60 protein-coding genes, 1 pseudogene and 1 riboswitch (1 of these 62 cut by a window edge) are annotated in these 54,189 nt (G+C 72.5%); of the genes and pseudogenes, 38 read left to right on the top strand and 23 right to left on the bottom strand.

All coding sequences use genetic code 11. The annotated features are described in order from the left end of the window. The 6 genes from AB0F03_RS25735 to AB0F03_RS25710 all read right to left on the bottom strand — a co-directional run. Nucleotides 1–190, bottom strand: partial view of a hypothetical protein gene (locus AB0F03_RS25735; RefSeq protein WP_121790007.1) — the 5' portion only. 5 nt of this gene lie to the left of the window's left edge; only the first 190 of its 195 coding nucleotides appear in the window; the start codon lies at nt 188–190; its stop codon lies beyond the left edge, outside the window. Nucleotides 191–291: 101 nt separating this feature from the next. Further along, a complete protein-coding gene (locus tag AB0F03_RS25730; RefSeq protein ID WP_361995973.1) occupies nt 292–1,155 on the bottom strand; it encodes a phosphatidylinositol-specific phospholipase C/glycerophosphodiester phosphodiesterase family protein in 864 nt (287 codons plus the stop codon). A 136-nt stretch (nt 1,156–1,291) separates the two neighbouring features. Then, nucleotides 1,292–2,374, bottom strand: a complete 1,083-nt coding sequence (locus AB0F03_RS25725) for an acyl-CoA dehydrogenase family protein (protein WP_361995971.1) — start codon at nt 2,372–2,374, stop codon at nt 1,292–1,294. Continuing rightward, complete coding sequence (locus AB0F03_RS25720; protein WP_361995969.1) at nt 2,371–3,552, bottom strand: acyl-CoA dehydrogenase family protein; 1,182 nt, start codon at nt 3,550–3,552, stop codon at nt 2,371–2,373. The genes AB0F03_RS25725 and AB0F03_RS25720 overlap by 4 nt, the downstream gene beginning before the upstream one ends. After that, a complete protein-coding gene (locus tag AB0F03_RS25715; protein WP_361995967.1) occupies nt 3,549–4,520 on the bottom strand; it encodes an NADPH:quinone oxidoreductase family protein in 972 nt (323 codons plus the stop codon). The genes AB0F03_RS25720 and AB0F03_RS25715 overlap by 4 nt, the downstream gene beginning before the upstream one ends. Nucleotides 4,521–4,606: 86 nt before the next feature. Continuing rightward, nucleotides 4,607–5,179, bottom strand: a complete 573-nt coding sequence (locus tag AB0F03_RS25710; protein ID WP_361995965.1) for an XRE family transcriptional regulator — start codon at nt 5,177–5,179, stop codon at nt 4,607–4,609. A 153-nt stretch (nt 5,180–5,332) separates the two neighbouring features. On the opposite strand from AB0F03_RS25710, the gene AB0F03_RS25705 reads away from it, so the two are divergent. The 7 genes from AB0F03_RS25705 (at nt 5,333) to AB0F03_RS25675 (ending at nt 12,162) form a co-directional block, all read left to right on the top strand. Continuing rightward, nucleotides 5,333–6,871, top strand: coding sequence for an ATP-dependent DNA ligase (locus tag AB0F03_RS25705; RefSeq protein ID WP_361995963.1), 1,539 nt, complete (start codon nt 5,333–5,335; stop codon nt 6,869–6,871). After that, nucleotides 6,868–7,341 (top strand): NUDIX domain-containing protein, encoded by a 474-nt coding sequence (locus tag AB0F03_RS25700; protein ID WP_361995961.1) that lies wholly within the window; start codon nt 6,868–6,870, stop codon nt 7,339–7,341. The genes AB0F03_RS25705 and AB0F03_RS25700 overlap by 4 nt, the downstream gene beginning before the upstream one ends. Nucleotides 7,342–7,416: 75 nt before the next feature. Then, nucleotides 7,417–8,802 carry an NADP-dependent succinic semialdehyde dehydrogenase gene (locus AB0F03_RS25695; RefSeq protein WP_361995959.1) on the top strand — a complete coding sequence of 462 codons (1,386 nt, stop codon included), beginning with the start codon at nt 7,417–7,419 and terminating at the stop codon, nt 8,800–8,802. A 26-nt stretch (nt 8,803–8,828) separates the two neighbouring features. Beyond that, complete coding sequence (locus AB0F03_RS25690; protein WP_361995957.1) at nt 8,829–9,062, top strand: DUF6213 family protein; 234 nt, start codon at nt 8,829–8,831, stop codon at nt 9,060–9,062. 295 nt (nt 9,063–9,357) lie between these two features. Then, the gene (locus AB0F03_RS25685; protein WP_361995955.1) at nt 9,358–10,422 is read left to right on the top strand and encodes a type III polyketide synthase; all 1,065 of its coding nucleotides are present in this window, start codon (nt 9,358–9,360) and stop codon (nt 10,420–10,422) included. Then, the gene (locus tag AB0F03_RS25680; protein WP_361995954.1) at nt 10,419–11,633 is read left to right on the top strand and encodes a cytochrome P450; all 1,215 of its coding nucleotides are present in this window, start codon (nt 10,419–10,421) and stop codon (nt 11,631–11,633) included. Before AB0F03_RS25685 ends, AB0F03_RS25680 begins: the two co-directional genes overlap by 4 nt. Nucleotides 11,634–11,640: 7 nt before the next feature. Then, nucleotides 11,641–12,162, top strand: a complete 522-nt coding sequence (locus AB0F03_RS25675; protein WP_361995952.1) for a cupin domain-containing protein — start codon at nt 11,641–11,643, stop codon at nt 12,160–12,162. Between the two features lie 66 nt (nt 12,163–12,228). Here the strand turns inward: AB0F03_RS25675 and AB0F03_RS25670 are convergent, their stop codons facing one another. Beyond that, entirely contained in the window at nt 12,229–13,458 is a 1,230-nt protein-coding gene (locus AB0F03_RS25670) for an acyl-CoA dehydrogenase family protein (RefSeq protein ID WP_361995950.1), read from the bottom strand. 169 nt (nt 13,459–13,627) lie between these two features. Here AB0F03_RS25670 and AB0F03_RS25665 point away from each other — a divergent pair, with 169 nt between their 5' ends. Beyond that, on the top strand, nt 13,628–14,272 hold the full coding sequence (locus AB0F03_RS25665) for a TetR family transcriptional regulator (protein WP_356826293.1): 645 nt from the start codon (nt 13,628–13,630) through the stop codon (nt 14,270–14,272). A gap of 22 nt (nt 14,273–14,294) precedes the next feature. On the opposite strand, the gene def is transcribed toward AB0F03_RS25665, so the two are convergent. Then, entirely contained in the window at nt 14,295–14,834 is a 540-nt protein-coding gene (gene def, locus AB0F03_RS25660) for a peptide deformylase (RefSeq protein WP_361995948.1), read from the bottom strand. A gap of 153 nt (nt 14,835–14,987) precedes the next feature. Between def and AB0F03_RS25655 the strand changes: the two genes are divergently transcribed. From AB0F03_RS25655 to rocD, 8 genes are all read left to right on the top strand, one after another. Next, entirely contained in the window at nt 14,988–16,226 is a 1,239-nt protein-coding gene (locus AB0F03_RS25655) for a MurT ligase domain-containing protein (protein WP_361995946.1), read from the top strand. A 21-nt stretch (nt 16,227–16,247) separates the two neighbouring features. Beyond that, complete coding sequence (locus AB0F03_RS25650; protein ID WP_361995944.1) at nt 16,248–16,976, top strand: glutamine amidotransferase; 729 nt, start codon at nt 16,248–16,250, stop codon at nt 16,974–16,976. A 253-nt stretch (nt 16,977–17,229) separates the two neighbouring features. Continuing rightward, nucleotides 17,230–18,255 (top strand): 6-phosphofructokinase, encoded by a 1,026-nt coding sequence (locus AB0F03_RS25645; protein WP_356826285.1) that lies wholly within the window; start codon nt 17,230–17,232, stop codon nt 18,253–18,255. 110 nt (nt 18,256–18,365) lie between these two features. Next, nucleotides 18,366–19,316 (top strand): cytochrome c oxidase assembly protein, encoded by a 951-nt coding sequence (locus AB0F03_RS25640; protein ID WP_361995942.1) that lies wholly within the window; start codon nt 18,366–18,368, stop codon nt 19,314–19,316. A gap of 112 nt (nt 19,317–19,428) precedes the next feature. Continuing rightward, a complete protein-coding gene (locus tag AB0F03_RS25635; protein WP_356946313.1) occupies nt 19,429–19,608 on the top strand; it encodes a hypothetical protein in 180 nt (59 codons plus the stop codon). 37 nt (nt 19,609–19,645) lie between these two features. Beyond that, nucleotides 19,646–20,131: an Lrp/AsnC family transcriptional regulator gene (locus AB0F03_RS25630; RefSeq protein ID WP_361995940.1), complete on the top strand. Its 486-nt coding sequence runs from the start codon at nt 19,646–19,648 to the stop codon at nt 20,129–20,131. A gap of 152 nt (nt 20,132–20,283) precedes the next feature. After that, a complete protein-coding gene (gene ddaH / locus AB0F03_RS25625; protein WP_361995939.1) occupies nt 20,284–21,093 on the top strand; it encodes a dimethylargininase in 810 nt (269 codons plus the stop codon). Then, nucleotides 21,093–22,310 carry an ornithine--oxo-acid transaminase gene (gene rocD, locus AB0F03_RS25620; protein WP_361995938.1) on the top strand — a complete coding sequence of 406 codons (1,218 nt, stop codon included), beginning with the start codon at nt 21,093–21,095 and terminating at the stop codon, nt 22,308–22,310. Before ddaH ends, rocD begins: the two co-directional genes overlap by 1 nt. A gap of 52 nt (nt 22,311–22,362) precedes the next feature. On the opposite strand, the gene AB0F03_RS25615 is transcribed toward rocD, so the two are convergent. Beyond that, nucleotides 22,363–23,016, bottom strand: coding sequence for a DUF305 domain-containing protein (locus tag AB0F03_RS25615; RefSeq protein WP_361995936.1), 654 nt, complete (start codon nt 23,014–23,016; stop codon nt 22,363–22,365). Nucleotides 23,017–23,112: 96 nt separating this feature from the next. Further along, nucleotides 23,113–23,463: a DUF6153 family protein gene (locus tag AB0F03_RS25610; RefSeq protein ID WP_361995999.1), complete on the bottom strand. Its 351-nt coding sequence runs from the start codon at nt 23,461–23,463 to the stop codon at nt 23,113–23,115. 429 nt (nt 23,464–23,892) lie between these two features. On the opposite strand from AB0F03_RS25610, the gene AB0F03_RS25605 reads away from it, so the two are divergent. Further along, complete coding sequence (locus AB0F03_RS25605; protein ID WP_361995934.1) at nt 23,893–25,605, top strand: SpoIIE family protein phosphatase; 1,713 nt, start codon at nt 23,893–23,895, stop codon at nt 25,603–25,605. A 67-nt stretch (nt 25,606–25,672) separates the two neighbouring features. Here the strand turns inward: AB0F03_RS25605 and AB0F03_RS25600 are convergent, their stop codons facing one another. After that, nucleotides 25,673–26,017, bottom strand: a complete 345-nt coding sequence (locus AB0F03_RS25600; RefSeq protein ID WP_361995932.1) for a MerR family transcriptional regulator — start codon at nt 26,015–26,017, stop codon at nt 25,673–25,675. Nucleotides 26,018–26,643: 626 nt separating this feature from the next. Here AB0F03_RS25600 and AB0F03_RS25595 point away from each other — a divergent pair. From AB0F03_RS25595 to AB0F03_RS25560, 8 genes are all read left to right on the top strand, one after another. Next, the gene (locus tag AB0F03_RS25595; RefSeq protein WP_361995930.1) at nt 26,644–27,162 is read left to right on the top strand and encodes a toxin-antitoxin system HicB family antitoxin; all 519 of its coding nucleotides are present in this window, start codon (nt 26,644–26,646) and stop codon (nt 27,160–27,162) included. An 82-nt stretch (nt 27,163–27,244) separates the two neighbouring features. Next, nucleotides 27,245–28,090, top strand: a complete 846-nt coding sequence (locus tag AB0F03_RS25590) for a DUF4097 family beta strand repeat-containing protein (protein ID WP_361995928.1) — start codon at nt 27,245–27,247, stop codon at nt 28,088–28,090. A 78-nt stretch (nt 28,091–28,168) separates the two neighbouring features. Continuing rightward, on the top strand, nt 28,169–29,167 hold the full coding sequence (locus AB0F03_RS25585) for an ATP-binding cassette domain-containing protein (RefSeq protein WP_361995997.1): 999 nt from the start codon (nt 28,169–28,171) through the stop codon (nt 29,165–29,167). Continuing rightward, nucleotides 29,164–29,946, top strand: coding sequence for an ABC transporter permease (locus AB0F03_RS25580; protein WP_361995926.1), 783 nt, complete (start codon nt 29,164–29,166; stop codon nt 29,944–29,946). The genes AB0F03_RS25585 and AB0F03_RS25580 overlap by 4 nt, the downstream gene beginning before the upstream one ends. Before the next feature lie 112 nt (nt 29,947–30,058). After that, entirely contained in the window at nt 30,059–30,280 is a 222-nt protein-coding gene (locus tag AB0F03_RS25575; RefSeq protein ID WP_361995924.1) for a SpoIIE family protein phosphatase, read from the top strand. A 156-nt stretch (nt 30,281–30,436) separates the two neighbouring features. Next, nucleotides 30,437–30,853 carry a polyketide cyclase gene (locus AB0F03_RS25570; RefSeq protein WP_361995922.1) on the top strand — a complete coding sequence of 139 codons (417 nt, stop codon included), beginning with the start codon at nt 30,437–30,439 and terminating at the stop codon, nt 30,851–30,853. Beyond that, a complete protein-coding gene (locus AB0F03_RS25565; protein WP_361995920.1) occupies nt 30,853–31,281 on the top strand; it encodes a MarR family transcriptional regulator in 429 nt (142 codons plus the stop codon). The genes AB0F03_RS25570 and AB0F03_RS25565 overlap by 1 nt, the downstream gene beginning before the upstream one ends. A 470-nt stretch (nt 31,282–31,751) precedes the next feature. After that, entirely contained in the window at nt 31,752–32,462 is a 711-nt protein-coding gene (locus tag AB0F03_RS25560; RefSeq protein WP_361995918.1) for a lysophospholipid acyltransferase family protein, read from the top strand. Nucleotides 32,463–32,536: 74 nt separating this feature from the next. Here AB0F03_RS25560 and AB0F03_RS25555 read toward each other — a convergent pair whose 3' ends face one another. The 8 genes from AB0F03_RS25555 to AB0F03_RS25520 all read right to left on the bottom strand — a co-directional run bounded on the left by AB0F03_RS25555 (nt 32,537) and on the right by AB0F03_RS25520 (nt 39,367). Continuing rightward, a complete protein-coding gene (locus AB0F03_RS25555) occupies nt 32,537–34,132 on the bottom strand; it encodes an alpha/beta hydrolase (RefSeq protein WP_361995916.1) in 1,596 nt (531 codons plus the stop codon). 138 nt (nt 34,133–34,270) lie between these two features. Continuing rightward, nucleotides 34,271–35,095, bottom strand: coding sequence for an urease accessory protein UreD (locus tag AB0F03_RS25550; RefSeq protein WP_361995914.1), 825 nt, complete (start codon nt 35,093–35,095; stop codon nt 34,271–34,273). Beyond that, complete coding sequence (gene ureG / locus AB0F03_RS25545) at nt 35,083–35,760, bottom strand: urease accessory protein UreG (RefSeq protein WP_361995912.1); 678 nt, start codon at nt 35,758–35,760, stop codon at nt 35,083–35,085. The genes AB0F03_RS25550 and ureG overlap by 13 nt, the downstream gene beginning before the upstream one ends. Before the next feature lie 73 nt (nt 35,761–35,833). Continuing rightward, nucleotides 35,834–36,508 carry an urease accessory UreF family protein gene (locus tag AB0F03_RS25540; protein WP_361995910.1) on the bottom strand — a complete coding sequence of 225 codons (675 nt, stop codon included), beginning with the start codon at nt 36,506–36,508 and terminating at the stop codon, nt 35,834–35,836. Further along, the gene (locus AB0F03_RS25535) at nt 36,508–38,229 is read right to left on the bottom strand and encodes an urease subunit alpha (RefSeq protein WP_361995908.1); all 1,722 of its coding nucleotides are present in this window, start codon (nt 38,227–38,229) and stop codon (nt 36,508–36,510) included. Before AB0F03_RS25535 ends, AB0F03_RS25540 begins: the two co-directional genes overlap by 1 nt. Beyond that, nucleotides 38,222–38,533 carry an urease subunit beta gene (locus AB0F03_RS25530; protein ID WP_361995906.1) on the bottom strand — a complete coding sequence of 104 codons (312 nt, stop codon included), beginning with the start codon at nt 38,531–38,533 and terminating at the stop codon, nt 38,222–38,224. The genes AB0F03_RS25535 and AB0F03_RS25530 overlap by 8 nt, the downstream gene beginning before the upstream one ends. Nucleotides 38,534–38,544: 11 nt before the next feature. Then, nucleotides 38,545–38,847, bottom strand: a complete 303-nt coding sequence (locus AB0F03_RS25525; RefSeq protein WP_361995904.1) for an urease subunit gamma — start codon at nt 38,845–38,847, stop codon at nt 38,545–38,547. A 241-nt stretch (nt 38,848–39,088) separates the two neighbouring features. After that, on the bottom strand, nt 39,089–39,367 hold the full coding sequence (locus AB0F03_RS25520) for a type II toxin-antitoxin system Phd/YefM family antitoxin (RefSeq protein ID WP_361995902.1): 279 nt from the start codon (nt 39,365–39,367) through the stop codon (nt 39,089–39,091). 180 nt (nt 39,368–39,547) lie between these two features. Between AB0F03_RS25520 and AB0F03_RS25515 the strand changes: the two genes are divergently transcribed. From AB0F03_RS25515 to AB0F03_RS25505, 3 genes are all read left to right on the top strand, one after another. After that, nucleotides 39,548–40,183, top strand: coding sequence for an ATP-dependent Clp protease proteolytic subunit (locus tag AB0F03_RS25515; RefSeq protein WP_361995900.1), 636 nt, complete (start codon nt 39,548–39,550; stop codon nt 40,181–40,183). Between the two features lie 8 nt (nt 40,184–40,191). Further along, the gene (locus AB0F03_RS25510) at nt 40,192–40,497 is read left to right on the top strand and encodes a hypothetical protein (protein ID WP_361995898.1); all 306 of its coding nucleotides are present in this window, start codon (nt 40,192–40,194) and stop codon (nt 40,495–40,497) included. 435 nt (nt 40,498–40,932) lie between these two features. Further along, a riboswitch (cyclic di-AMP (ydaO/yuaA leader) is annotated at nt 40,933–41,070 on the top strand. Between the two features lie 2 nt (nt 41,071–41,072). Next, nucleotides 41,073–41,546, top strand: coding sequence for a C40 family peptidase (locus tag AB0F03_RS25505; RefSeq protein ID WP_361995896.1), 474 nt, complete (start codon nt 41,073–41,075; stop codon nt 41,544–41,546). 174 nt (nt 41,547–41,720) lie between these two features. Here AB0F03_RS25505 and AB0F03_RS25500 read toward each other — a convergent pair whose 3' ends face one another. Continuing rightward, on the bottom strand, nt 41,721–42,179 hold the full coding sequence (locus tag AB0F03_RS25500) for an ATP-binding protein (RefSeq protein ID WP_361995894.1): 459 nt from the start codon (nt 42,177–42,179) through the stop codon (nt 41,721–41,723). Between the two features lie 214 nt (nt 42,180–42,393). Between AB0F03_RS25500 and AB0F03_RS25495 the strand changes: the two genes are divergently transcribed. Both AB0F03_RS25495 and AB0F03_RS25490 read left to right on the top strand, forming a co-directional pair. After that, the gene (locus AB0F03_RS25495; RefSeq protein WP_361995892.1) at nt 42,394–43,254 is read left to right on the top strand and encodes a helix-turn-helix transcriptional regulator; all 861 of its coding nucleotides are present in this window, start codon (nt 42,394–42,396) and stop codon (nt 43,252–43,254) included. A gap of 9 nt (nt 43,255–43,263) precedes the next feature. Beyond that, on the top strand, nt 43,264–43,485 hold the full coding sequence (locus AB0F03_RS25490) for a DUF397 domain-containing protein (protein WP_361995890.1): 222 nt from the start codon (nt 43,264–43,266) through the stop codon (nt 43,483–43,485). Between the two features lie 57 nt (nt 43,486–43,542). On the opposite strand, the gene AB0F03_RS25485 is transcribed toward AB0F03_RS25490, so the two are convergent. After that, the gene (locus AB0F03_RS25485) at nt 43,543–44,670 is read right to left on the bottom strand and encodes an 8-amino-7-oxononanoate synthase (protein WP_361995888.1); all 1,128 of its coding nucleotides are present in this window, start codon (nt 44,668–44,670) and stop codon (nt 43,543–43,545) included. A 147-nt stretch (nt 44,671–44,817) separates the two neighbouring features. On the opposite strand from AB0F03_RS25485, the gene bioB reads away from it, so the two are divergent. From bioB to AB0F03_RS25465, 4 genes are all read left to right on the top strand, one after another. After that, nucleotides 44,818–45,981, top strand: coding sequence for a biotin synthase BioB (gene bioB, locus AB0F03_RS25480; RefSeq protein ID WP_361995886.1), 1,164 nt, complete (start codon nt 44,818–44,820; stop codon nt 45,979–45,981). Next, nucleotides 45,974–47,254, top strand: a complete 1,281-nt coding sequence (locus AB0F03_RS25475) for an adenosylmethionine--8-amino-7-oxononanoate transaminase (protein ID WP_361995884.1) — start codon at nt 45,974–45,976, stop codon at nt 47,252–47,254. Before bioB ends, AB0F03_RS25475 begins: the two co-directional genes overlap by 8 nt. A 1-nt stretch (nt 47,255) precedes the next feature. Beyond that, nucleotides 47,256–47,972 (top strand): dethiobiotin synthase, encoded by a 717-nt coding sequence (gene bioD, locus AB0F03_RS25470; protein WP_361995882.1) that lies wholly within the window; start codon nt 47,256–47,258, stop codon nt 47,970–47,972. A 72-nt stretch (nt 47,973–48,044) separates the two neighbouring features. Beyond that, nucleotides 48,045–48,737, top strand: a complete 693-nt coding sequence (locus tag AB0F03_RS25465; protein ID WP_361995880.1) for a class I SAM-dependent methyltransferase — start codon at nt 48,045–48,047, stop codon at nt 48,735–48,737. Between the two features lie 317 nt (nt 48,738–49,054). Here the strand turns inward: AB0F03_RS25465 and AB0F03_RS25460 are convergent, their stop codons facing one another. Next, entirely contained in the window at nt 49,055–49,429 is a 375-nt protein-coding gene (locus AB0F03_RS25460) for a fic family toxin-antitoxin system, toxin component (protein ID WP_361995879.1), read from the bottom strand. A gap of 16 nt (nt 49,430–49,445) precedes the next feature. Beyond that, nucleotides 49,446–49,688, bottom strand: coding sequence for a toxin-antitoxin system HicB family antitoxin (locus AB0F03_RS25455; protein WP_361995877.1), 243 nt, complete (start codon nt 49,686–49,688; stop codon nt 49,446–49,448). Between the two features lie 117 nt (nt 49,689–49,805). Between AB0F03_RS25455 and AB0F03_RS25450 the strand changes: the two genes are divergently transcribed. From AB0F03_RS25450 to AB0F03_RS25435, 4 genes and pseudogenes are all read left to right on the top strand, one after another. Further along, nucleotides 49,806–50,636: an ABC transporter ATP-binding protein gene (locus AB0F03_RS25450; RefSeq protein ID WP_361995875.1), complete on the top strand. Its 831-nt coding sequence runs from the start codon at nt 49,806–49,808 to the stop codon at nt 50,634–50,636. A gap of 3 nt (nt 50,637–50,639) precedes the next feature. Then, nucleotides 50,640–53,207: an ABC transporter permease gene (locus AB0F03_RS25445; RefSeq protein WP_361995873.1), complete on the top strand. Its 2,568-nt coding sequence runs from the start codon at nt 50,640–50,642 to the stop codon at nt 53,205–53,207. Nucleotides 53,208–53,290: 83 nt separating this feature from the next. Then, a pseudogene (locus AB0F03_RS25440) lies at nt 53,291–53,479 on the top strand (hypothetical protein); the annotation flags it as partial. 135 nt (nt 53,480–53,614) lie between these two features. Continuing rightward, nucleotides 53,615–54,058, top strand: a complete 444-nt coding sequence (locus tag AB0F03_RS25435) for a GNAT family N-acetyltransferase (protein WP_361995871.1) — start codon at nt 53,615–53,617, stop codon at nt 54,056–54,058. Nucleotides 54,059–54,189 lie beyond the last annotated feature (131 nt).

Genomic DNA, 54,189 nt, shown 5'->3' with positions numbered 1-54,189 from the left:
GCCGCAGGCTGCTCACCAGGTCGGCGGTCGCGGTGAGCCCGCTGTGGATGGTGGGCGCCATGCTGGTGCTGGCCAGGTAGAAGCCGAGCATCATGCAGACCAGGGCGTGGGACACCTTCAGCGCGCCGTTGCGCATGAAGATCACGGCCAGGATCAGGAGCAGCAGCACCACAGAGATGGAAATGGCCATCAGAACCTCCTCCGCCACGCCCCATGTGCGGCGTTCGGCCGCAAGTGTGGCGTAGCGGAGGGTCTGTCCGGGTCGCTGACGTGTCCGCCGTTCGTGTGGTGTCACCCGGAAGGGCGGGCGTCGAGGAAGGCCTCCAGGCCGGCGAGGTCGTCGGTGTTGAGCTGGTCGACGCCCGCGGCGAGCAGTTCCGTCCACAGCGCGTCCCGGGCGGGACCGGGCGTGTCGGGGGTGGCCCAGAAGCGGACCTGCCGGCCCTGCGCGTGGGCGGTGCCGGTGATGCCGCGCAGCTTCTCCCGCTCGGCGTCCGGGAACGCGCCCTCGCCCGTCCAGGTGAAGTTCTGTGTCCAGTTGTCGCTGATCAGCGAGATGAGGGAGGCGGGGGCGGTGCCGGTGAGGTCGTCGAGCCGGCCGTCGTAGAAGGCACGGCGTTCGCTCTGCCCCTCCAGGGGGGTGCGGGCGGCGCGGTCGCCGGAGATGACGGCGGTGACGGGGCCGGGGTGGACGCGGCCGTGTGCGTACCGCGTGCACAGGTGCGGGTAGCGGCGCAGGTGGCGGTCGAGTTCCAGGTAGGTGGAGGCACCCTCGGTCTTGATGTCGATGAGGAGGTGCAGCGGCCGGCGCCATCCCCGGTAGACGCTGCCGCCGTTCGCCCGGACGAGTGCGGCGAGCGGGTCGAGGTAGAGGGATTCGAGGGTGCGGGAAGGGTCGAGTTCGGAGCTTTCGTGGCCGACGAGGAGCTGGTCGCCGACGAGGAAGATGTCGGCCTCGACGCTGCCGAAGCGATGGTCGAGGGCGTCGTACAGGGGCCGGGGGTGGGCGTAGTCGTTGTGGGCATGGGCGTGCCGCAGCGGGCGCGGGCGGTGCCGGCGCGCACCGGCCGACGCGGGATGCGCGGGCAGGGTGAACATGCCCGTGAGGGCGGCGCCGAGGGTGGTGAGGGCTCTGCGGTGGGTGGTGAGGGCCATGTGCTGCCTCCCTGGGGATGCCGGATGGGGCCGAAGGGAGTATGCGGTCGGCATCTCACCAACAGGCCCCACCCGTCAGGGAGTTCGCCCTCTGTTCACGTGTCCCGCGGGGCACTGCGCGCCCGGCGCCCGCCGGTCAGGGCCCCTGGAGATCGACCAGTTCCGCGAGCGCCGAGCGGTGCGCGCCCGCGGTGCCGTAGGCGAGGGAGTCGGCCTTGGCCCGCTTCAGGTGCAGGTGGGCGGGGTGTTCCCAGGTCATGCCGATGCCGCCGTGGAGTTGCACCGCTTCCTCGGTGGCGCGGACGGCGACGGGGGCGGCGTACGCCTGGGCGACGGCCACGGTCACGTCGGTGTCCTCGCCGGTGGCGAGGGCGTCCGCCGCGGCACGGGCGGCGGCCCGGAGGTGGACGACCTCCAGCCACAGCTGGGCGAGCCGGTGCTTGAGCGCCTGGAACCCGCCGACCGGCCGGTTGAACTGCTTGCGCTCCTTGAGGTAGCGGACCGTCTCGGTCAGCGCCCAGTCGGCCACACCTAGCTGCTCCGAGGCGAGCAGTCCGGCGGCGGCGCGCAGAGCCCGGCGTACGGCGGGTCCGGCGTCGCCGACCCGGCGGCCGGCCGTGCCGGCCAGGGTGACGGTGGCCAGGGGACGGGTGAGGTCCAGGGCGACCTGCGGGGTGACCGTCACGGCGTCGGCGGTCACGGCGTACAGGCCGCCGTCGTCGGCCGGGACGAGCAGCACGTCGGCGACGGCCGCGTCCGCGATGCCGGTCAGCTCGCCGTGCAGGGTGCCGTTCTCGGCGCGTACGGTCGCGAAGGCGGCGTCCGGGGCGAGGTGCAGTCCGACCGCGAGGGCGCCGATGGTCCGCCCGGAGGCCAGCCGGCCGAGCAGCTCCTCGTCGGCGCAGGCGAGCAGGGCCTCGGTGGCCACGACGGCGCTCGTGAGGTACGGCACGGGGGCGACCGCCCGCCCCAGTTCCTCCAGCACGACCGCGGCTTCACGGGCGGAGGCGCCCTGGCCGCCCTGCGCCTCGGGCACCAGCAGGCCGGCCAGGCCCATGCCGTCGGCGAGCAGCTTCCACAGGGCGAGGTCGTGCGGGGTGTCCGACTCGGTGCGGGTGATCACGTCGGCCGGGGCGCAGTGGTCCGTGAGGAGGTCACGGACGGCGGCACGCAGCGCCACTTCCTCCTCGGAGTAGAGGAGATCCGGCTGTGTACTCATCGGGCCAGGTCCTTCCAGGCGACGTCCTTGTCGGTGCGCGGCTCGGCGGGCAGGCCCAGGACGCGCTCGGCGACGATGTTCAGCAGGACCTCGCTGGTCCCGCCCTCGATGCTGTTGCCCTTGGAACGCAGGTAGCGGTATCCGGCGTCCCGGCCGGTGAAGTCGACGAGTTCGGGGCGGCGCATGGTCCAGTCGTCGTACAACAGGCCCTCTTCGCCGCGGAGTTCGACTTCGAGGCCGCTGATCTCCTGGTTGAGGCGGGCGAAGGCCAGCTTCATGCCGGAGCCCTCGTAGCCGGGCTGGCCGGCGACGAGCTGCTGGCGCAGGCGTTCGCCGGTGAACCGGGTGACCTCGGCCTCGACCCACAGCCGCAGCAGGCGCTGGTGCAGGTCGTGGGTGCGCAGTGCGGGGCGTTCGCGCCAGGTGCGGGCGACGGGGCCGATCATGCCGCCCTCGCGGGGCACGGCCATGCCGCCGATGGAGACACGCTCGTTCATGAGGGTGGTCTGCGCGACCCGCCAGCCGTCACCGGCCCTGCCGAGGCGGCGGGTGTCGGGGATGCGGACGTCGGTGAGGAAGACCTCGTTGAACTCGGCCTCGCCGGTGATCTGGCGCAGCGGCCGGACCTCGACGCCCGGGTCGGTCATGTCGCAGACGAAGTAGGTGATGCCCTGGTGCTTGGGCACGTCCGGGTCGGTGCGGGCGATGAGGATGGCCCAGCGGGCGACGTGCGCGCTCGACGTCCACACCTTCTGCCCGTTGACGATCCACTCGTCGCCCTCGCGCACCGCCCGGGTGCCGAGCGCGGCCAGGTCGGAACCGGCGCCGGGTTCACTGAACAGCTGGCACCAGACCTCCTCCCCGGTCCACAGGGGCCGCAGGTAGCGCCGCTTCTGTTCCTCGGTGCCGTACTCGAGGATCGTCGGCGCGGCCATGCCCAGGCCGATGCCGATGCGCCGGGGGTCGTTGTCGGGGGCGCCGGCGGCCTCCAGTTCGGCGTTGACGACGCCCTGGAGGGACCGCGGGGCACCGAGCCCCCCGAGGCCCTCGGGGTAGTGCACCCAGGCCAGTCCGGCGTCGAAACGGGCCCGGAGGAAGTCCAGGCGGTCGGTGGTCGCGGGCGGGTACTGGGCCAGCAACTGCTGGGTGCGGCGGCGCAGTTCATCGGTGCCGGTCATGCGGCGGCTCCCTTCTCCAGGACGACGGCCACCCGGCCGGTGGTACTTCCGTCGGCGACCCGCTGCACGGCGTGCGCCGCCTCGGCGAGGGGCACGCGCTCGCTCACCAGCGGCTTGATCGCGCCGCGGGCGGCCAGCTCGGTCAGTTCCTCGTGGCAGCGCCGGACCAGCTCGGGGTTCTTGGTGTTGTACAGGCCCCAGTGCAGGCCGAGGATGGCGTAGTTCTTCACCAGGGCGTGGTTGAGGGCCGGGCTCGGAATGGTGCCGCTGGCGAAGCCGACGACGACGATCCGGCCCTCGAAGGCGACCAGCTTCGCGGACTGCGTGTAGGCGGCCCCGCCTACCGGGTCGTAGATCACGTCGGCGCCCCGGCCGCCGGTCGCCTCCTTGACGGCGGCGACGACGTCCTCGGCACGCCGGTCGACCACCGCGTCGCAGCCCAGCCCGCGGGCGACGGCGGCCTTGTCCGCGCCGCCCACGACACCGATCACGGTGGCGCCGGCGGCCTTGCCGAGCTGTACGGCCGCGCTGCCCACACCGCCGGCGGCGGCGTGCACCAGCAGGGTCTCCCCCGCCTCCAGGCGGGCCCGGCGGTGGAGGCCGAACCAGCCCGTCTGGTAGCCGATGTGCAGCGCTGCGGCCTCGGCGTCGTCCAGGGAGTCGGGCGCGGGGAGCAGGGCGCGGGCGTCGGCGAGGGCGTACTCGGCGAAACCGCCGTGGGGCAGCGCGGGGTTGGCGAGCACGCGCCGGCCGTCCTCGGTCTCGCCGCAGATCTCCACGCCCGGGGTGAAGGGCAGCGGCGGGCGCACCTGGTACTGGCCCCGGCACAGCAGCGCGTCCGGGAAGTTGATGTTGGCGGCGCGCACCCGCAGCAGCACCTGGTCGTCGGCCGGCGTGGGCGGCTCCACATCGGTGAGGCGCATCACCTCGCCGGGCTCGCCGTTCTCGTGCACTTGCCATGCCTGCATGCGGGGCCTCCACGGGACTGCTTCGTCTGACCGGGTCCGACCGCATACTAAGCGGTCGCTTGCCGATCAGGGAACAGTCGGGTGCGTCACGTACGGGCCGGCCGCGCCCGGACGTGCATGCGCTCGCCCTGCGGCCCGAAGAGGCTGAGGAACTCCACGGGCCCCTCCCCCGTCGACCCGAACCAGTGCGGCACGCGCGTGTCGAACTCCGCCGCCTCCCCCGCCGCCAGCACCACGTCGTGCTCGCCGAGCACCAGCCGCAACCGCCCGGACAGCACGTACAGCCACTCGTAGCCCTCGTGGGTGCGCGGTTCCGGCGCCTGCCTGCGCTCCGGTTCGCGCACCTTGTAGGCCTGGAGGCCGCCGGGCTGGCGGGTCAGCGGCCAGAACGTGCGGCCGTTGCGCTGGACGGGCTCGGCCCGCACCCGGGGGTCGCCGGCCGGCGGGGCGCCGACCAGCTCGTCCAGCGGTACCTGGTGGGCCTCGGCGATGGGCAGCAGCAGCTCCAGGCTGGGCCTGCGCAGGCCGGACTCCAGCCGGGAGAGGGTGCTGACGGAGATGCCGGTGGCCTCGGACAGCGCCGCCAGGGTCACCGCCCGCTCCTTGCGGATCCGCCGCAGCCGGGGGCCCACCTCGGCGAGGACGTCGTCGGTGCTCATGCCCGTATTGCAGGTTCGGCAAGGGTGTTTGTCAATACGGCACGACGGGCGCCGGGCGGCCGGCGGGGTGACGCTCGAGTCACGTCCGCTCCTCGCCGTACCCGGTGCGGCCGTCCGGGTGTGGGGTGCGCACCCGCGGTGCACCATGACTGCATGCTGCTGACCCGGTTGGCCGAGGTGTCCCGGGACGTCGCCGCGACGGCGGCCCGGTCCCGCAAGACCGCGCTGCTCGCGGAGCTGTTCCGCGACGCGGAGGCGGACGACGTGCCGATCGTCATCCCCTACCTGGCCGGACGCCTGCCACAGGGCCGGCTCGGGGTCGGCTGGAGGGTGCTGAGCCGCCCGGTCCCGCCGGCGGCCGAGCCCACGCTCACCGTCCAGGAGGTCGACGCCCGGCTCACCGAGCTGGGCAAGGTCTCCGGGCCCGGCTCCCAGGCGGAGCGGGCCCGGATCGTCGGCGAGCTGATGGGCGCGGCGACGGAGGCGGAACAGCGTTTCCTGCTCGGCCTGCTCAGCGGCGAGGTCCGGCAGGGCGCGCTGGACGCGGTCGCGGTGGAAGGGCTGGCCCGCGCGACCGGCGCGGACCCGGCGGACGTACGGCGGGCCGTGATGCTCGCGGGTTCGCTCCAGGCGGTGGCCCGGGCACTGCTCGGCGAGGGCCCCCGGGCGCTGGAGGCGTTCCGGCTCACCGTCGGCCGCCCGGTGCTGCCCATGCTGGCGCACAGCGCCTCCTCGGTCGCGGAGGCGGTGGAGAAGCTGGGTGTCTGCGCGGTGGAGGAGAAGCTGGACGGCATCCGGGTCCAGGTCCACCGGGACGGCGACACGGTACGGATCCACACCCGGACCCTGGACGACATCACCGGCCGGCTGCCCGAAGTGGTCGCCTCCGCGCTGGAGTTGCGGGGCGAGCGGTTCATCCTGGACGGTGAGGTGATCTCGTTCGACGCCGGTGGGCGGCCCCGCTCCTTCCAGGAGACGGCGGGCCGGGTGGGTTCCCGCACGGACGTGGCGAGGGCCGCCGAGGAGACCCCGGTCTCCCCCGTCTTCTTCGACGCCCTCTCGGTCGACGGCCGCGACCTGCTCGACCTGTCCTTCGCCGAGCGGCACGCGGAGCTGGCCCGGCTGGTGCCCGAGCCCATGCGGGTACGCCGGACGGTGGCCTCGGGGCCGCCGGACATCCCGGAGGCGGAACGGTTCCTCGCCGACACCCTGGCCCGCGGCCACGAAGGTGTGGTGGTGAAGGCACTGGACGCGCCGTACAGCGCGGGCCGGCGCGGTGCCTCCTGGCTCAAGGTCAAGCCCGTCCACACGCTGGACCTGGTGGTCCTGGCCGCCGAGTGGGGCCACGGCCGCCGCACCGGCCGGCTCTCCAACCTCCACCTGGGCGCCCGCAACCCGGACGGCACCTTCACGATGCTCGGCAAGACCTTCAAGGGCATGACCGACGCGATGCTCGCCTGGCAGACCGAACGGCTCCGGGAGCTGGCCGTCGAGGACGAGGGCTGGGTGATCCGGGTGCGCCCCGAACTCGTCGTGGAGATCGCCTACGACGGTCTCCAGCGCTCCTCCCGCTACCCGGCCGGTGTGACCCTCCGCTTCGCCCGCGTGGTCCGCTACCGGGAGGACAAGCGTCCGGAGGAGGCCGATACCGTGGAGGCCCTGCTGGCGGCCCACCCGGAGGTCACACCGTGACGGTGCGTGCGACGAAGCGCAGTGCGGGACTACTGGTGTTCCGGCACACCGAGGACGGCCCGGAGGTGTTGCTCGGCCATATGGGCGGCCCGCTCTGGGCGAAGAAGGACGTGGGCGCGTGGACCGTGCCCAAGGGTGAGTACGGGCCGGACGAACCGGCCTGGGAGGCGGCCCGGCGGGAGTTCCGGGAGGAACTGGGGATCGCGCCGCCCGACGGCGAGGCCGTACCGCTGGGCGAGGTCGTGCAGCGCAACGGGAAGATCGTCACCGCGTGGGCGGTGGAGGGGGACCTCGACCCGGGGACGATCGTCCCGGGCACCTTCACCATGGAGTGGCCGCCGAGGTCCGGCCGCAGGCAGGAGTTCCCGGAGCTGGACCGGGTGGCGTGGTTCGGTCCGGACCGGGCCCGTGCGGTGATCGTCACGGCGCAGGCCGCGTTTCTCGACCGGCTGGCGGAGCACTCGGGCTGAAGAGGCGACCACGCGTTGCGGTCGGCCCTGCCGCGCGCGAAGGTCGGAAGAAGCCCGCTCCCAGGGAGGTCGGCCATGCCCATCGCGACGGTGAACCCGGCGAACGGCGAGACGCTCAAGATGTACGAGCCCATGGGCGAGGAGGAGCTGGAACGCCGGCTCCAGCTCGCCGAGGCCACGTTCCGCACCTACCGCACGACCACGTTCGCCGAGCGTGCCCGGCTGCTGACCAGGGCCGCCGACCTGCTGGACGAGGACCGGCAGGAGATCGGCCGGGTGATGACCACCGAGATGGGCAAGCCGGTCGGGCAGGCGCGGGCGGAGGCCGCCAAGTGCGCCAAGGCCATGCGCTGGTACGCGGAGCGCGCCGAGGGACTGCTCGCCGACGAGGAGCCGCCCGAGCAGGACGTGCGGGACTCCGGCGCCTCCCGGGTGCGGGTGCGCTACCGCCCGCTCGGCCCGGTCCTCGCCGTGATGCCCTGGAACTTCCCGCTCTGGCAGGTGATCCGGTTCGCCGCGCCCGCTCTGATGGCCGGCAACGTGGGCCTGCTCAAGCACGCCTCAAACGTGCCCCAGACGGCCCTGTACCTGGAGGACCTGTTCCACCGGGCGGGCTTCCCGGAAGGCTGCTTCCAGACGCTGCTGATCGGCTCCGCGGCGGTGGACGACATCCTGCGCGACGAGCGCGTGAAGGCCGCCACCCTGACCGGCAGCGAGCCGGCGGGCCGGGCGGTCGCCTCCACCGCCGGGGAGATGATCAAGAAGACGGTGCTGGAACTGGGCGGCAGCGACCCCTTCGTCGTCATGCCCTCCGCCGACCTGGACCGCGCGGCCGAGGTCGCGGTGACCGCGCGGGTGCAGAACAACGGGCAGTCCTGCATCGCCGCCAAGCGGTTCATCGTCCACACCGACGTCTACGACGCCTTCGCCGAGAAGTTCGCCGCCGGCATGCGGGCCCTGCGGGTCGGCGACCCGCTGGAGGAGGACACCGAGGTGGGGCCGCTCGCCAGCGAGCGGGGGCGGACCGATCTGGAGGAGCTGGTCGACGACGCGCGGCGGGGCGGCGCCGAGGTGCTGTGCGGCGGGCAGCGGCCCGACGGGCCCGGCTGGTACTACCCGCCGACCGTGCTCGCCGGCATCACCCGCGAGATGCGCGTCCACCGCGAGGAGACGTTCGGACCGGTCGCCACGCTGTACCGGGCCGGTGACCTGGACGAGGCGGTCCTCATCGCCAACGACTCCATGTTCGGCCTGAGTTCCAACGTGTGGACGCGGGACGAGAGCGAGGTCGACCGGTTCGCGCGGGACCTGGAGGCCGGTGCCGTGTACGTGAACGGGATGACCGCCTCGCATCCGGCGTTCCCGTTCGGCGGGGTCAAGCGGTCGGGGTACGGGCGTGAGCTGTCCGGGCACGGAATCCGGGAGTTCTGCAACATCACCACGGTTTGGCAGGGTGCGTGAGCGCCACGCGGCTAACATCCCGTTCTGTGAACCGCGAAGTGACCCTGCCTCTGATCGTCGACGACCGCGGTACCTTGCAGGTGGCCGCGGCCGACGTGAGTAAGTTGTTGCGGACCGTGGGCGCGCGGTGGCTGCACCTCGTCGACGCCGGGGAGCAGCGGCTGGACGAGGACACGGTCGCCGCTCTGACCATCGAGCTCGCGAAGCTGGCGGACCGGATCGACGTGGCATGTATCGCGCACAGCAGCGGGGCGCCGTAGGGCCGCCCACGTGTTGCCGGACGCGGGAGCGTGAGCCGCTCCCGCGCCCACCGCGGCCCCCGGCCGCCCCGCCCTCCGGCCGCCCTGCCTGGCCGTCGTAACGGCCGGCCCGATGTTTTCCCTCGACCGGCGGCGGAATTTCCCCTGGTCGCCGTATCCGGTGTCCCCGATTCGGAGTAGTCCAACGAGAGATCGTGGGCCTCCCGGGTGACGGTGGGTGGAGCACCCACAGAGGTGAACCACCTACGGACCGGTGGGCGAAGGCCCGCCGGCACGCGGAAAGCAGGGACGGTTCATGGCGACTTTGTGCAGACCCTCGGTATCGGTCCCGGAGCACGTGATCACGATGGAGGAGACGCTGGAGCTGGCGCGCTCCCGCCACGAGGACCACCCTCAACTGCCCCTCGCGCTGCGGCTCATCGAGAACACGGGCGTGAAGACCCGGCACCTCGTGCAGCCCATCGAGGAGACCCTCGAGCACCCGGGCTTCGAGGACCGCAACAAGCTCTACGAGGCCGAGGCCAAGGCCCGGGTCCCCGCGGTGATCCAGCGCGCGCTCGACGACGCCGAGCTGCTCACCAGCGACATCGACGTGATCATCTACGTCTCGTGCACGGGCTTCATGATGCCCTCGCTCACGGCGTGGCTGATCAACGAGATGGACTTCGACAGCACCACCCGGCAGCTCCCCATCGCCCAGCTGGGCTGCGCGGCCGGCGGTGCGGCGATCAACCGGGCCCACGACTTCTGCTCGGCCTACCCGAACGCCAACGCCCTGATCGTGGCCTGCGAGTTCTGCTCGCTGTGCTACCAGCCCACCGACCTCGGCATCGGCTCGCTGCTCTCCAACGGCCTGTTCGGTGACGGCATCGCCGCCGCCGTGGTGCGCGGGCAGGGCGGCACGGGCGTCCGGCTGGAGCGCAACGGCTCGTACCTGATCCCGAAGACGGAGGACTGGATCGCGTACGACGTCCGGGCCACCGGGTTCCACTTCCTGCTGGACAAGCGGGTCCCCACGACCATGGAACCGCTTGCCCCGGCGCTCAAGGACCTGGCGGGCCTGCACGGCTGGGACGCGTCCGACCTGGACTTCTACATCATCCACGCGGGCGGCCCCCGAATACTCGACGACCTCAGCAAGTTCCTGAAGGTCGAGCCGCACGCGTTCCGGTTCAGCCGGGCCACGCTCACCGACTACGGCAACATCGCCAGCGCCGTCGTCCTGGACGCACTGCGCCGGCTGTTCGACGAGGGCGGCGCCGAGGACGGGGCGCGCGGACTGCTCGCCGGGTTCGGCCCCGGGATCACCGCCGAGATGACGGTGGGCCGCTGGGCCTCCTCGAACGGGGACGGGCGATGACCGAGGAGACCCTCACCGGGCTCCTGCCCCCGGTCCGGCACTGGCCGGCGCTCGACCTGAGCGGGACGGACTTCGACCCGGTGCTGGCCGAGCTGATGCGGGAGGGCCCGGTGACCCGCGTCCGTCTGCCCAACGGCGAGGGCTGGGCGTGGCTGGTCACCCGGTACGACGACGTGCGCGCGGTGGCCAACGACCCCCGCTTCAGCCGGGAGGCGGTGATGGACAAGCCCGTCACCCGGCTCGCCCCGCACTTCATCCCCGACCGGGGCGCGGTCGGCTTCCTCGACCCGCCCGACCACACCCGGCTGCGCCGCTCGGTGGCCGCCGCCTTCACGGCGAAGGGCGTGGAGCGGCTGCGGGACAAGGCGCGCGGCATGCTGGACGAGCTGGTGGACCGCATGCTCCAGGACGGTGCGCCCGCCGATCTCACCAGTGCGGTGCTCAGCCCGTTCCCCATCGCGGTGATCTGCGAGCTGATGGGCGTGCCGCCCGGTGACCGGGACGAGATGCACAACTGGACCCAGCTGATCCTGTCCTCCGCGCACGGCAAGGAGGTCAGCGAGAAGGCGAAGCGCGAGATGAGCGCCTGCTTTCAGGACCTGATCGGCGGGCGCGGGCACAGCACGGGCGAGGACGTCACCTCGCTCCTCGGTGCCGCCGTGGGCCGGGGCGAGGTGACCCCGGAGGAGGCCGTCGGCCTCGCCGTCCTGCTCCAGATCGGCGGCGAGGCGGTCACCAACAACAGCGGGCAGCTGTTCTACCTGCTGCTGACCCGCCCCGACCTCGTGGAGCGGCTGCGCGCGGAGCCGGAGATCCGCCCCCGGGCGATCGACGAACTCCTGCGCTACATCCCGCACCGCAACGCGGTCGGCCTGTCCCGGATCGCCCTGGAGGACGTGGAGATCCAAGGCGTCCGCATCCGCGCCGGCGACGCGGTCTACGTCTCCTACCTGGCCGCCAACCGCGACCCGGACGTCTTCCCCGAACCGGAGACCATCGACTTCGCCCGCAGTCCCAACCCGCATGTGTCGTTCGGTTTCGGCCCGCACTACTGCCCCGGCGGCATGCTGGCCCGGCTGGAGGAGGAACTGCTGATGGACGCCCTGCTGGACCGGGTAGCGGACCTGAGACTGGCCGTGCCGCCGGACCGGGTGCCGTTCCGCAGGGGTGCGCTGATCCGGGGCCCCGAGGCCCTTCCGGTGACCTGGTGACCGGCCCATGACGGAGACGGAGGGACTGTACGTGCCGCCGGGCCACGGCCGCGTGGTGGAGACCCCGGCCCAACGGGTGACGTTCAAGGTCACCGGAACCCACTCGCGGATGGCCTCCACCTTCGAGGTGGAGGTCCCGCCGGGCTTCGACGTCGGCGCCCATGTGCACACCCGCAGCGAGGAGCTGTTCTACGTCCTGGAGGGCGAACTGGACGTGCTCGCCTTCGAGCCCCGCGTCCGCACCCCGGACAACTGGCGGAAGTGGGTGTCGGGTTCGGGCAGCACAGTGGTGCGGGCGACGCCGGGCACGGTCGTCGTCGTACCACCCGGCTGCCCGCACGCGTTCGCGAACCCGACGGACACGCCCGCGAAGATGTTCTTCCAGGCGAGTCCGCCACCGGATCACGAGCGCTACTTCGAGGAGCTGCTGGAGATCCTCGGCAACGGCGGCCCGCCGGACCAGGAGGCCATCGAGGCGTTGCGGGCCAAGTACGACATCGAGCAGCTCACCCCGTTGAGACACCGGTGAGCGTCCCCGCCGGCGGGGACACCGGGAACGCGCGCGGCGAGCCGCGGCGCACCCGCCCCCGCCGCGCTAGCGGATCGGCATCCCGGCCAGCGTCCGTGCGATGACGAGCCGCTGGATCTCGCTCGTCCCCTCGAAGATCGTGTAGATGGCCGCGTCCCGGTGCATCCGCTCCACCGGGTACTCGCGGGTGTACCCGTTGCCGCCGAGGATCTGGATGGCCTGCCCGGTGACCTTCTTCGCGGTCTCGCTGGCGAACAGCTTGGACATCGATCCCTCGGCCGCCGTGAACGACCTGCCGTTGACCGCCATCCACGAGGCCCGCCACACCAGCAGCCGCGCCGCGTCGATCTGCGTCCGCATGTCCGCGAGCTGGAAGGCCACGCCCTGGTTGTCGATGATGGGCCGCCCGAACTGCTCGCGCGTCCTGGCGTAGTCGAGGGCGACCTCGTACGCGGCGCGGGCGGTGCCGACCGCCATCGCGCCCACGGCCGGCCGCGAGGCCTCGAAGGTGGCCATCGCCGCGTTCTTCACCCGCTCCCCGCCGGCGGCCTTCGCCCGCTCCCGGGCCCGGGCGAGCCGCTCGTCCAGCTTCTGCTTGCCGCCGAGCAGGCAGGAGCCGGGGACGCGGACGTCGTCGAGGACGACCTCGGCGGTGTGCGAGGCGCGGATGCCGTGCTTCTTGAACTTCTGGCCCTGGCGGAGGCCCGGCGTGCCCGGCGGGACGATGAAGGACGCGTGGCCCTTGGAGCCCAGCTCCGGGTCGACGACGGCGACGACGACGTGGACGTTGGCGATGCCGCCGTTGGTCGCCCAGGTCTTCGTGCCGTTGATCACCCACTCGTCCTTGGCCTCGTCGTACACGGCCCGCGTGCGCATCGAGGCCACGTCGGAGCCGGCGTCGGGCTCGGAGGAGCAGAACGCGGCGACCTTGACGTCACTGGCGTCGCCGTACATCTGCGGGATCCAGGTGCCGATCTGTTCCTCGGTTCCGTTGGCGAGGACGCCCACGGCGGCCAGGCCCGTGCCCACAATGGAGAGGGCGATCCCCGCGTCGCCCCAGAACAGTTCCTCCATCGCCATCGGGATGCCGAGACCGGTGGGGTCGAAGTACTGCTGCGCGTAGAAATCGAGGGAGTAGATGCCGACCTTCGCCGCCTCCTGGATGACCGGCCAGGGGGTCTCCTCGCGCTCGTCCCACTCGGCGGCGGCGGGCCGGATCACGTCCGCGGCGAAGCCATGGAGCCAGTCCCGGACTTCCCTCTGTTCGTCGTTCAGCTCCATGGTGAACTCGGCCATGTCCCCTCCAGCGGCGGCAGTGCGATGTTACTAGCGGTAACGCGAGTCTGTTACCGACCGGTAGGAAAAGTCAACCGATGCAGGTCCCCGGTATCCCGTTCGATGTCAGGGGCCCGGTCAGTGTTAGTTTGCGCTGGCGTCACCGAATCAGCACGGGTGGGGAGAGCACATGGACACCACGCAGCGGACCGATCAGCAGCGGTCCGCCGACCGTCGACGGCGCGAGCTGCTGGAGGCCGCCGACCGGGTGGTGCTGCGCGACGGCCCGCAGGCGTCGATGAACGCCATCGCGGCGGAGGCCGGCATCACCAAACCCATCCTCTACCGGCACTTCGGCGACAAGGGCGGACTGTACGCCGCCCTCGCCAAGCGGCACACCGACGCGCTGCTGGACTCGCTGCGGGCCGCGCTGGACGCCCCGGCGGACCGGCGGGAGCGGGTGGAGTCCACGCTGGACACCTACCTCGCCGCGATCGAGGCCCGGCCCCAGGTGTACCGCTTCCTGATGCACCCCGCGGAGGGCAGCACCGGTCACGACCAGGGGTTCGACGTGGGCAAGCACTCCGCCCCGCTGCTGCGGCGGATGGGCGAGGAACTGGCCCGGGTCATCGAGGAGCGGGTGGACCTCGGGCCGGAGAGCCAGCGGCTGGCCCGGGTGTGGGGCCACGGCATCGTCGGGATGATGCACGCGGCCGGCGACTGGTGGCTGGGCGAACGACCCTGCACCAGGGCCGAGTTGGTGCGCTCTCTGGCCGACCTGCTGTGGGGGCGGCTCGCGGCGGCCGGGGACCGGCTGGGCGGTCCCGGGTTCTGACCGCCCTGCCGCGCGACACACCTCACCGGTGCCACGAGGCCCGGGCGATCCGGCGCAGCAGCCTGCGCCTGCGCAGGCCCGTGAGGTGGTCGGCGTACACGCGCCCGTCCAGGTGGTCGCACTCGTGCTGGAGGCACCGGGCGAAGAAGCCCGTGCCGTGGACCGTGACCGGCTCCCCGGTCACGGTGAACCCCTCGACCACCGCGTGGTCGTACCGTTCCGTGCCCGCCTCCAGCCCCGGCAGGGACAGACAGCCCTCCGGGCCGCGGAGCACCACGCCGTCCGTCTCCACCAGGCGCGGATTGACGACGTGACCGAGGTGACGGACGTCCTCGTCGTCGGGACAGTCGTACACGAACACCCGCAGACCGACCCCGATCTGGTTCGCGGCCAGGCCCACCCCGCGCGCCGCGTACATCGTGGCGAAGAGGTCCTCCACGAGAGCGGCCAGGCCGGCGCCGAAGTCGGTGACGTCCCGGCACGGCTCGCGCAGTGACGCGTCGCCGAGCAGGGTGAGTGGCCGGACGCGCCCGTGGACGCCCGGAATGGAACCGTGTCGCATGGCGGCAAGGGTACGGTTCGTTCAGCTCATGCCCCGCCGCGGAAGGCGTGGACCGGGATTCGGGTGTACGAACGGATCTCGATAGGCTGACGTTCACACCACGTTGCCGGATGGCCACAGGCGCGGCGCGTACGCAAGGAGGATCGAGAACTGATGGCAGGCACCTCGGACCCGCTCTCGCCGCGGGCCAAGCTGGCCGTGACCGCGGGCAAGGCGGTCGCTGCGGCATCGCGAGCAGCGGGACGCGGCAGCGGGTCGGTGATCGGCGGCAAGGTCGCGCTGAGACTCGACCCCGACCTGCTCGGGCGGCTCGCCCAGAACCTGGACGTCGTCCTGGTGTCCGCCACCAACGGCAAGACGACGACCACCCGGCTCATCGCGGAGGCGCTGGGCGCCGCGGGCCCGGTCGTGTCGAACGCGCTGGGCGCCAACATGCCGGCCGGCATCACGTCGGCGCTGGCGGGCGGTTCGGACGCGAAGTTCGGCGTCATCGAGGTCGACGAGAAGTACCTGGCCGGGGTGGCCCGCGACACCAGCCCCAAGTGCATCGCGCTGCTCAACCTCTCGCGCGACCAGCTGGACCGCGCCGCCGAGACCCGGATGCTCGCCGAGAACTGGCGTGAGGGCCTGGCCGGTTCCAAGGCGGTCATCGTCGCCAACTGCGACGACCCGCTGGTGGTGTGGGCCGCGTCCTCCTCGCCGAATGTGATCTGGGTCGCAGCCGGACAGATGTGGAAGGACGACGCCTGGTCCTGCCCGTCGTGCGGCGGCGTCATGCAGCGCCCGGGCGACGACTGGTTCTGCGGCGAGTGCGGCTTCCGGCGGCCCACGCCGTCCTGGGCGCTGTCCGGGGACCACGTGCTGGACCCGCACGGCTCCGCCTGGCCGATCCACCTCCAGCTGCCCGGCCGCGCCAACAAGGCGAACGCGGCCAGCTCCGCGGCCGTCGCCGCCGTGTTCGGCGTGCCGCCGCAGGTCGCCCTGGAGCGGATGTACCAGGTGCAGGCGGTGGCCGGACGGTACGACGTCGTCCGGTTCCAGGAGCGTGACCTGCGGCTGCTGCTGGCCAAGAACCCGGCCGGCTGGCTGGAGACGTTCTCCCTGATCGACCCGCCGCCCACCCCGGTGATCCTGTCCGTGAACGCGCGCGGCGCCGACGGCACCGACACCTCCTGGCTGTGGGACGTCGACTACACGCGGCTGACCGGCCACCCGATCTTCGTGATCGGCGACCGGAAGCTGGACCTCGCCGTCCGCCTGGAGGTCGCCAACCAGCACTTCCAGGTGTGCGAGAACCTCGACCAGGCCGTGCAGATGTGCCCGCCGGGCCGTATCGAGGTCATCGCGAACTACACCGCGTTCCAGGACCTGCGCCGCCGCGTCGGCAACTGATCATCGAAGGGCGATCACCTCATGAGCGACAACCAACTGCGGCTGGTGTGGATCTACCCCGACCTGCTGAGCACCTACGGCGACCAGGGCAACGCGCTCGTCGTGGAGCGCCGGGCCCGGCAGCGCGGCCTGGACGTGGCGCGCCTCGACGTGCGCAGCGACCAGCCGATCCCCACCTCCGGTGACATCTATCTGATCGGCGGCGGTGAGGACCGTCCGCAGCGGCTCGCCGCCGAGCGGCTGCGCCGCGACGGCCATCTCCAGCGGGCGGTGGAGAACGGCGCGATCGTCTTCTCGGTCTGCGCGGGCTACCAGATCCTCGGCCACGAGTTCATCAACGACCTCGGTCAGCGCGAGCCGGGCCTCGGCCTGCTCGACGTGGTGTCCGTGCGCGGCGAGGGCGAGCGGTGCGTCGGTGACGTGCTCGGCGACATCGACCCGCAGCTGGGGCTGCCCCCGCTGACGGGCTTCGAGAACCACCAGGGCGTCACCCACCTCGGCCCCTCCGCCCGTGCCTTCGCCCGGACGCGGATCGGCAAGGGCAACGGCACCGGGGACGGCACGGAGGGCGCGTACAACGGGACGGTTTTCGGCACGTACATGCACGGCCCGGTGCTCGCCCGCAACCCGCAGATCGCCGACCTGCTGCTGAAGCTGGCGCTGGACGTGAACGCGCTGCCGCCGATCGACGACCGCTGGTACGAGGCTCTCCGCGACGAGCGCATCGCGGCGGCACAGCAGCCCGCATGAGCACCGCGGCGCAGCAGCCCGGGTGAACACTGCGGCGCAGCAGTCCGCGTAACCGGGTGTTCAGCGGGATGTCAGCGAGGTGGGGCAGGCTCGTGGAGGGCCCGCCTGACGGCCTGTCCGCTCACATGTGCGGGCGAGTCCAGCAGGCGGACGCCCGCTACGGTGCCACCCCCTCACGCCGGTAGGGTGACCGGGAATCCGCCGGACATCGTGGTCCGGTTTCCCGGCCCACGTTGAGAAGGTATTTCGGGCTATGCGCATTGGTGTCCTCACGTCCGGCGGCGACTGCCCCGGCCTGAACGCCGTCATCCGGTCCGTCGTGCACCGCGCCGTCGCCGACCACGGCGACGAGGTCATCGGCTTCCGGGACGGCTGGAAGGGTCTCCTGGAATGCGACTACATGAAGCTCGACCTGGACGCCGTGGGCGGCATCCTGGCGCGCGGCGGCACCATCCTCGGCTCCTCCCGGGTCCGTCCGGAGCATCTGCGGGACGGGGTGGAGCGCGCCCGGGGCCATGTCGCGGAACTCGGCCTGGACGCGATCATCCCCATCGGCGGTGAGGGCACGCTGAAGGCGGCCCGGCTGCTGTCGGACAACGGGCTGCCCATCGTGGGCGTGCCCAAGACCATCGACAACGACATCGCCGTCACGGACGTGACCTTCGGGTTCGACACCGCGGTGGGTGTCGCCACCGAGGCGCTGGACCGGCTGAAGACCACCGCCGAGTCCCACCAGCGGGTCCTGATCGTGGAGGTCATGGGCCGGCACACCGGCTGGATAGCGCTGCACTCGGGCATGGCGGCCGGCGCCCACGCCATCGTCGTACCCGAGCGGCCCTTCGACATCGACGAGTTGACGCGGAAGGTCGGCGAGCGGTTCGAGGCGGGCAAGCGGTTCGCGATCGTCGTCGCCGCGGAGGGCGCCAAGCCCCGCCCGGGCTCCATGGAGTTCGACGAGGGCGGCAAGGACGTCTACGGCCACGAGCGCTTCGCGGGGATCGCCCGGCAGCTGTCGGTCGAGCTGGAGCAGCGGCTCGGCAAGGAGGCCCGGCCGGTCATCCTCGGGCATGTGCAGCGGGGCGGCACGCCGACGGCGTACGACCGGGTGCTGGCGACGCGGTTCGGCTGGCACGCGGTGGAGGCCGTGCACCGGGGCGAGTTCGGCAGGATGACGGCGCTGCGCGGGACCGACATCGTGATGGTGTCGCTGGCGGAGGCCGTGGAGACGCTGAAGACGGTGCCGCCGGCGCGGTACGTCGAGGCGGAGTGCGTCCTGTAGCGCGGTGGCCCGGAGCCTGACATGCCGCCCCCGGTCACGGTCGTGACCGGGGGCGGTTCTACTCTTGGGGCGGACAACTCGTACAACCCCCACGAATCAGGAGCCGGCGGATGGATCACAGCGGGCACGGCATGACCATGGATCTGCCGCCGTTCACGCTGGGACGAGGGCTCGGATGGTCGGCGGACCCCTTTTTCCTCGTCGCCTGTCTGGCCGGGCTGGCTCTGTACGGCTGGGGTGTCGTGCGGCTGCGGCGGCGCGGGGACGCCTGGCCGGTCTCGCGGACCGTGTCGTACGTCGTCGGCGTGCTCACCATCGTGCTGGTGATGTGCACCAGGCTGAACGACTACGGCATGGTCATGTTCAGCGTGCACATGGTGCAGCACATGGTGATCAGCATGCTGTCGCCGATCCTCATCCTGCTGGGCGCCCCGGTGACACTGGCGCTGCGCGCGCTGCCGGCCGCCGGCCGGGGCCGCAGAGGCCCGCGCGAGCTGCTGCTGATGCTGCTGCACAGCCGGTACATGCGGATCATCACGCACCCGGCGTTCACGATCCCGCTGTTCATCGCGAGCCTGTACGCCCTGTACTTCTCCCCGCTGTTCGACTTCCTGATGGGCTCCAGGACCGGGCACATCGCGATGATGGTGCACTTCCTCGCGGTCGGGGTCGTGTTCTTCTGGCCGATCATCGGTGTCGACCCGGGCCCGCACCGGCCGGGTCATCTGATGCGGATGCTGGAGCTGTTCGCGGGCATGCCTTTCCACGCGTTCTTCGGCATCGCGCTGATGATGGCGTCGACGCCGATGGTGGAGACCTTCCGGCATCCGTCGGCCTCGCTCGCCGTGGACGCGCTGTCCGACCAGAGCGCGGCGGGCGGCATCGCCTGGGCGTTCAGCGAGATCCCGTCGGTGCTGGTGCTGATAGCGCTGCTGTTCCAGTGGTACCGCTCCGAACAGCGGCAGGCCAGGCGCACGGACCGGGCCGCCGACCGGGACGGCGACAAGGAGCTGGCGGCGTACAACGCCTATCTGGCCTCCCTCAACGCCCGCGAGGGCTGACCCGCCCGCTTCCCGCGGGGCGCTTCCGTCGCCCCCGGTGGCGACGAGGTATCCCCTCCGGGCGGGAATCGGGGCACCATGGTCATGGACGGACCATGAGGAGGGTGTCGCGATGCGCGGATCCACGAACGGTTCCATGAACGGTTCCACCAGGACGATGGGGGTGCTCACGGTCGGCGGGCTCGTCGTCGTGACCGCCTACACGGTCGCCCTCGGCAGCAACGGCTGGCTGTGGTTCGGCTGGGTGGTCCTGGGGCTGCTGACCCTCGCCATGGTCGTCACCCGGTCGTGAGCCCGTCCCCGGCGCGCCCGTTCACTACAGTGCCCGCATGAACAGCAGGACGCCCTCCTTCGACGAGCTGGACCGCAGGATCATCACCGCGCTGATGGGCAACGCCCGGACCAGCTTCGCCGAGATCGGCGCGGTGATCGGGCTCTCCGCCACGGCGGTCAAGCGACGCGTGGACCGGCTGCGCGAGACCGGGGTGATCACCGGGTTCACGGCGACGGTGCAGCCCTCGGCGCTGGGCTGGCGCACGGAGGCGTACGTCGAGGTCTACTGCGAGGGCGCCGCCCCGCCCCGGCGCCTGGCGGAGGTCGTCCGCAACCATCCGGAGATAGCGGCGGCCATGACGGTCACCGGGGGCGCCGACGCGCTGCTGCACGTGCGCGCCCGGGACGTGGAGCACTTCGAGGAGGTGCTGGAACGGATCCGCGCCGAGCCGTTCATCCGGAAGACGATCAGCGTGATGGTGCTGTCCCATCTGCTCCCGGAGAGCCCGGAGGCGGGCGCCACCCACGCGGCACCCGAGTGACCTCCGCGACGCGCAGCATTCGTGCGCGCCCGGTGGAAACAACGCAGCGTTCCTGCGCGTCCGCGCAGCTCATGTCGCTTGTCGTCCGTCTCCCTCTCTTCCTACCGTGGTGGCACCCCAAGTGACACACAGAAGAGCGGAGGAAACCCTCTGTGTCCGACGTGCGTGTGCAGCGCTCCCGGCGGTTCCTGGTCTGCGAACCCAGGCACTTCGCCGTCCAGTACGCGATCAACCCCTGGATGTCTCCGGACCGGCCCGTCGACGTGGATCTCGCCCGTGAGCAGTGGCAGGCGCTGATCCGCGCCTACCGCACCCACGGCCACACGGTCGACGCCGTCCCGCCGGTCCCGGGCCTGCCCGACATGGTGTTCGCGGCGAACGCGGCGTTCGTCGTCGGCGGCCGGGTCTTCGGCTCCCTCTTCCACGCCCCGGAGCGGCGCCCGGAATCGGTGCACTACGACACCTGGTTCACGACGGCGGGCTATGACGTGCACCGCCCGGGATCCGTGGCCGAGGGCGAGGGCGACCTGGTGTGGACCGGCCGGTACGTGCTCGCCGGCACCGGGTTCCGCACCACGCGGGAGGCGCACCGGGAGGTGCAGGAGTTCCTCGGCCACCCGGTGATCGGCCTGACCCTGGTGGACCCGTACTTCTATCACCTGGACACGGCGCTGTTCGTCCTGGACGACGACAACATCTGCTACTACCCGCAGGCGTTCTCGCCGGGCAGCCGGGAGGTCCTGCGGCGGCTGTACCCGGACGCGGTGCTCGCCACCCGCGAGGACGCGATGGCGTTCGGGCTGAACTCCGTCTCCGACGGCCGTCACGTCTTCATCGCACCCCGGGCCGAGGCGCTGGCCGAGCGCCTGTCCGGCCACGGTTACGTCCCCGTCCCCGTCGACCTGTCGGAGTTCCACAAGGCCGGCGGAGGCATCAAGTGCTGCACCCAGGAGATCCGCTGATGACCGCACCCGCGCGCACCCGTACGTCCGACGACCTGATCCGCGCCGAGGAGCCGGTTCTCGCGCACAACTACCACCCGCTGCCCGTGGTGGTGGCCCGCGCCGAGGGCAGCTGGGTGGAGGACGTGGAGGGCAACCGTTACCTCGACATGCTGGCCGGCTACTCGGCCCTCAACTTCGGCCACCGGCATCCGGCGTTGATCGAGGCCGCCCACCGCCAGCTCGACCGGCTCACCCTCACCTCCCGCGCGTTCCACAACGACCGGCTGGCCGGGTTCGCCGAGCGGCTCGCCGAGCTGACCGGTCTGGACATGGTGCTGCCGATGAACACCGGCGCGGAGGCGGTGGAGAGCGGCGTGAAGGTGGCGCGCAAGTGGGCGTACGACGTGAAGGGGGTCCCGGACGGGCAGGCGACGATCGTGGTCGCCGCGGACAACTTCCACGGCCGGACGACGACCATCGTCAGCTTCTCCACCGACGAGACGGCCCGCGCGGGCTTCGGCCCCTTCACGCCCGGCTTCCGGATCGTGCCGTACAACGACCTGGCCGCGCTGGAGTCGGCCGTCGACGACACCACGGCGGCGGTGCTGATCGAGCCGATCCAGGGCGAGGCGGGTGTGCTCATCCCGGACGACGGCTACCTCGCCGGGGTGCGCGAGCTGACCCGCCGCAAGGGCTGCCTGTTCATCGCCGACGAGATCCAGTCCGGCCTCGGCCGCACGGGCCGTACCCTCGCGGTCGAGCACGAGGACGTCGTCCCGGACGTGCTGCTGCTCGGCAAGGCGCTGGGCGGCGGCATCGTGCCGGTGTCGGCGGTCGTGGCCCGGCGCGAGGTGCTGAGTGTGCTGCACCCGGGCGAGCACGGCTCGACGTTCGGCGGCAACCCGCTCGCGGCGGCGGTCGGCACGGCCGTGGTGGAGTTGCTGGAGACCGGCGAGTTCCAGCGCCGGGCGGCCGAGCTGGGCGTCATCCTGCGGGACGGGCTGACCGGGCTGGTCGGCAACGGCGTGGCCGGGTTCCGGGCGCGCGGGCTGTGGGCGGGCGTGGACGTCGACCCGGCCCTCGGCACCGGTCGCGAGATCAGCGAGCGCCTCATGCGCGAGGGGATCCTGGTCAAGGACACGCACGGTTCCACGATCCGGCTGGCGCCGCCGCTGACGATCACGGCGGAGGAGCTGCGCAGCGCGCTGGCGGCCCTGGCGAAGGTACTGGCCTGAGCGACGGGCGGGCGGGCGCCGGTGAGGGCACCGGTGCCCGCCCGCCGTGCGGTCAGCCGGCGCCGAGGAGCTGCCTCATCTCCTCGATCTCGGCGGTCTGCGCGGTCACGACGGCATGTGCCATGGTCAGGGCGGGACCGTAGCGGCCCTTGTCCCGCTCGGTCGTGGCCATCTTCACGGCGCCCTGGTGGTGCGCGACCATCAGCGACAGGAACCGGCTGTCGAACTCCTTGCCGGTGGCCTTCTTCAGCGCCGCCATGTCGTCGTCGCCCATCATTCCGGGCATCGCCGACATGTCACTCATTCCGCTCATGCCGGAGTGGCTCGAGTGGTCCATGCCGGCCTTGGGCACCTGCTCGCCCCAGGACGTCAGCCAGCCGGTCATGGTGCGGATCTCCGGCCCCTGGGCCTTCTCGATCCGCGCGGCGAGGTCCTTCACCCGCGCCGAGGAGGCCCGGGCGTCGGCGAGTCCGGCCATCTCCAGGGCCTGCCGGTGGTGCGGGATCATGCCCTGCGCGAAGGCCACGTCCTGGGCGTTGTGCGCGGTGGCCGAGGCACTCGCGGTGGCCGAGGGCGTGGAGCCGCCGGCGCCCTCGGTGCCGCCGCTCCCGCCGCAGGCGGCGAGGAGGAGGGCGGCGGTCGCGGCGGCCACGGTGACGGCGGCACGGCGCGTCAGGGCGCGGGGGGTCTGCGTACGGGGGGTCATACGGGAACTCCTGCTGTTCCGGAGGGGTTTCGGGCACGCGTGGACGCGGCCGCGGCACCCGCGCCTGGCGGGCGGGGTGTGCGGCCGGGGCGGCCTCTAGATGCGCAGGAGTTGGAGTTCGGCCAGGTCGGGCGGCGCACGGGCACCCTCCGGCGCGGTGGCCGGACCGGGATGCGGGCAGGTGGCCGGCGCGGCGGCGTGCGCCGGGCCGGGGACCGGCGGGGGAAGCTGCGGGCCGCCGTCGACCGCGCCCGAGGCGCAGGCGGGGTCGGCGTGGTGCGGCCGGTGGCCACCGCAGTGACCGTCGGCGTCCGGGCAGTCGTCCGGCGCGGCGACGGCGACCGTGCCGTGCGCGGCCCGGACCTGCCCCGCGTGTGCCACGTGCCCCATGCCCCCGCCCGGCGCCAGAGCGTGCATACCGAGCAGCCCGGCCAGCACCGCCAGCACGAGCAGCCCACGCCACCGCGGCTGGGGCGGTGGCGTGGCGTGCGGTCGGGCACCGGTCGTCGGGGGCATCGGCCATATCCTACGGGTCCGAGTGATCATCGAGCAGAGGCACACCCCGGCCGCCGCCCACTCCAGGCCGCACCAGGCCGACCCCGCCGGACACCAGGCCCGTACCGGTGCGGCGCCGGAGCCGTCCATGGGAGCGGGTCCGGCCGGCGGGTGTGAGACTCGGTACTGCCGAGCGTGCGCGCGCGACGGAGCGTGCGCCGGGTCACGCTGTGGCAATGCCGACATCCGCGAGCACGGGATGATGGGAGAGGTCCCCGTCACGACGGGGCATACGGCAACGAGGCGTGCGCCGGATTTCGGCGCGCCGCGAGTGCGAAGCGACGAGCGGGGTGGCACCTCGATGGTCCAGGAGGCGAGGAGATGGCGGAACCGGAGAGGACGCAGACCGGTCAGCGGGAGACCCGGGCAGTACCTTCCGCCGGATCGGCCTGCGCGCTGGAGGCCATCGGGGCGGGCGCGTACGTCGTGGACGAGCAGGGCCGCATCCTCGCCGTCAACAGCAGTGCCGAACGCATGCTGGGCCGCTCCGCCGGGGAACTCGTCGGCCATGACGCCCACGACCTGCTGCACCGTGGGCCGGAGGGACAGGTCCTGCCCGCCACTCGGTGCCGCATGCGGCAGGCCTTCCACGCCGGACGTCCGGCGCAGGCCGACACGGACCACTTCGCCCACGCCGACGGCTCCGTACTGACCATCTCCTGGCTGATCAGCCCGTACACGCTGGGCCCGGGTGAGAGCGGCACGCTCGTCGTCTTCCACCCTCCCGAGCCGGTGCCGGATCCCGGTGCGCTCCCGCAGCCGGCCGTCGAGCCGCTCACCGAACTCGAACGACTGGCTCTGCTGGCCGAGACCACCACCCAGTTGACCTCCACCCTGGAGGTGGACGAGACCCTGCGCAGGCTGGTCACCCTGGTCCTGCCCCGGTTGGCGGACTGGGTCGTCATCGACCTGATCACCGAACGCGACGAGGTGTGGCGTACCGCCGTGGTCCAGGCCGACGGCGACCGTCTGATGTATCACGAGGACCTCCAGGGGCCGATGCCGCCCGTGCCGGAGGAGTCCCCGATGCCCCTGTCCCGGGCCCTGCGCGGCGTCGCCTCCACCCTGGCCGGCCCCGAGACGTACCACGGGCCGCCGGACTCCGGCATCGCGGTGGAACAGCGCCGCCTGTTCGATGTCACCGGCATCCACTCCGCGGCCATCGCCCCGATACGCACGGCCCGTGAGGTCCTGGGTGCGCTCACCCTGGGCCGGGCCGAGAAACCCGGGAACTTCACCGGCACCGACCTTCCCCTGGTCGAGGACATCGCCCGCCGGGCCGGCCTGGCCCTGGACAACGCCCGCCTCTACCAGCGCCAGCGCAAGGTCGCCGAGACCATGCAGAACCATCTGCTGCCGCAGATGCCGCGTGTGCCCGGGCTCCAGATGACCGTCCGCTACCTGCCCGCTCCCGACGGTTCGCACGTCGGCGGCGACTGGTACGACGCCTTCACCCTGTCCGACGGGGCCACCGGCCTGGTCATCGGGGACGTCGTGGGCCACGACCTGGAGGCCGCGGCCGGCATGGCCCAGCTGCGCAACATGCTGCGCGCCTACGCCTGGTCGCAGAAGGAGCCCCCCAGCCGCATCGTCGAACGGCTGGATGAGGCGATGATGCCCATCACCGACGTCACCATGGCCACCCTCGTCATGGCCCGGGTGGCCCGGGACGGCGGCGGGGAATGGGTGCTGTCCTGGACCAACGCAGGCCACCCGCCGCCCCTGCTGGTCACCCGCGACGGCCTGGCGTCCTATCTCACCGACGGCCACGGACTCCTCCTGGGAACGGGAGTCAACGCCTCCCGCCCCGACGCCACGGTCAAGCTGCCGCCCGGCTCGACCCTGCTGCTGTACACGGACGGCATGATCGAAGCGCCCGGGCAGACCCTGGACGACGGCCTGGACCGGCTGCGCCAGCACGCCGCCGCCCTCGCCCACCGTTCCTTGGAGTCCTTCACCGACGAGCTGCTGCGCCGCGTCCACCCGCCCGGCCTGGACGACGTCGCCTTCCTGGCCGTACGGACACCCCTGTGAAACGACCCCGGCCGCCGGCAGGGAGCGTGCGCCTGCCGGCGGCCGGGGTCCGGGCTTCGGGGTCCGGTCAGACCGGGGTCTTCAACTGCGCCCCGCCGCCCCGGGCACGCAGCTGCTCGTTGATGCGCTGAGCTTCCTCGAGCTGGTCCTCGAGGATGACGATGCGGCAGGCGGCCTCGATCGGGGTGCCCTGGTCGACGAGTTCGCGCGCGCGGGCGGCGACGCGCAGTTGGTAGCGGGAGTAGCGGCGGTGGCCGCCCTCGGAGCGCAGGGGGGTGATCAGGCGGTGTTCGCCCAGTGCGCGGAGGAAGGCGGGGGTGGTGCCGAGCATCTCGGCGGCCCGGCCCATCGTGTAGGCGGGGTAGTCGTCATCGTCGAGAGTGTCGACGGCGCGGGTACTGCGAGGGGGCATAGACCTCTTCTTCCCGGGGACGCATCGGGGGGCCCGGGCGCCTTACGGCACCCGGGCCCCGAGCTTTCAACACCATCTACCGGCAGACTTCGCCGGCGTTCTCTGTCCACAGGGTCCGCCTGGGAGGGCGGGGCTGCGGGGATCGCGGATGCGTGACCGGGGACCACCTTCCATTCCGGGGCCTGCGGTACCCGGGCGGACTTCTTCCTCGCCCGGGCGATCCTGATGGCGTTCGCTCCTTACTTTCGTTACTCGGTTCTGTACTGCTCGTACTGCTGGATACCGCGGGTACTGCTCGCGACCTTTCGGGTCACGTCCTGCTTGAACTGCATGCACGGCAGTTCGTCTCTGCCGTGCCCATGTGGACTTCTTGGCTACGTCGACAACAGTAGCCCAGCGACAGGGCAATGTCTACTGCCGCCGCGACAGATTTTCTCCACACCGCACGTCCGCAGTTCTGTCACCCGTACGGCCGAAAGCCTCCTTCGACACGGAGTGACACCACATGGCACCACCTGATGCCATCCAGCGCCACGTGACAGCGCACCGCCCGGTCGGCAAGTCCGTCCCACACGAGGCACCATGAAGGCTTGCGCATGGCACCACTTTGGCGCCATGATGGCGTCATGGATCTCACCCCCTATGTCGAAGCCCTGCGCCGGGAACTCGCGGTGGCCGCCGAGGCCGGCGGGAAGGAAGCCCGCGAGCTGGCCGAGCGGCTCACCGCTCCCCTGGAATCGGCGACCCGGCTGACCATGCTCCACGTGCTCTCCGCCGCGATGGACGAAGTCACCCGCGACCTCGCCCCCGGCTCGGTCGACGTACGGCTGCGCGGGCTGGACCCCGACTTCGTGGTGACGCCGCCACCCACCGACGCCGGTGCCACGGAAGCGGTCGCCGCGCCCGTCGAACCGCCCAGGGCGCAGCCGCCCGCCGACGCCGACGAGGGGGGCACCGCCCGCGTCAACCTGCGCCTGCCGGCCCAGCTGAAGGCCCGCGCCGAGGAGGCCGCGAGCCGCGAGGGCCTGTCGGTCAACGCGTGGCTGGTCCGGGCCGTGTCGGCCGCGGTCGACAGCGGCACGCGACCGCGCACGCCGGAGAAGACCCAGACCATCGGCCAGAGCTTCACGGGCTGGGTGCGCTGACCGCACCCGCACCCGCACCACTACACCCCCACCACGTCCCACCAGCGGGGACGATCCGAAGACCCAAGAGGACGGAACAGTCATGCCTTCTTTCGACACTCCCGAACCGGTTTCGGCCACCGCCCACGTGTACGCGGGTTCCATCCGGTTCACCGCGGGCGACCGCCCCGACACGGTCGTCGAGATCCTGCCCCGCGACCCGAAGCGGGACCAGGACGTGCGGGCCGCCACCCAGACCGAGGTGACGTACGCCAGTGGCGTCCTGACGGTCAGGACGCCCAAGAGCCGCAGTCTCGTCGGACGCGCCGGCACCGTCGACGTGACGGTCGAACTGCCCACGGGCTCGCACGTCGACATGACCGGCTCCTGGGTGCAGGTGCTCGGCGAGGGCCGGCTCGGCGAGGTGCGCGTGAAGACCTCGTCCGGTGACGTCCGACTGGACACGACCGGGCCGCTCCACCTGACCGCCTCCCACGGCTCGATCACCGTCGACCGGATCGAGGGCATGGCCGAGATCGCCACCAGCTCCGGCAGCCTGCGTGTCGGCACCGTCGACGGCCCCGCCGTCCTGAAGAACTCGCACGGCACCACGACCGTCGGCGCCGCGACCGGTGAGCTGCGGGTGAGCGGCGCCAACGGTGACATCGACATCGCACGCGCCGAGGGCTCGGTCACCGCCACCACCGCCCACGGCACCCTGCGCGTCGTCGAAGTCGCGCGCGGGACCGTGCAGCTGGAGACGGCCTACGGCGCCATCGAGGTCGGTGTCCGCGAGGGCACCGCCGCCTGGCTCGACGTCAGCTCGGGCCACGGGCAGGTGCGCAACACGCTCACCGCCTCCGAGACCCCGGAGAAGTCCGAGGACACCGTCGAGGTCCGCGCCCGTACCCGTTACGGCAACATCGACGTCCGCCGCGCCCGCCCCTGAGCACCGGCCCGCACACTCGCCCACTCCCCCACCGTCACGTCAGCCTCCGAACGGGAGCGCTCCATGCCTTCATCTGTCATGCCCACGCCCAGGCGGGCCGACGGTCCGCAACCGCCTCCCGCCGTCTCCGCCCTCGGTCTGCGCAAGTCGTACGGCGACAGGACCGTGCTCGACGGCATCGACCTGCACATCCCGGCCGGGTCCGTGTTCGCGCTGCTCGGACCCAACGGCGCCGGCAAGACCACCACCGTGCAGATCCTGTCCACGCTGATCGCCGCCGACGGCGGCCGGGCCCAGGTCGCGGGCCACGACATCGCCACATCGCCGGACGGGGTGCGCGCCGCCATCGGCGTCACCGGGCAGTTCGCCGCGCTCGACGACCTGCTCACCGCCGAGGAGAACCTGCACCTCATGGCCGACCTGCTGCGCCTGGGCAAGCGTGAGGGACGGTCCAGGACCAGGGAATTGCTCCAGCGGTTCGATATCGCGGACGTCGCGCGGAAGCGGGCCGCGACCTTCTCCGGCGGTATGCGGCGCCGGCTCGACCTCGCCATGACGCTGGTCGGCGACCCCCGGGTGATCTTCCTGGACGAGCCGACCACCGGGCTCGATCCCCGCAGCCGGCGCACCATGTGGGACACGGTGCGTTCGCTTGTCGCGGGCGGTACCACCGTCTTCCTCACCACCCAGTACCTGGAGGAGGCCGACCAGTTGGCCGACCGGATCGCCGTGCTCGACGGCGGCCGGATCGTCGCCGAGGGCACCGCCGACGAACTCAAGGCGCAGATCCCCGGCAGCCACGTACGGCTGCGGTTCACCGGCCCCGCCGAGTACGAGCGCGCGGCCACCGCCTTCCCCGGCGCGGCCCGCGACGACGAGAACCTCGCCCTGCGCGTGGCCGGCGACGGCGGCCTCGACGCGCTGCGCGCCCTGCTCGACCGGCTGGACGCCGCCGGGGTCCGGGCCGCCGGCCTCTCCGTGCACACCCCCGACCTCGACGACGTGTTCCTCGCCCTGACCGGTGAGGGCACCACCCCGACCGGCACCCCGCCGCACCTCAAGGAGACCCCGCGATGAGCGCCCTCAGCTACGCCGTGCACGACTCGATGACGATGCTGCGGCGCAACCTCAGGCACGCGCTCCGCTATCCAGCCGTGTCGCTCGGCGCCTCCATGATGCCGATCCTGATGCTGCTGCTGTTCGTATACGCCTTCGGGGACTCGATCGGAGCGGGCATGGGCGGCGGCCGGGACGCCTACCTGGAGTACCTGACCCCCGGCATCGTCATCATGGGAGTGGCGTCGGGGGCGATGTCCACCTCGATCGCGGTCTGCTCCGACATGACCGAGGGCATCATCAACCGCTTCCGCACCATGAACATCACGCGCTCGTCGTTCATGACGGGCCATGTCGTCGGCAGCGTCATCCAGACGATGGTGAGTGTCGTCCTGGTCGTCGCGGTGGCGCTCGCCCTCGGTTTCCGGCCGGACGCCGGCCCGTTGGAGTGGCTCGCCGCCGCCGGTCTCCTCACGGCGGTCGCGTTCGCGGTGACCTGGCTGGCGGCGGCGTTCGGCCTGATCTCCAAGACCGTCGAGTCCGCGAGCAACAAGCCGCTGCTGGTCCAGTTCCTGCCGTTCCTCGGCTCCGCGTTCGTGCCGGCCGGCTCGATGTCACCGGGGCTGCGCTGGTTCGCCGAGTACCAGCCGTTCACGCCGATGACCGAGACGCTGCGCGGGCTGCTCTCCGGTTCGGAGATCGGCGCGAACGGCTGGATCTCGCTCGGCTGGTGCGCCGGCATCGCCCTGTTCGGCTACGTCTGGTCGCGCTCGCTGTTCAACAGCACCACCAAGCGCTGAGCGCCCGGCGCCTCACCTGGAGCGCGGCCGGCTGGAGTGGAGCCCTGGGGGCGGCGGCGTCAGGTGCGCGGGACGTCCGACCCGCGCACCTGACTGGTACGTCGCCTGCGAGGTGGACGCCGATCACATCGGCCTGAGCGTCGGTGACGTAGCCGGCCACGGACTGCGCGAAGCGACCTTCATGAGTCAGATCACCGCCGCCCCGCGCAACATCGTGCCGCGTTGCGGAACCCGTCCCGGCGCCGCCCTGGAGGAAGTCAATGACCGTCCGTCAGGAGGACGACGGCCGCTGTGCGCGGCAGAGCCGGGCTCGTGCGGCCCGCCGCGGCAGTAAGTGGCCGGTCTCCGAAGTTCCCGGGGAGCTGCCGTGGAAGCGGCGCCCGCGTCAGGGCTGCCCTCGGACCGGAGGACGGGGGTCGAGGGACACGTGGACAAGTAGTCGCCGCGCAGATAATCTACGTGCAGATCATCTTTCACCGGGAGGCTTCTGATGTGGACGTACGAGCACAGCATGGAGACCGATGCCGCGCCCGAGGCGATCTGGCGCCTGTGGGCCGACGTCGAGAACTGGGGGGTCTGGAACGCCGACATCGCGAGCATCCGGATCAGCGGCCCGTTCGCGGCGGGGGCCGAGATCGTGATGACGCCGGCCGGGGACGACCCGGTGCACTTGCTCGTCGCCGAGGCGACCGCCGACGAACTGTTCGTGGACGAGGCCCGGTTCGACGGGCTGCTGCTGCGCACCATCCACCGGCTCGGCCGGGGCGAGAGGCTGCGCACCCGGGTGACGTACCGGATGGAGATCACCGGCGCCGGCGCCGACGAGCTCGGCCCGCAGATCGGCCCGGCCGTCACCGCGGACTGGCCCGAGACCATGGCCGCTCTGGTCAAGCTGGCACAGCACTGATGACCCTCACCCCCGGGAGCAGCCCCGGCTTCCTGCTCTGGCATGCCACGCTGCGCTGGCAGCGCGATATCGCCGCGGCCCTCGCACCCCTGGGCCTCACCCACGTCCAGTTCGTCCTGCTTGCCTGCACCTGGTGGCTGAACACGCACGGCGAACACCCCAACCAGCAGGCTCTGGCCCGCCAGGCCGGCACCGACGTCAAGATGACCTCGCAGGTCCTGCGCGCCTTGGAGGCCAAGGGGCTGATCGAGCGCGAGATCGACCCCGCCGACACCCGCGCCAAACGGCTGCGTGTCACCGGCGACGGTGCCGAGCTGGCCCCGCGCGCGATCGCCGCCGTCGAGGACGTCGACGCACGCTTCTTCCAGCCGGTGGCGCACGACGACGCTGTGAGCTTGCTCAAGCGCCTGGCCACCTCCGAGGACTGACGCCCCCGACGCGGACGCCGTGGGCCCCCGAACCCCCGGCCGACGGCGTCCGCGTGCCACTGACCGGCCCATTCCCACGCGAAGGAACGGCGACTCCTTCGCGACCGTCCGCTCCGCCGCACCGGTGTCGCTGCGTGCCCGCTAGCGCCATCGCCCGAAGAAGACGGCTTCCGGCCACAAGCCCCCATCAACTCCGTCCATCCGCCCGCCACCGCGTTCCAGACCCATCTCGTCGACCGACGCCGATGCCGGCCTCCGGCCCGAGAAGCACCGCGTGTCCGAGCGAGCGGCGGAGCCGGGCAGCCCACGGATCTGATCACCCGTCGAACAACTCGGCGACGGGTCAGCATGAGGTTGCCCGAAGGTGGCTACAGATGACGACACGTGCACATCCGTCCGTGTTCGTGATCCGTGGGTCGACCTGGGGAAACGCCGGTTCCAGCAGGAACCGGCGGAGTGAGGAGCGAGCCGTGTTCTACTACCTGCTCAAGTACGTGCTGCTGGGGCCTTGGCTCAGACTGGTCTTCCGTCCCCGGATCGAGGGCCTGGAGCACGTGCCCGCGTCGGGGGCGGCGATCATCGCCGGCAATCATCTGTCCTTCTCCGACCACTTCCTGATGCCGGCGATCCTGAAGCGCCGCATCACGTTCCTCGCCAAGGCGGAGTACTTCACCGGGCCCGGTGTGAAAGGCCGGCTCACCGCGTTCTTCTTCCGCGGCGCCGGGCAGATCCCGGTGGACCGTTCCGGCAAGGAGGCGGGCCGGGCGGCGATCCGTGAGGGGCTGGGGGTGCTGGACAGGGGCGAGCTGCTCGGCGTCTACCCGGAGGGCACGCGTTCGCACGACGGCCGGCTGTACAAGGGCAAGGTGGGTGTGGCCGTGATGGCGCTCAGGGCCGGGGTCCCGGTCGTGCCGTGCGCGATGATCGGCACGTTCGAGGCACAGCCGCCCGGCCGGGTCGTCCCCCGGATCCGCCCGGTCACCATCCGCTTCGGCCGGCCCCTGGACTTCTCCCGTTACGCGGGCATGGAGCAGGAGAAGGCGGTGCTGCGGGCGATCACCGACGAGATCATGTACGCGGTCCTGGCGCTGTCCGGGCAGGAGTACGTCGACGAGTACGCGGCCGTCGTCAAGGAGCGGGAGGCGGCCGGGAGGCGTGGGCGGGAGCGCGGGCGCCGCTGAGCCGGTCCCCTGGTGCCGGGCATGACGGAGGGGCGGCCGGTGTCCGGCCGCCCCTCGTCACCGTGCCGGTGCGGTTACGGCTTGGGCGTGGCGTGCGGGGCGCAGGTCACGTCCGAGCCGTCCAGCGTGCCGTCGATCAGGTAGGCGTCGACGCGCTGGTTGATGCACGGGTTGACCAGGCCGGTAACGCCGTGCGAGCCCGCGTCCCTCTCGGTGATCAGGCGGGAGCCCTTGAAGCGGTGGTGCAGCTCGACGGCGCCCTGGTAGGGGGTGGCCGCGTCCCGGGTGGACTGCACGATCAGGACCTTCGGCAGACCCTGGTGGGTCCTGACCTCCAGCGGGTGGTGCTGCTTGGCCGGCCAGGTGGCGCACGGCAGGTTCATCCAGGCGTTCGCCCAGGTCATGAACGGGTAGTCCGTGTTGAGCCGGGTGTTGTCCCGGTCCCACGTGTGCCAGCTGGTGGGCCACTTGGCGTCGGCGCACTCGACGGCCGTGTAGACGGCGTTGGAGTTCTCCGAGGCGATGTTGCCCGCGGTGTCCGACAGGTCCGGGGCTGCGGCGTCGACCAGCGCCTGGGTGTCACCGGCGACGTACTTGCTGAACACCGTGGCGACCGGCACCCACGAGGAGTCGTAGTACGGCGCGCTCTGGAAGAAGGAGATCAGCTCGGCCGGGCCGACGAGCCCGCCGATGGGGTTCTTCTTCGCGGTGGCGCGCAGCTGGAGCCACTTGTCCTGGACGGCGGCGCGGGTGGTGCCGAGGTGGAAGGCGGCGTCGTTCGCGGCGACCCAGTCCTCCCAGTCCTTCCAGCGGCCCTCGAAGGCGATGTCCTGGTTCAGGTTGGCCTGGTACCAGATGTTCTCGCGGGAGGGGTCGACGACGCTGTCCACGATCATCCGGCGCAGGTGGCCCGGGAAGAGGGTGCCGTAGACGGCGCCGAGGTAGGTGCCGTAGGAGACGCCGAGGTAGTTGATCTTCTTCTCGCCCAGCGCGGCCCGGATGACGTCGAGGTCGCGGGCGGTGTTCGGCGTGGTCATGTGCGGCAGCATCGCGCCGCTGCGCTCGCCGCAGCCCTCCGCGTACTCGCGGGCCAGCTTGCGCTGCGCGCTCTTGTCGGCCTCACTGTCGGGCACCGGGTCGGCCTTGGGCGCCTTGACGAACTCCTGCGGGTCCACGCAGGAGATGGGCGCCGAGTGGCCGACGCCGCGCGGGTCGAAGCCGACGAAGTCGTAGGCCTTGGCCACGTTCGCCCAGACGGCGTTCTTGTTGGTGACCCGGGTCGGGAAGCGCAGGCCGGAGCCGCCGGGGCCGCCCGGGTTGTAGACGAGGGCGCCCTGGCGCTCCTGCGGGGTGCCGGTGTTGCCGATACGGTCAACGGCGAGCTTGATCTGCTTGCCGTAGGGGTGGGCGTAGTCGAGCGGCACGCTGACCCAGCCGCACTGGATGGGCTTGGCCAGCCCCCAGCCGGTGGGGCAGTCCTGCCAGTCGATGCCGGCCCGGGCGGCGCGGGCGGCGGCCGTCGCGGCGCCCCTGGCCTCCCGGTCCGGGCCGGGCCGGGAGGCGGCACCGGCCGTGGGGGCCGACACCGCCCCGGCGATCAGGGTGGCGGTGACGAGTACTCCGGCGGAACCGAACGCCAACAGGCGGCTCTTCGGTCTGTTCTCCCTCAAGGGGGCCCCTCCCCGTACCTCGCTGCGAATGGTCAGGCGGGGATCCTCTCGGTTGTGAGCCCGCTGAGAACAGGGTTTGCCGCCCATCTTTACCAATCCGATAACCGGATGATCAAGTCTCGCTGAGCGGGGCCCTGTTCAGCGGCCGACCTCGTCGAGCCCGACGAACCGGTCCGGCCCGCCCGGCCCGTCCGGCCCGTCCAGCCGGTCCAACTCCGCGTCCAGCAGCCGCCGCAGCCGCAGTGCGTCGGGGGCGACCGCGCTGACGAGCACGGCGGGCCCGGCGAGCGGCACCAGCGCGGCACACTCCCCCAGCATCCGCGCGGCCGGCGGCTCCCCGGCGAACTCGGGCCGCACCACCACGAGTTGACCGACGGCCCGGTGTCCGGCGAGCACGGCCGGCCCGTCCCAGCCGCCGGGCGCGCCGGGCCCGCAGGCCAGCTCCTGATCCAGCACCGTGCGGCCCGCCACCCGCACGGTCAGCCGGCTGGTGAGCCGCCCGGGCTGCTCCCCGGCCCGCCCGAGCACCTGCTCCTCGCGCAGCACGAGCCGGGCGCCTGCGCCGACTTCGGCCCGGGTCGTGACGTACAGGTCGCTGCCCTCGGCCGATATCAACTGCTCCGGCATCCAGTGCAGTTCGCCGCCGTCGGCCACGTCGAGCCGTACGTCGTAGCGGGCTTCGTCCCCGGTCTGTCCGGGCAGCGCGATCGTGGCGGCGGCCGAGCCGACGTGCAGCCGGGCGCCCTGTTCCACCCGCGCGGCCAGCGTGAAGCGGTCGCCGCCGAGCGGACCGCTCATCGCACCGACGACCATGACCCGCGCCCCGGGTCCGGCCGCCCGGGTGCGGCGCAGCGCCAGCGGGCCCTCGCCGTCCAGGACGGGCAGGGCCGTACCGCCGCGGCCGTCGGCGCGGGCGACGACACGGGCCCTCGCCCGGACGCCGGCGAGTCTCACGCCGTCCACGCGGCGAGCCGCTCACGGACCCACGCGGCCACGTCGGCGACGCCGGTCCCGCCGCGCAACGACTGGAACACGACCGGCAGTCCGGCCCGCTGCGCCTCGGCGTCGGCGGCCATCCGGGTGAGGTCGGAGCCGACGTACGGGGCGAGGTCCGTCTTGTTGACGACGAGCAGGTCGGCGGTCGTGACGCCGGGCCCGCCCTTGCGCGGGATGTCGTCGCCGCCGGCGACGTCGATGACGAACACCTGGGCGTCCACGAGCCCCTTGGAGAAGGTCGCGGTGAGGTTGTCGCCGCCGGACTCGACGAGGATCAGGTCCAGCGGACCGACGGCGTCCTCCAGGTCCTCCACCGCCTCCAGGTTGGCGGAGATGTCGTCGCGGATCGCGGTGTGCGGGCAGGCGCCCGTCTCCACGGCGGTGATCCGCTCGGGCGGCAGCACGGCCTCCCGGAGCAGGAACTCGGCGTCCTCACGGGTGTAGATGTCGTTGGTGACGACGGCGAGGGACAGTTCGTCGCGCAGTTCCCGGCAGAGCGCGGCGACGGTGGCGGTCTTGCCGGATCCGACGGGGCCGCCGAGTCCGATGCGCAGGGCGCGGCGCCGTCCGTCGGGGCGGCGGGCGTCGGCGCTGAGAGCGGCCGGGCCGTCGTGGGTGTGGTCGAGGTGCATGTGCGGCTCCAGTGGGACAAGGGGTGGCCCGCCCGGCCCGTCCGGGGAGGCAGGACAACGAGAACGGGGGGCTTCAGGACGCGAACAGCCGTACCGGCCAGGCCGCGTGCCATTCGGCGGCGACCTCCAGCAGGGGGCCGGAGGCGGCCGGCAGGGCGTCGACGCCGTCGTCGGCCACCCGCCGGGCCGCCGTCACGGCCCGGTCCGCGACGCGGTCCAGCTCCGGCGCCAGCCGGGCCAGCACACCGGTCGCGTCGAACGGGTCGAGACCGAGCAGGCGCACGGTGGCCGTCGCCGGCCCGCTCACGCTCTCGTACGCCGCGCAGTACGCCGCGTCGTCCGGGCCCAGTCCGGCCGCCCGCGCGGCGACACCGAGGACCACCGGCTGGTGCGCCCCCTTCGGGAACCGCCGTGCCAGTGCGTCGAGTTCACCGCACGGCCAGCTCGCCCGCGTGGCCCGCAGCAGCTGGCGCCCGAGCCGGCGGGCGGCGCTGCGCAGGGCGGGCGACGGCGTTCGGGCGTCCGCCGCGGCGTCCAGTTGCTCCGGCTCCGCGCCGAGTACGGCGGCCGCCGCCAGCGCTCCCGCGACCAGCCCGGCGGTGTGCAGCCGGCCCCGGCAGAAGTCCTCCAGGCTCGCGGCGCCGGTGATGCGGCCCGCCCTGACGGCGGCCTCCGCCCCGCCGGAGTGCGCGTGGCCTCCGGCGGGGAAGCGGCCGTCGGCCAGGACGAGCAGTGCTGCCCTGGACATCAGAAGAGGAAGTAACGCTGGGCCATGGGCAGTTCGACGGCCGGGCCGGCCTCGACCAGTTCCCCGTCGATGCGCACGGCGAAGCTGTCGGGGTCGATACGGACGTCGGGCCGGGCGTCGTTCTCCCGCATGTCGGCCTTGGTGACCGCACGCGTGGAGTCGATCGCCACGAACCGCTTGCCCAGTCCCAGCCGTTCCGGCAGCCCGTCCTCGATCGCGAGGCCCGACACGAAGTTGACGGAGTTGGCGGCCGGGGCCCTGCCGATCGCGCCGTACATCGGCCGGGGCAGGATCGGCTGCGGGGTCGGGATGGAGGCGTTGGCGTCGCCCATCTGCGCGTAGGCGATCTGTCCGCCCTTGAGCACGAGGAGCGGCTTGACCCCGAAGAACGCGGGCTCCCACAGCACCAGGTCGGCGAGCTTGCCCGTCTCCACGGAGCCGATCCGGCTGCCGAGGCCCTGGGCGAGCGCCGGGTTGATCGTGTATTTGGCGACATAGCGACGGACGCGGTGGTTGTCGGCGCGTCCGTCGCCGGGCAGTGCGCCGCGCCGCCGCTTCATGACATGGGCGGTCTGCCAGGTGCGCAGGACGACCTCGCCCACCCGCCCCATGGCCTGGGAGTCGGAGGAGATGATGGAGATCGCGCCGAGGTCGTGGAGGATGTCCTCCGCGCCGATGGTGGAGGGGCGGATCCGGGACTCGGCGAACGCCAGGTCCTCCGGGACGGCCGGGTTGAGGTGGTGGCACACCATCAGCATGTCGAGGTGTTCCTCGGTCGTGTTGACGGTGAAGGGCCGGGTCGGATTCGTGGAGCTGGGCAGGACGTTGGGCTGGGAGACGACCGTCATGATGTCGGGTGCGTGACCGCCGCCGGCGCCCTCGGTGTGGTACGAGTGGATGCCCCGGCCCGCGATCGCGGCCAGGGTGTCGCCGACGAACCCGGCCTCGTTCAGGGTGTCGGTGTGGATGGCGACCTGGATGCCGGTGCGGTCGGCCACGGTGAGCGCGGCGTCGATGACGGCCGGGGTGGATCCCCAGTCCTCGTGCAGCTTCAGGCCGACGGCGCCGCCGCGGATCTGGGAGAGCATCGCCTCGTGGCTGACGGTGTTCCCTTTGCCGAGGAGACCGACGTTGACCGGGTAGGCCTCCATCGCCTCCAGCATGCGGGCCAGGTGCCAGGGGCCGGGCGTCACGGTGGTCGCCTTGGAGCCCTCGGCGGGGCCGGTGCCGCCGCCGACCAGGGTGGTGATGCCGGAGGCCAGCGCCTCGTCGGCGACCTGGGGGCAGATGAAGTGGACGTGGGCGTCGATGGCACCGGCGGTGAGGATGCGTCCGTTGCCCGCGATGATCTCGGTCTCGGGACCGATGACGAGGTCGGGGTGGACGCCGTCCATGGTGTCCGGGTTGCCGGCCTTGCCGAGGGCGGTGATCCGGCCGTCGCGGATGCCGACGTCGGCCTTGACGACGCCCCAGTGGTCGACGACGACGGCACCGGTGATCACGGTGTCGGGGGTGCCCTCGGCCCGGGTGGCGCGGGACTGGCCCATGGACTCGCGGATGACCTTGCCGCCGCCGAAGACCGCCTCGTCCCCGGAGCCGCCGGGGCCACGGGAGCGGTCCTCCTCGATCTCTATCAGCAGGTCGGTGTCGGCGAGCCGGATGCGGTCGCCGGTGGTGGGGCCGAACAGGTCGGCGTAGGCGCCGCGGGAGATCTCAGGCATCGAGGGCACCTCCGGTCTCGCCCCGCAGGCCCGGCACGATCCGGGCGCCGGTGAGGGGGACGAGTTCGACCTCGACGGGGATGCCGGGCTCGAAGCGCACGGCGGTGCCGGCGGCGACGTTCAGCCGCCTGCCGCGCGCGGCGGCACGGTCGAACTCCAGCCCGGGGTTGGCCTCGGCGAAGTGGTAGTGCGAGCCGACCTGGACCGGCCGGTCGGCGGCGTTGAGGACGGTCAGGCGGGTGACCTCGCGGCCCTCGTTGACGACGACGGGGCCGTCCGCGAACAGGATCTCTCCGGGAATCATCGCGGCGCCCCTCAGAAGATCGGCTCGTGCACGGTGACGAGCTTGGTGCCGTCCGGGAAGGTGGCCTCGACCTGGACGTCACGGATCATCTCGGCGACCCCGTCCATGACGTCGTCCCTGCTCAGGAGCTTACGGCCGGAGGACATCAGCTCGGCGACGGTACGGCCGTCCCGGGCGCCCTCCAGGATGTGCGACGTGATGAGGGCGACCGCTTCCGGGTGGTTGAGCCGGAGCCCGCGGGCCCTGCGCTTCTCGGCCACGTCGGCCGCCACATGGATCAGCAGCCTCTCTTGCTCGTGCGGGGTCAGTTGCACGTCCCACCTCACAGTCCTTGCTCCGGACCGTGCGGGGTCCGGTTGCCGCAGCCACCGCGACGGGGATAGGTGTAACACACAGACAAATCCCCGGATCATCATCAATCCCGGGCAGAAAAACCCATGGTGGCGTGGAGCGGCAGGTTAGAACGCCGGAGTTTCAACGACGTTAACCCGGCCTTGATCGTCGGATGACCGTGCGATGGGCTTCGCCATACCGGCTCGCGCCGGGCGGCACGCCTCACGACACACCCGGCCCCCGGTGCTCGGCCGCTATCCCGAACCGCCGCTGCTCGCGCCCGCCCGGCCCGCTCTCGCCCACCCGCGACACCGAGCTGACGATCTGCTCCCCGTCCGGCTCGTCGAGGGCGTCGAGACGCTCCAGGTCGGCGGCCGAGACCAGGGCGACCAGGGGCTTGCCGTGCCGCGTCACGACGACACGCTCACCGCCGTACACGACCCGGTTGATCAGGTCGGCGAGTTCAGCCCTGGCTTGCGTCACCGGAATCTCGTAGGCCATACCACCAGCTTACGGGGCATCCCCGCGGGGCCGGCCTGCCCGGCAGCCGCGGCCCGCCGCCCCGGACCCCGCCGCGGCGGGCGGCGTGTCCACCGGCACACACCTCCCCCGCTCTGTACGTCCTGTACATTTTTCACAGAGAGTGGACCGGAGCCGGTCCACCGCGAGAGGGGTGTGCCCATGTCCCGACCGTCCGCCCGCCATGTCCTGCCCGGGTTCACCGAGCGCACGGGCGGCGGCGCCCGCACGCTCGACCCGTACGGGAAGCTCTTCGAGTCCCGGATCGTCCTCCTCGGCACCCCGGCCGACGACGTCGCCGCGAGCGACGTGACGGCGCAGCTCATGTACCTCGAACACGCGGCCCCGGACCGGGACATCACGCTGTACATCAACTCGCCGGGCGGGCCCTTCCACGCCATGACCACGATCTACGACACCATGCGCTACATCAGCTGCGACGTGGCGACGTACTGCCTGGGACAGGCCTCCTCCACCGCCGCGGTGCTGCTCGCGGCCGGCGCCCCGGGCAAGCGGTACGCGCTGCCCGGCGCGCGCATGCTGATCGAGCAGCCCGGACTGCCCGAGCCGGTGCGCGGCCGGCCCAGCGACCTGCTCGTCGAGGCCGAGGAGCTGGACCGGGTCCGCGCGCTGCTGGCGGAGATGCTCGTCCGGCACACGGGGCGCACGGCCGGGCAGGTGCACGAGGATCTGGCGCGGGACCTGTTCCTGGACGCCCCCGGGGCCCTGGCCTACGGCCTGGTGGACCACATCGTGCCCAGCCGCCGGGACGCGCCCGGCGCACCCGACGCGAGGTGAGCCCCCCGATGCAGCCGGAGCTGCCGCCGCTGCCCGCGCTGACCCGCGCCGAGGGCGACCTGATCGACCGTTATCTGGAGGCGGCCGACCTGCTGGGCCGCGTCAATCCGGCCCGGCCCGGGGACACGTACCACGGGCTGCGCGCGGCGCAGGCCCTGGTGCGCAAGGCGGCAGAGCTGAGGGACGCGCTCGAGGTGATGCACCAGCGGGGCGAGACGGAGCTGCACGGGGGCACGCTGGCACGCGCCTTGCGCGTGCTGGACGGTGAGCGCCGTACCGCTCGCGTCGCGCTCCCGCCCGACGCCGTCGGCTGAGGCGGACACCCGGCCGGCCTGCCGGGGTCCCCGTGTCGGCGCTTGCCGTTCGCGGCGGACTCGAAACGGTCCGAACGAGGTACGACCGTCCGGTGGATATCCGGAATGATTTTCGGGCTTCCCGACTTGTGCGGCATGTGGGTCGGGTGTGTGCCGAAGAGCGTTTAGCCCCAGGTCCGGGGCTACGCACGGGTCCTGACGATGCCTCGAACACAGCGATGTCCACCCGAACGGGTGAGTGGTGAGTAACACCACAAATCCCCGATTCCGTTGGGATTTTACGACAGTTGTAGGTCAAGATCCCTGACTGACGACAAGACCCCGCCACCGCGGCGGGGCGATCCGGGCGGACGCCGAGTCCTGCCGCCGCCCGGATGACCGGTCGACAGGAGTGGATCGGCAGGAGTGGAGGACCCAGGCAAGACGGGTCGCCGGAACACATGTTCGTCCGCTCGACGCGGACGGGCGGGGTTCCGAGCCGCCCTTGGGGTGAAGCCGTGGCAACACGGCCGGGCAACTTCGCCAGCCCGAATCCGACAGGTCATCCTTCACAGGCGGCTGACGAAGGGTTGCGCATGACTGCGCTCAATCGTGTCCCGTCACTGATGGCCAGAGCCGGCACGGCCTCGGCCCTCACCCTCGCCGCTGTAGGCGGCTCGATCGCCGTGCCCGGCCTCGCCACCGACGCGTCCGCCGCGACGATGGCGACGAAGGCACTCAAGGTCGCGGCCTCCAAGAAAGGTGCACCGTACAAGTGGGGCGCCACGGGCCCGCGCAGGTTCGACTGCTCGGGGCTGACCTTCTACTCCTTCAAGAAGGTGGGCAAGAAGCTGCCGCGCACCGCCGCGCAGCAGTACAACAAGACCCACCACATCTCCGCCCGCAGCCGCAAGGCGGGCGACCTGGTGTTCTTCCACTCGGGTTCCAACGTGTACCACGTCGGCATCTACGCGGGCCACGGAAAGATCTGGCACGCCCCGAGGACCGGTGACGTGGTGAGGCTTCAGAAGATCTGGACCAGGAGCGTCTGGTACGGCCGGGTCAGCTGACCCGGCCGCGGAGCGAGAGCGCCCGGCCCCGGCTCCGGCGAACGGCCGGCGCCGGTCCCGCTCCGGTCCCGCTCCGAGCGCCGTAGCGCCGCCCCGGTGCCCGCCCGCCACCGCGGGCGGCCCGGGGCCGACACATCCTCCGGCGGAGCCGGCCGTGCGGCCAGGACGCGATGCTCAGGGCTCCTGCGGTCCGCCTGCCGGTAACGGGGCGGCCGGGACCGTCCACGGAAGTTCGATGCAGACCGTCTTGCCGCCCTCACGGGTGGGGCGGACACGGAGCCTGCCGCCGTGCTCCGCGGTGAGCCAGCGGATGATGACCATGCCGCGGCCGTTGTCCTGCTGCACGGCGGCGGGCAGTCTCTTCGGGAAGCGGGGATGACTGTCCGTGACGCCGATCCGCAGGTGTTCGTCACGGTCCAGTGCGATGTCGACCGTGAAGGTGGGTGACTGGCCGAAGGTGTGCTGCACGGCGTTGGTGGCCAGCTCCGAGACGATGAGCCGCACGGTGTCGGCCGTTTCGGTGTCCGACGGCAGGCCCCACTCCGCGAGGGTGCCCACGACGTAGGAGCGGGCCGCGTGGACCGAGGCGGGATCGCTCGGCAGAGTGATGGATGCTTCCAGATGGTCTGCCATGGCGACGTCGTCCCTTTCCCGCGGGACCGCGGTCCGACATACAGCGAATGCTTCGAGTACGGTCCCGGAACTGGTGCTTGTTCGCCAGACTGCCATCAACGGGTCGGTCAGGGGGAGCGATCCACCGGGATATGCATATATCTGTCGCTCGAAGCGGTGAACTCCGCGCTGCGAAACCGTATGTGGGCGGCCCGGAAGGAGTAAGGAGGAGCCCATGCAGAACGGTCCGGCAGTGCGCCGTCGGAAACTGGGCGCCGAACTGCGCAGGCTGCGTACCGGTGCCGGATTCACCAGTGGTGAGGCGGCCCGGCTCGTCGGCTGGCACCAGTCGAAAGTGAGCCGCATCGAGACCGGCGCCAGCGGCGTGAAACCGGCCGATCTGCGGTTGCTGCTGGACGCCTACGGGGTCCACGACGGACACCTGCGCGAGTTGCTGCTGATGCTGGCGGGGTCGCAGGACGCGGGTGGCCGCAACCGCTGGTGGCACGCCTACCGCGGGGAACTCCCTCCCACCTACCGTGACTTCATCAGCCTGGAGTCGCAGGCGAGCGCCATGCGCACCCTGGAGACCACGGTCGTACCGGGCCTGCTCCAGACGGCCGAGTACGCCCGCGCGGTCACCCGGGCGGCCGTGAAGGACCTGGACGAGGACCGGTTGGACACGCTGGTGGAGGTGCGTCTGGCCAGGCAGGACGTGTTACGCGTGGACCCGCCGCCGACGCTGAGCGCCGTACTGGACGAGGCGGTGCTGCGCCGCGAGGTCGGTGGTCCCCGGGTGATGGCCCGTCAGCTGCAGCGGCTGATGGAGGCCGCCTCGCTGCCCCAGGTACGGCTCCAGATCCTGCCCTTCAGTGCCGGGGCGCATATCGGCCTCACCGGGCCTTTCGTTATCTTCTCATTTCCGAGCACTTCCGATCTGGATGTAGTCGTTCTCGACCAGTTGACGAGTAGCCTCTACCTGGAACGGAAAGAAGACCTGGTGGCCTACACCGAGGCCTTCCACGCCCTTCAGTTCCACGCCCTTTCCCCCGAGGACTCGTTGGACTACATCGCCGCAATAGGTGACGGCGCGTAAGGAGGCACCATGCCCGCACCGCCTCGGAGCATCCCTGCCAGTACCGACCTGCGCGACGTGCGCTGGCTGCGCAGCAGCTACAGCACGGGCGCCAACAACTGCGTGGAGACGGCCCGGCCGCGCTCCGGCCCCGGAGCGGGGCTGCTCGCCGTGCGTGACTCCAAGACCCCGGCCGGACCGGCACTGCTCTTCTCCGCCGGCAGCTGGTCGGGATTCATCACCGCACTCTGATCAGAACCGGTCACTTTTTCATCGTCATCCGGCGACACACGGCCGTGTCACGCCGACTCATGGTCGCGTCTCGCCGATGACGCGTACAGCGTGTTCGATCTCGGCCCCGGACAGGTCCGCGCGGGCGGTCAGCCTCAGCCGTGAGATGCCGTCGGGCACGGAAGGAGGACGGAAACAGCCCACGGACACGCCCGCCGTACGGCAGTCGGCCGCCCAGCGCACCGCCTGCTCCGGGGACGGAGCCCGCACGGAGACCACCGCGGCGTCCGGACGCACCGCCTCCAGACCCGCGGCGGTCAGCCGTGCGTGCAGTTCCGCGGCCACCTCACGGGCGCGTGCCGCCCGCCCCGGCTCACGCTCGAGCAACCGCAGCGCGGCCAGCGCGGCACCGGCCGCCGCCGGTGCCAGGCCCGTGTCGAAGATGAACGTGCGGGCCGCGTTGACCAGGTGGCCGATCACCCGGGCCGGTCCGAGCACCACCCCGCCCTGGCTGCCCAGCGACTTGGACAGGGTCGCCGTGGCGACCACGTCATCGGCTCCCGCGAGCCCGGCCGCGTACGGCGCGCCCCGGCCGCCGTCGCCCAGCACGCCGAGCCCGTGGGCGTCGTCCACGACCAGCCCGGCGCCGTACTCCCGGCACGCGGCGGCCAGCGCGGCCAGCGGCGCCCGGTCCCCGTCGACCGAGAACACCGTGTCGGAGACGACGATCGCCGCGCCGCCGTGCGTGCCGAGCGCCTTGCGCACGGCCTCCGGGTCGGCGTGCCCGACGACCTGCGTGCCGCCCCGCGCCAGCCGGCAGCCGTCGATGAGGGAGGCGTGGTTGCCCGCGTCGGAGACGATCAGCGAGCCGTGCGGGCCCAGAGCGGTGACCGCGGCCAGGTTCGCGGCGTAACCGGAGGAGAAGACCAGGGCCGCCTCGAACCCGCAGAACGCGGCCAGCGCGCGCTCCAGCTCGGTGTGCAGCTCGGTGGTGCCGGTCACCAGCCGGGACCCGGTGGAGCCGCCGCCCCACGTCCGGGCGGCCCGGGCCGCTCCCTCGGTGACCTCCGGATGGCGGGCCAGACCCAGGTAGTCGTTGCTCGCCAGGTCCAGCAGCGGGGAGTCGGCGGGGCGCGGGCGCAGGGTGCGGACGAGTCCGGCGCGGCGGCGCGCCTCGGCCTGCTCGTCGATCCAGCCGAAAGCCATGGGTCCTCCGGTGCTTTTGTAGGTAGCGGACAGACCCTAGCGGCACGACCAGCCGCCCAGTGTGTGGCAATACCCACACGGTGAACCGTCTCCGTTGTGCAAACTCTCCTTGGCCCCGAGCGGTCCCGTAGGACAGGATCGGGCCTCATGGACCTGCTGAACACGCTGGTGGACAAGGGGCTTCGGCGCGAGCTGCCGACCCGCGAGGAAGCACTCGCCGTGCTGGCCACCTCCGACGACGACCTGCTCGATGTGGTGGCCGCGGCCGGCAAGGTGCGCCGGCACTGGTTCGGGCGACGGGTGAAACTCAACTATCTGGTGAACCTCAAGTCGGGCCTGTGCCCGGAGGACTGCTCCTACTGCTCCCAGCGGCTCGGCTCCAAGGCCGGGATCCTGAAGTACACCTGGCTCAAGCCGGACGAGGCGTCCCAGGCCGCCGCCGCGGGCCTCGCGGGCGGCGCCAAGCGGGTCTGCCTGGTGGCCAGCGGGCGGGGCCCGACGGACCGGGACGTGGACCGGGTCTCGGACACCATCAAGGCCATCAAGGAGCAGAACGAGGGCGTCGAGGTGTGCGCCTGCCTCGGCCTGCTCTCCGACGGCCAGGCCGAGCGGCTGCGCGAGGCCGGAGCGGACGCCTACAACCACAATCTGAACACCTCCGAGTCAACCTACGAGGACATCACCACCACCCACACGTACGCCGATCGGGTGGACACGGTGCAGAAGGCGCACGCCGCCGGACTGTCCGCGTGTTCGGGTCTCATCGCCGGCATGGGCGAGAGCGACGAGGACCTCGTCGACGTCGTCTTCTCGCTGCGCGAGCTGGACCCCGACTCCGTTCCGGTGAACTTCCTCATCCCGTTCGAGGGCACCCCGCTGGCCAAGGAGTGGAACCTCACCCCGCAGCGCTGCCTGCGCATCCTCGCGATGGTCCGGTTCGTCTGCCCGGACGTGGAGGTCCGCATCGCGGGCGGTCGCGAGGTCCACCTGCGTTCCATGCAGCCGCTCGCGCTGCACCTGGCCAACTCCGTCTTCCTCGGCGACTACCTGACCAGCGAGGGCCAGGCCGGCAAGGCCGACCTGGAGATGATCGCGGACGCCGGGTTCGAGGTGGAGGGCGCGGACGAGGTGACGCTGCCCGAGCACCGGACGAACGCCGGGGGCTGCCACGAGGACGGCGGGGGCTGCCACGAGGGCGGTGGGTGCGGGTCGGCCCCGGCCGCGGCCGCTCCGGCGGCGCGGGAGCCGCGGACCGACCTCGTCGCCGTCCGCCGCAGGGGCGCCGGGACGGACCTCGCGCCCAATGCCTGAACTCGGCGTGGCGGAACTGCTGGAGCTGGACCGGCGGCATGTGTGGCATCCGTACGGACCGATGCCCGGACGTGCCGAGCCGCTCGTGGTGGAGGCCGCGAGCGGGGTCCGGCTTCGGCTGGCCGACGGCTCCGGTGAGCTGGTCGACGGCATGTCGTCGTGGTGGTCGGCCATCCACGGCTACAACCACCCGGTGCTCAACGAGGCCGCGCGCGAGCAGCTCGGCCGGATGAGCCACGTCATGTTCGGCGGGCTCACCCACGAGCCCGCCGTCCGGCTCGCGAAACTCCTTGTCGACATGTCACCGGACGGCCTGGAGCATGTGTTCCTGGCCGACTCGGGGTCCGTGTCGGTGGAGGTCGCGGTGAAGATGTGCCTCCAGTACTGGCGTTCGCTCGGCCGGCCGGGCAAACAGCGCCTGATGACCTGGCGGGGCGGCTACCACGGGGACACCTGGCAGCCGATGTCGGTCTGCGACCCCGAAGGCGGCATGCACGACCTGTGGACCGGCGTGCTCCCGCGCCAGGTGTTCGCGGACGCGCCGCCCGCGGAGTACGACGAGTCGTACGCGGAGCAGCTGCGCGAGCTGGTCGCCCGGCACGCGGACGAGCTGGCCGCGGTGATCGTGGAGCCGGTGGTGCAGGGCGCGGGCGGCATGCGCTTCCACTCCCCCGACTACCTGCGGGTGCTGCGCGAGGCGTGCGACGCGCACGACGTGCTGCTCGTCTTCGACGAGATCGCCACCGGATTCGGGCGCACCGGCGCGCTGTTCGCGGCCGGCCACGCGGCCGTCAGCCCGGACGTGATGTGCGTCGGCAAGGCCCTGACCGGCGGCTATCTGACGATGGCGGCCACCCTGTGCACCGCGCGGGTCGCCGACGGCATCTCGCGCGGCGAGGTGCCGGTGCTCGCGCACGGCCCGACGTTCATGGGCAACCCGCTGGCGGCGGCCGTGGCCTGCGCCTCCGTCGAGCTGCTGCTGCGGCAGGACTGGCCGGCGGAGGTCAGGCGGATCGAGGCGGGCCTGCGGGCGGGCCTCGCCCCGGCGCGCGAGCTGCCCGGGGTGCGGGACGTCCGTGTCCTCGGGGCCATCGGCGTCGTCCAGCTCGACCACCCGGTCGACGTGCGGGCCGCCACGGACGCCGCCGTGCGGGAGGGCGTGTGGCTGCGCCCGTTCCGCGACCTGGTCTACACGATGCCGCCGTACGTCACCTCGGACGAGGACGTGGCACGGATCGCGCGCGCGGTGTGCGCCGCGGCACGGGAGGGTTGAGATGCCGGTACTGGTGATCACGGGGACGGGCACGGAGGTCGGCAAGACCGTCACCACCGCCGCCGTCGCCGCCGCGGCGCTCGCGGCCGGGCGCTCGGTGGCCGTGCTGAAGGCCGCCCAGACGGGCGTACGGCCGGACGAGCGCGGGGACGCCGACGAGGTCGCGCGGCTCGCCGGTCCCGTCACGACCGCGGAACTCGCCCGTTACCCCGACCCGTTGGCGCCGGGCACGGCGGCCCGGCGGGCCGGGAGGGCGCCGGTGCATCCGCACGAGGTCGCCGAGCGGGCCGCCAAGCTGGCCACCGAGCACGATCTGGTGCTGGTCGAGGGGGCGGGCGGGCTGCTCGTCCGGTTCGACGCGGCCGGCGGCACGCTGGCCGACGCGGCCCGGCTGCTGGGCGCGCCGGTGCTGGTCGTGGCGCAGGCCGGGCTCGGCACGCTCAACGCGACGGAGCTGACGGCCCGCGAACTGCGGCGCCGGGCACTGGACCTGGCCGGGGTCGTGATCGGCAGCTGGCCCGGCTCACCCGACCTGGCCACCCGCTGCAACGTGGCCGACCTGCCGGAGGTGGCCGACGCCCCGCTCCTGGGCGCCCTGCCCGCCGGGGCCGGATCCCTGCCGCCCACCGAGTTCCGCACGGCGGCACCGGCCTGGCTCGCCCCCCGGCTCGACGGCACGTGGGACGCGGAGGCGTTCCAGATCCGCGAGGCACCGTGACGGGACCCGGCGGGACAGGCGGGAGGTTCCGGGGGAGACTTCTCCTGGGTCCGTCCCGTCCGGGAGGTTGCCATGCGGTTGCTGTCCACCCGCTCCGGCCAGGTGCCCCGGGGTGACGTCCGCCATCCGCTGTTCGCCCGCTGCTACGCCCTGCTCAGCGTGGCTGCCGAAGCCCGGCCCGGGCCGGCCGGGGTGCGGGAGCGGCTGCTCGCCGGGCTGTCCGGGCGGGTGATCGAGGTCGGCGCGGGCAACGGGCTGAACTTCCGGCACTATCCAGGGACCGTCGATGAGGTCGTCGCGGTGGAACCGGAGCCGCGGCTTAGGCGGTTGGCCCTGGAGGCCGCGCTGCGCGCCCGGGTGCCGGTGGACGTGGTGCCGGGCGTGGCGGAGGACCTGCCGGCCGGGAGCGAGGCGTTCGACGCGGCGGTGCTGTCGCTGGTGCTGTGCAGCGTGCGGGATGTCGCACGGGCGCTCAGCGAGGTACGACGAGTGCTGCGGCCCGGCGGCGAGGTGCGGTTCCTGGAGCACGGGCGGGGCGGCGGCCGGGCGATGACGCTGACCCAGCAGGCCCTGGACCGCACCCTGTGGCCCGCGCTGACGGGCGGCTGCCATCTGGCCCGCGAGCCGGTCGCCGCCCTCCGCGCGGCCGGCTTCGAACTCGGCCCGCACCGCCGCCTGTCAGGTGCGGAACACGGGCCGGCACTCCCGGTCCCCTACGGGGTGCTGGGCGCCGCCTGGCGACCACCCGAACGGGCCACGCACTGACCGGCTGGTCCGGCCGGGCAGCGCGCCCCTGGCGCTGCTGCTCGGCGTGCTCCGACACCGGCTCGGCAACCCTCCGGACACCCGCGGACCGAACCGCGCCGCCGGGCGCACGGTGACCGCCAACCGCCGGTTGACCGGCAGCCCTCCGGACAGCGCTGACCGAACCGCCCCGCCAGGCACCGCCGGCCGGCAGCCCCGCCGGGCGCGCACCGACCGGCAGCCGGGCCCAGGCACCTGCCGGCCGCCCCGCCAGACACCCGCGGACCGAACCGCCCGGCCGGCGTCCGCTGACCGGACCGCCCCGCGCCGCAGCGCGGTCAGGCGGTCCAGCGGCGTAGCTGCCGGGCGATGTCGTCGACGCTCGCCGTGCCGTCCTTGACCAGGCGGGCGAGGTCCCTGACTTGCTCGGGGGTGGTGGCGACCTTGACACCGCTGGCCACCAGGTAGCCGTAGGCGACCGCCGAGGCGAACAGGGCGTTGGACCGCTCCAGGGCCGGAACGTGGATGAGCAGCTGGAGCAGCGACGCGGCCCGCGCGTGCGGGGTGTCGTACACCGGCACGCCGAATATCTCGGCCCGGTGCCGGGCGACGGCGGCGACGAGGGCGCCCCAGTCGGTGACCTGCGGGTCCCCGGGGGTCTGCCGTTCGGCGAGCATGAGGAGCCAGGCCAGGTCGATGCGGAGATCGTTCAAGGGATCGGCTTCAGGGTCAATCGCGGTCCGCGCGGGTGCCGGAGCCGCGGGGTTCGGCGAACTCCTCGGCGAACGCGGACTCGTACTGCTTCATGAAGTCGGCGGCGGCCTCCACGAACGTACGGCCGGCCTCCCCCGTGTCCTGCCTGACCAGCTCTTCGATGTAGCGGTTCACGCTCATGCCGCGGGCCAGGGCACGCTCGCGAGCCGCGCGGGCGGTGCCCTCGTCCACACGCACGTTCAGCTGGGTCTTCGCCATCCCTCGACGCTAGCGCCGGGATGCTAGCGGCGGCAAGGGCGCACGGAAGCGCTGCGCCGGCCCGGCGGGTCCCTTACGCTCGCCCGGAACGGACGGTTCGGCGACCGGGAGGCGCTCGTGTCGACACCTGTTGCGCAGCAGGCCCCGGACGGCGGGGTCGCGGCCCGCGCCCGGGGGCTGACCAAGGCGTACGGCTCCGGCGAGACGGCCGTGCTCGCCCTGGACGCGGTGGACGTGGACATCACGCGGGGCCGCTTCACCGCCGTGATGGGCCCCTCGGGCTCCGGGAAGTCCACGCTGATGCACTGCCTCGCCGGCCTCGACACCGTCTCGGCCGGCCGGGTGTGGCTGGGCACCACCGAGATCACGGGGCTGAGGGAGCGGGAACTGACCCGGCTGCGGCGGGACCGGATCGGGTTCATGTTCCAGTCGTTCAACCTCATCCCCACGCTGACCGCCGCCGAGAACATCACCCTGCCGATGGACATCGCGGGCCGGAAGCCCGACGCGCGGTGGCTGGACCAGGTCATCGACACCCTGGGGCTTCGCGACCGTCTCACGCACCGGCCGGCCCAGCTGTCGGGCGGTCAGCAGCAGCGGGTCGCGTGCGCGCGGGCGCTGGCCTCGCGGCCCGAGCTGATCTTCGCCGACGAGCCGACCGGCAACCTGGACTCGCAGGCCGGCCGGGAGGTGCTGGGTTTCCTGCGCGGCGCCGTGGACGACCTCGGGCAGACGGTCGTCATGGTCACCCATGACCCGGGCGCCGCCGCCCGCTCCGATCTCGTGCTCTTCCTGGCCGACGGGCGGATCGTGGACCGGACGGCCCGGCCGACGGCGGAGAACGTGCTGGAGCGGATGCGTGTCCTGTCCACGGCAGCTCCCCGGACCGCCGACTCCTGCGGGGCTCCGGGCCGGTCCGGTGCCGGCGGCACGGTCGCGGAGGGCTGACCGGTGCTCAGGGCGACTCTGCGGAGCTTCCTCGCGCACAAGGGGCGGCTGGCGCTGTCCGCGCTGGCCGTGGTCCTGTCGGTGGCGTTCGTCGCGGGCAGTCTGATCTTCTCCGACACCGTCACCCGCACGTTCGACCGGCTGTTCGCCTCCACCGCCGCCGATGTGACGGTCCAGCCGCGGGGGGACCTGCGCTCGGCCCGCGCGAGCGGTGCGGTGCAGACCGTGCCGGCCGTGCTGCGGGACCGGGTGGCGAAGGTGGCCGGTGTCGCGGCGGCGCGCGCGGACGTGTCGGTGCAGAACGTCGTGGTGGTCGACCGCCGGGACAGGTCCGTCGGCCCGACCACCGGCGCCCCCACCGTCGCCGGTGCCTGGTACGCGACCGGCCGGAGCCCGGTGCGGCTGACCTCCGGCCACGCCCCGCGCGGGGCCGGTGAGGCGCTGCTGGACGCGGACACGGCCGGCCGGCGGCACGTGCGGATCGGCGACCCGCTGACGGTGCAGGCGCAGCCGGGCACCTTCCGCGTCCGGGTCGTCGGCATCGCCACCTTCACGACGACCAATCCGGGCGCGGCACGGATCTACCTGGACCCGGCGGTGGCCGGCCGGGAACTGCTCGGCTCGTCCGCACGGGCGACCGGCATCTCGGTGGACGCGGCCGAGGGGGTGTCCGACGCGGACCTCGCGCGGCGGGTCGGCGGGGTGATCGGCACCGGTACGTACGCGGTGCGGACCTCCGGTGAGCAGGCCAAGTCGGCCGCTGCGGACCTCGGCACCTTCCTCGACGTGATCAAGTACGTGATGCTGGGGTTCGCCGGTGTGGCCCTGCTCGTCGGCGTGTTCCTGATCGTCAACACGTTCTCCATGCTGATCGCGCAGCGCACCCGCGAGCTGGGCCTGCTCCGGGCGCTGGGCGCGGACCGGCGGCAGGTACGGCGGTCGGTGCTCACCGAGGCGCTGCTGCTGGGGCTGTTCGGCTCGACGTTCGGTCTCGCCGCCGGGATCGGGCTGGCGGCCGGACTGATCCGGCTGATCAGCGCGGTCGGCATGAACCTCAAGGGCACCGAGATGGTGATCGGCTGGGGTACGCCCGTCGCCGCCTATGTGGTCGGTCTCGGCGTGACCTTCGTGGCCGCCTATCTGCCGGCGCGGCGCGCCGCGGCCGTCTCGCCGATGGCGGCGCTCGCGGATGCCGAGGTCGCCGGCGTGGGCAGGCCGTTGCGGGGCCGGGCGATCGCCGGGGCGGTGGTCGGGGCGGCCGGTGCGGCGGCGCTGGCCGGGTGCGCGGCGGCCACGCGGACCGCGCAGGCGGCCTCCCTGCTGGGACTCGGGGTCGTGCTGACCCTCGTCGCGACGGTGGTCGCCGGGCCGCTGCTGGTGCGGCCGGTGATCCGGGTGCTGGGCGCGGCGTTCCCCGCGCTGTTCGGCCCGGTCGGCCGGATGAGCCAGCGCAACGCCCTGCGCAATCCGCGCCGTACCGGTGCCACGGCCGCGGCCCTGATGGTGGGTCTGGCCCTGGTGGGCGGGATGTCGGTGGCGAGCGCGTCGATGTCGGCGTCCTTCGACCGGCAGATCGACCGGACGCTGGGCGCCGACTTCGTCGTCCAGAGCGGCAACTTCACGCCGTTCACCGGGGAGATCGGCAAGCGGGTGGCCGCGACGCCCGGTGCCGGGCTGGTCGTGGCCCAGCGGCTCACCCCCGTCGCCGTACGGCTGCCGGACGGCGAGCGGGTGCGGACCACCGCCGCCGGGTACGGCCCCGGCCTGGACGACGTCGCGCACCTCACCTACGCGCGGGGCGGTTCGGCGGCGGCCCTGGCCGACGGGCACCTCGCGATGGACGCCGACTACGCCCGGGACCACGGCGTGCGGACCGGCAGTGCGCTGCCGGTGGAGTTCCCGGGCGGGCGCCGGGCGGAGCTGACCGTCGGCGCGCTGACCGACCAGCAGGCGGCCGAGTCCTTCGGCACCCAGGGCGGCGTCTTCTTCGGCCTCGGGACGCTGCGGAGGTACATGCCGAACGGCCAGGACTCGGCGCTGTACGTGAACGCGGCCCCCGGCACGAAGCCGGCCGACCTGCGGGAACGGCTGGAGCGGACGCTCAAGCCGTTCCCGCAGGTGCAGGTGCGTGACCAGGCCGACTACAAGGAGCTGGTGCACAACCAGATCGCCGTACTGCTGTACCTCGTGTACGCGCTGCTGGGGCTGGCGATCGTCATCGCCGTGCTCGGCGTGGTGAACACCCTCGCCCTGTCGGTGGTGGAGCGGACCCGGGAGATCGGGCTGTTGCGGGCGATCGGGCTGGGCCGGCGGCAGCTGCGCCGGATGATCCGGCTGGAGTCGGTGGTCATCGCGGTGTTCGGCGCGGTCCTGGGGCTGGCGCTGGGGCTCGTGTGGGGCGTGTGCATGCAACAGGTGCTGGCGCTGCGCGGGCTGACGGCGCTGGCGATCCCCTGGGGCACGATCCTCGCGGTCGTGGTCGGCTCGGCGGTGGTGGGTGTCGTGGCGGCCCTGCTGCCGGCGCTGCGGGCGTCGCGGATGAACGTGCTGGCGGCGATCGCCCATGAATGATCACATCGGCTGATCATCTCCACTGACCGGCGACCGCCGACCGCGACCGCCGACCGCGACCGTCGACCGTCGACCGCCGAGCGCTGACCGGCGACCGCCGACCGCCGACCGCTTCGACCGATGACTGCGGTTTCGGGGTCAGCCTGCTCACGCCCACCCCCGGCGCCGAGGGGTGCGCCAAGTGCCGCCGGGCCGAGGAGCTGGGGTACGACGTGGCCCTCGCCCCGGACCACCTCGGCACGGCCGCGCCGTCACCGGCCCTAGTGCGGGCGGAGCAGGAGGACGCCCGCACGCCGGGCCGCCCGGCACCGGCGAGCTGGACGACCCGTGGCCCGCTACAGCGCGTCGACCGGTCCGCATGATGGAAAGACCGGTGCCGGGCGGACGGCGACCCGCACGATGATCGTATGAACGATCCGCGGATACGCGCCGCCGTGCCCCACGACCTCGACTCCGTCCTGGCCTTCTGGAGGACGGCCGCCGAGGGGACGAGCATCAGCGACGACCGTACCGGCGTGGAGCGGCTGGTCGGCCGCGACCCCGGGGCGCTCCTCGTCGCCGAGCGGGACGGCGAGCTGGTCGGCACGGTGATCGCCGGCTTCGACGGCTGGCGGTGCCATCTGTACCGGCTCGCGGTGCACCCCCGGTGGCGGCGGCAGGGCATCGGCTCTGCGCTGCTGGCCGCCGCCGAGGAGCGCTTCGTACGGCTCGGCGGCCGGCGCGCTGACGCCATGGTGCTGGTGCGCAACGCGACCGCGCACCACGCCTGGCAGGCCGCCGGATACGGGCCGGAGGAACGGTGGCGGCGCTGGGTGAAGCCGCTCGCCGACCGGGGCGGGACGCCCGGCTGAAGCCGCTCATCCACAGGCACCGGAGGCTTTTTTGCCCATCCTTTACTCTTGAGGGAGCACTCGGCCCTCTATGAAAGGTTGTGAGCGTCCGCCCATGGGCGAGCCTCCCCGTCCGCGACATCGCGCGTCCC

Origin of the sequence: Streptomyces sp. NPDC028722 (assembly GCF_040637655.1) — a bacterium.
Classification (GTDB): Bacteria; Actinomycetota; Actinomycetes; order Streptomycetales; family Streptomycetaceae; genus Streptomyces.
The sequence above is the reverse complement of the archived record's forward strand: the minus strand, read 5'-3'. Positions and strand labels throughout refer to the sequence as shown.

Coding starts and splice junctions, on each gene's coding strand:
- AB0F03_RS25475 (WP_361995884.1), top strand. CDS start 45,974: ATGCCTGAACTCGGCGTGGCGGAACTGCTGGAGCTGGACCGGCGGCAT.
- AB0F03_RS25510 (WP_361995898.1), top strand. CDS start 40,192: ATGCAGCCGGAGCTGCCGCCGCTGCCCGCGCTGACCCGCGCCGAGGGC.
- AB0F03_RS25530 (WP_361995906.1), bottom strand. CDS start 38,533: ATGATTCCCGGAGAGATCCTGTTCGCGGACGGCCCCGTCGTCGTCAAC.
- AB0F03_RS25685 (WP_361995955.1), top strand. CDS start 9,358: ATGGCGACTTTGTGCAGACCCTCGGTATCGGTCCCGGAGCACGTGATC.
- AB0F03_RS25520 (WP_361995902.1), bottom strand. CDS start 39,367: ATGGCCTACGAGATTCCGGTGACGCAAGCCAGGGCTGAACTCGCCGAC.
- AB0F03_RS25615 (WP_361995936.1), bottom strand. CDS start 23,016: ATGACCCCCCGTACGCAGACCCCCCGCGCCCTGACGCGCCGTGCCGCC.
- AB0F03_RS25435 (WP_361995871.1), top strand. CDS start 53,615: ATGAACGATCCGCGGATACGCGCCGCCGTGCCCCACGACCTCGACTCC.
- AB0F03_RS25565 (WP_361995920.1), top strand. CDS start 30,853: ATGACCCTCACCCCCGGGAGCAGCCCCGGCTTCCTGCTCTGGCATGCC.
- AB0F03_RS25540 (WP_361995910.1), bottom strand. CDS start 36,508: ATGTCCAGGGCAGCACTGCTCGTCCTGGCCGACGGCCGCTTCCCCGCC.
- AB0F03_RS25630 (WP_361995940.1), top strand. CDS start 19,646: ATGAACAGCAGGACGCCCTCCTTCGACGAGCTGGACCGCAGGATCATC.
- AB0F03_RS25670 (WP_361995950.1), bottom strand. CDS start 13,458: ATGGCCGAGTTCACCATGGAGCTGAACGACGAACAGAGGGAAGTCCGG.
- AB0F03_RS25600 (WP_361995932.1), bottom strand. CDS start 26,017: ATGCCCCCTCGCAGTACCCGCGCCGTCGACACTCTCGACGATGACGAC.
- AB0F03_RS25490 (WP_361995890.1), top strand. CDS start 43,264: ATGCCCGCACCGCCTCGGAGCATCCCTGCCAGTACCGACCTGCGCGAC.
- ureG (WP_361995912.1), bottom strand. CDS start 35,760: ATGCACCTCGACCACACCCACGACGGCCCGGCCGCTCTCAGCGCCGAC.
- rocD (WP_361995938.1), top strand. CDS start 21,093: ATGACCGCACCCGCGCGCACCCGTACGTCCGACGACCTGATCCGCGCC.
- AB0F03_RS25710 (WP_361995965.1), bottom strand. CDS start 5,179: ATGAGCACCGACGACGTCCTCGCCGAGGTGGGCCCCCGGCTGCGGCGG.
- AB0F03_RS25535 (WP_361995908.1), bottom strand. CDS start 38,229: ATGCCTGAGATCTCCCGCGGCGCCTACGCCGACCTGTTCGGCCCCACC.
- AB0F03_RS25590 (WP_361995928.1), top strand. CDS start 27,245: ATGCCTTCTTTCGACACTCCCGAACCGGTTTCGGCCACCGCCCACGTG.
- AB0F03_RS25680 (WP_361995954.1), top strand. CDS start 10,419: ATGACCGAGGAGACCCTCACCGGGCTCCTGCCCCCGGTCCGGCACTGG.
- AB0F03_RS25485 (WP_361995888.1), bottom strand. CDS start 44,670: ATGGCTTTCGGCTGGATCGACGAGCAGGCCGAGGCGCGCCGCCGCGCC.
- bioB (WP_361995886.1), top strand. CDS start 44,818: ATGGACCTGCTGAACACGCTGGTGGACAAGGGGCTTCGGCGCGAGCTG.
- AB0F03_RS25585 (WP_361995997.1), top strand. CDS start 28,169: ATGCCCACGCCCAGGCGGGCCGACGGTCCGCAACCGCCTCCCGCCGTC.
- AB0F03_RS25580 (WP_361995926.1), top strand. CDS start 29,164: ATGAGCGCCCTCAGCTACGCCGTGCACGACTCGATGACGATGCTGCGG.
- AB0F03_RS25515 (WP_361995900.1), top strand. CDS start 39,548: ATGTCCCGACCGTCCGCCCGCCATGTCCTGCCCGGGTTCACCGAGCGC.
- AB0F03_RS25715 (WP_361995967.1), bottom strand. CDS start 4,520: ATGCAGGCATGGCAAGTGCACGAGAACGGCGAGCCCGGCGAGGTGATG.
- AB0F03_RS25655 (WP_361995946.1), top strand. CDS start 14,988: ATGGCAGGCACCTCGGACCCGCTCTCGCCGCGGGCCAAGCTGGCCGTG.
- AB0F03_RS25640 (WP_361995942.1), top strand. CDS start 18,366: ATGGATCACAGCGGGCACGGCATGACCATGGATCTGCCGCCGTTCACG.
- AB0F03_RS25455 (WP_361995877.1), bottom strand. CDS start 49,688: ATGGCGAAGACCCAGCTGAACGTGCGTGTGGACGAGGGCACCGCCCGC.
- AB0F03_RS25665 (WP_356826293.1), top strand. CDS start 13,628: ATGGACACCACGCAGCGGACCGATCAGCAGCGGTCCGCCGACCGTCGA.
- AB0F03_RS25465 (WP_361995880.1), top strand. CDS start 48,045: ATGCGGTTGCTGTCCACCCGCTCCGGCCAGGTGCCCCGGGGTGACGTC.
- AB0F03_RS25500 (WP_361995894.1), bottom strand. CDS start 42,179: ATGGCAGACCATCTGGAAGCATCCATCACTCTGCCGAGCGATCCCGCC.
- AB0F03_RS25695 (WP_361995959.1), top strand. CDS start 7,417: ATGCCCATCGCGACGGTGAACCCGGCGAACGGCGAGACGCTCAAGATG.
- AB0F03_RS25605 (WP_361995934.1), top strand. CDS start 23,893: ATGGCGGAACCGGAGAGGACGCAGACCGGTCAGCGGGAGACCCGGGCA.
- AB0F03_RS25705 (WP_361995963.1), top strand. CDS start 5,333: ATGCTGCTGACCCGGTTGGCCGAGGTGTCCCGGGACGTCGCCGCGACG.
- def (WP_361995948.1), bottom strand. CDS start 14,834: ATGCGACACGGTTCCATTCCGGGCGTCCACGGGCGCGTCCGGCCACTC.
- AB0F03_RS25495 (WP_361995892.1), top strand. CDS start 42,394: ATGCAGAACGGTCCGGCAGTGCGCCGTCGGAAACTGGGCGCCGAACTG.
- AB0F03_RS25675 (WP_361995952.1), top strand. CDS start 11,641: ATGACGGAGACGGAGGGACTGTACGTGCCGCCGGGCCACGGCCGCGTG.
- AB0F03_RS25505 (WP_361995896.1), top strand. CDS start 41,073: ATGACTGCGCTCAATCGTGTCCCGTCACTGATGGCCAGAGCCGGCACG.
- AB0F03_RS25650 (WP_361995944.1), top strand. CDS start 16,248: ATGAGCGACAACCAACTGCGGCTGGTGTGGATCTACCCCGACCTGCTG.
- AB0F03_RS25730 (WP_361995973.1), bottom strand. CDS start 1,155: ATGGCCCTCACCACCCACCGCAGAGCCCTCACCACCCTCGGCGCCGCC.
- AB0F03_RS25645 (WP_356826285.1), top strand. CDS start 17,230: ATGCGCATTGGTGTCCTCACGTCCGGCGGCGACTGCCCCGGCCTGAAC.
- AB0F03_RS25635 (WP_356946313.1), top strand. CDS start 19,429: ATGCGCGGATCCACGAACGGTTCCATGAACGGTTCCACCAGGACGATG.
- AB0F03_RS25595 (WP_361995930.1), top strand. CDS start 26,644: ATGGATCTCACCCCCTATGTCGAAGCCCTGCGCCGGGAACTCGCGGTG.
- AB0F03_RS25720 (WP_361995969.1), bottom strand. CDS start 3,552: ATGACCGGCACCGATGAACTGCGCCGCCGCACCCAGCAGTTGCTGGCC.
- AB0F03_RS25725 (WP_361995971.1), bottom strand. CDS start 2,374: ATGAGTACACAGCCGGATCTCCTCTACTCCGAGGAGGAAGTGGCGCTG.
- AB0F03_RS25570 (WP_361995922.1), top strand. CDS start 30,437: ATGTGGACGTACGAGCACAGCATGGAGACCGATGCCGCGCCCGAGGCG.
- bioD (WP_361995882.1), top strand. CDS start 47,256: ATGCCGGTACTGGTGATCACGGGGACGGGCACGGAGGTCGGCAAGACC.